This window comes from Aeromicrobium sp. MLTX1 (assembly GCF_046452335.1).
Taxonomy (GTDB): domain Bacteria; phylum Actinomycetota; class Actinomycetes; order Propionibacteriales; family Nocardioidaceae; genus Aeromicrobium.
On the sequence record NZ_JBKFDN010000001.1, the window covers coordinates 792911 to 849192 of the forward strand.

General features: G+C 71.7%; 50 protein-coding genes (2 of these 50 running past the window's edge). 21 read left to right on the forward strand and 29 right to left on the reverse strand.

Annotated elements, in window-relative coordinates; translation table 11 throughout:
• The 3 genes from ACK99Q_RS03660 to ACK99Q_RS03670 all read right to left on the reverse strand — a co-directional run.
• Positions 1-823, reverse strand: the beginning of a protein-coding gene (locus ACK99Q_RS03660; protein WP_410184884.1) for a 3-hydroxyacyl-CoA dehydrogenase NAD-binding domain-containing protein. The gene continues 1370 nt to the left of window position 1, outside the view; the window shows 823 of its 2193 coding nt (coding positions 1-823); its start codon is at positions 821-823; its stop codon lies beyond the left edge, outside the window.
• A 32-nt stretch (positions 824-855) separates the two neighbouring features.
• Positions 856-2070 (reverse strand): acetyl-CoA C-acetyltransferase, encoded by a 1215-nt coding sequence (locus ACK99Q_RS03665; RefSeq protein WP_410184885.1) that lies wholly within the window; start codon positions 2068-2070, stop codon positions 856-858.
• 118 nt (positions 2071-2188) lie between these two features.
• Positions 2189-2701 (reverse strand): VanZ family protein, encoded by a 513-nt coding sequence (locus ACK99Q_RS03670; RefSeq protein ID WP_410184886.1) that lies wholly within the window; start codon positions 2699-2701, stop codon positions 2189-2191.
• Between the two features lie 50 nt (positions 2702-2751).
• On the opposite strand from ACK99Q_RS03670, the gene ACK99Q_RS03675 reads away from it, so the two are divergent.
• From ACK99Q_RS03675 to ACK99Q_RS03695, 5 genes are all read left to right on the forward strand, one after another.
• Positions 2752-3465, forward strand: coding sequence for a MerR family transcriptional regulator (locus ACK99Q_RS03675; protein WP_410184887.1), 714 nt, complete (start codon positions 2752-2754; stop codon positions 3463-3465).
• A 76-nt stretch (positions 3466-3541) separates the two neighbouring features.
• The gene (locus tag ACK99Q_RS03680; RefSeq protein WP_410184888.1) at positions 3542-4549 is read left to right on the forward strand and encodes a polysaccharide pyruvyl transferase family protein; all 1008 of its coding nucleotides are present in this window, start codon (positions 3542-3544) and stop codon (positions 4547-4549) included.
• Positions 4546-5376 carry a LicD family protein gene (locus ACK99Q_RS03685; protein ID WP_410184889.1) on the forward strand — a complete coding sequence of 277 codons (831 nt, stop codon included), beginning with the start codon at positions 4546-4548 and terminating at the stop codon, positions 5374-5376. The genes ACK99Q_RS03680 and ACK99Q_RS03685 overlap by 4 nt, the downstream gene beginning before the upstream one ends.
• Positions 5373-6746 carry an O-antigen ligase family protein gene (locus ACK99Q_RS03690; protein WP_410184890.1) on the forward strand — a complete coding sequence of 458 codons (1374 nt, stop codon included), beginning with the start codon at positions 5373-5375 and terminating at the stop codon, positions 6744-6746. Before ACK99Q_RS03685 ends, ACK99Q_RS03690 begins: the two co-directional genes overlap by 4 nt.
• Positions 6743-7816, forward strand: a complete 1074-nt coding sequence (locus ACK99Q_RS03695; RefSeq protein WP_410184891.1) for a glycosyltransferase — start codon at positions 6743-6745, stop codon at positions 7814-7816. The genes ACK99Q_RS03690 and ACK99Q_RS03695 overlap by 4 nt, the downstream gene beginning before the upstream one ends.
• Before the next feature lies 1 nt (position 7817).
• Here ACK99Q_RS03695 and ACK99Q_RS03700 read toward each other — a convergent pair whose 3' ends face one another.
• The 5 genes from ACK99Q_RS03700 to ACK99Q_RS03720 form a co-directional block, all read right to left on the reverse strand.
• Positions 7818-9005: a lipopolysaccharide biosynthesis protein gene (locus ACK99Q_RS03700; RefSeq protein ID WP_410184892.1), complete on the reverse strand. Its 1188-nt coding sequence runs from the start codon at positions 9003-9005 to the stop codon at positions 7818-7820.
• 50 nt (positions 9006-9055) lie between these two features.
• The gene (locus tag ACK99Q_RS03705; RefSeq protein WP_410184893.1) at positions 9056-9619 is read right to left on the reverse strand and encodes a hypothetical protein; all 564 of its coding nucleotides are present in this window, start codon (positions 9617-9619) and stop codon (positions 9056-9058) included.
• 88 nt (positions 9620-9707) lie between these two features.
• Complete coding sequence (locus tag ACK99Q_RS03710; protein ID WP_410184894.1) at positions 9708-10697, reverse strand: alpha/beta hydrolase; 990 nt, start codon at positions 10695-10697, stop codon at positions 9708-9710.
• Positions 10698-10742: 45 nt separating this feature from the next.
• The gene (locus tag ACK99Q_RS03715; protein ID WP_410184895.1) at positions 10743-12872 is read right to left on the reverse strand and encodes an acetate--CoA ligase family protein; all 2130 of its coding nucleotides are present in this window, start codon (positions 12870-12872) and stop codon (positions 10743-10745) included.
• Positions 12869-14041 carry an acyl-CoA dehydrogenase family protein gene (locus tag ACK99Q_RS03720; protein WP_410184896.1) on the reverse strand — a complete coding sequence of 391 codons (1173 nt, stop codon included), beginning with the start codon at positions 14039-14041 and terminating at the stop codon, positions 12869-12871. The genes ACK99Q_RS03715 and ACK99Q_RS03720 overlap by 4 nt, the downstream gene beginning before the upstream one ends.
• 138 nt (positions 14042-14179) lie before the next feature.
• On the opposite strand from ACK99Q_RS03720, the gene ACK99Q_RS03725 reads away from it, so the two are divergent.
• Entirely contained in the window at positions 14180-14794 is a 615-nt protein-coding gene (locus ACK99Q_RS03725) for a TetR/AcrR family transcriptional regulator (RefSeq protein WP_410184897.1), read from the forward strand.
• Between the two features lie 10 nt (positions 14795-14804).
• Here the strand turns inward: ACK99Q_RS03725 and ACK99Q_RS03730 are convergent, their stop codons facing one another.
• The 10 genes from ACK99Q_RS03730 to ACK99Q_RS03775 are packed head-to-tail and all read right to left on the reverse strand — an operon-like array spanning position 14805 to position 24637.
• A complete protein-coding gene (locus tag ACK99Q_RS03730) occupies positions 14805-15665 on the reverse strand; it encodes a MaoC/PaaZ C-terminal domain-containing protein (RefSeq protein WP_410184898.1) in 861 nt (286 codons plus the stop codon).
• Entirely contained in the window at positions 15662-16585 is a 924-nt protein-coding gene (locus ACK99Q_RS03735) for an SDR family oxidoreductase (protein WP_410184899.1), read from the reverse strand. The genes ACK99Q_RS03730 and ACK99Q_RS03735 overlap by 4 nt, the downstream gene beginning before the upstream one ends.
• Before the next feature lie 33 nt (positions 16586-16618).
• On the reverse strand, positions 16619-17767 hold the full coding sequence (locus ACK99Q_RS03740; protein ID WP_410184900.1) for a thiolase C-terminal domain-containing protein: 1149 nt from the start codon (positions 17765-17767) through the stop codon (positions 16619-16621).
• Positions 17764-18210, reverse strand: coding sequence for a Zn-ribbon domain-containing OB-fold protein (locus ACK99Q_RS03745; RefSeq protein ID WP_410184901.1), 447 nt, complete (start codon positions 18208-18210; stop codon positions 17764-17766). Before ACK99Q_RS03745 ends, ACK99Q_RS03740 begins: the two co-directional genes overlap by 4 nt.
• Positions 18210-19031: an MBL fold metallo-hydrolase gene (locus ACK99Q_RS03750; RefSeq protein WP_410184902.1), complete on the reverse strand. Its 822-nt coding sequence runs from the start codon at positions 19029-19031 to the stop codon at positions 18210-18212. Before ACK99Q_RS03750 ends, ACK99Q_RS03745 begins: the two co-directional genes overlap by 1 nt.
• A gap of 2 nt (positions 19032-19033) precedes the next feature.
• Positions 19034-20671 (reverse strand): ABC transporter substrate-binding protein, encoded by a 1638-nt coding sequence (locus tag ACK99Q_RS03755; RefSeq protein ID WP_410184903.1) that lies wholly within the window; start codon positions 20669-20671, stop codon positions 19034-19036.
• Between the two features lie 47 nt (positions 20672-20718).
• Entirely contained in the window at positions 20719-21636 is a 918-nt protein-coding gene (locus ACK99Q_RS03760) for an ABC transporter permease (protein WP_410184904.1), read from the reverse strand.
• A 12-nt stretch (positions 21637-21648) separates the two neighbouring features.
• Positions 21649-22596: an ABC transporter permease gene (locus tag ACK99Q_RS03765; RefSeq protein WP_410184905.1), complete on the reverse strand. Its 948-nt coding sequence runs from the start codon at positions 22594-22596 to the stop codon at positions 21649-21651.
• Complete coding sequence (locus tag ACK99Q_RS03770) at positions 22593-23630, reverse strand: ABC transporter ATP-binding protein (RefSeq protein WP_410184906.1); 1038 nt, start codon at positions 23628-23630, stop codon at positions 22593-22595. The genes ACK99Q_RS03765 and ACK99Q_RS03770 overlap by 4 nt, the downstream gene beginning before the upstream one ends.
• Positions 23627-24637 (reverse strand): ABC transporter ATP-binding protein, encoded by a 1011-nt coding sequence (locus ACK99Q_RS03775; RefSeq protein WP_410184907.1) that lies wholly within the window; start codon positions 24635-24637, stop codon positions 23627-23629. The genes ACK99Q_RS03770 and ACK99Q_RS03775 overlap by 4 nt, the downstream gene beginning before the upstream one ends.
• A gap of 234 nt (positions 24638-24871) precedes the next feature.
• Here ACK99Q_RS03775 and ACK99Q_RS03780 point away from each other — a divergent pair, with 234 nt between their 5' ends.
• Positions 24872-26302, forward strand: coding sequence for an MFS transporter (locus ACK99Q_RS03780; protein WP_410184908.1), 1431 nt, complete (start codon positions 24872-24874; stop codon positions 26300-26302).
• A 4-nt stretch (positions 26303-26306) separates the two neighbouring features.
• On the opposite strand, the gene ACK99Q_RS03785 is transcribed toward ACK99Q_RS03780, so the two are convergent.
• Genes ACK99Q_RS03785 through ACK99Q_RS03795 form a run of 3 tightly spaced genes read right to left on the reverse strand, consistent with a single transcriptional unit; the run spans position 26307 to position 29004 of the window.
• The gene (locus ACK99Q_RS03785) at positions 26307-26672 is read right to left on the reverse strand and encodes a VOC family protein (protein WP_410184909.1); all 366 of its coding nucleotides are present in this window, start codon (positions 26670-26672) and stop codon (positions 26307-26309) included.
• Positions 26673-26698: 26 nt separating this feature from the next.
• The gene (locus ACK99Q_RS03790) at positions 26699-27841 is read right to left on the reverse strand and encodes an acyl-CoA dehydrogenase family protein (RefSeq protein ID WP_410184910.1); all 1143 of its coding nucleotides are present in this window, start codon (positions 27839-27841) and stop codon (positions 26699-26701) included.
• The gene (locus tag ACK99Q_RS03795) at positions 27841-29004 is read right to left on the reverse strand and encodes a CaiB/BaiF CoA transferase family protein (RefSeq protein WP_410184911.1); all 1164 of its coding nucleotides are present in this window, start codon (positions 29002-29004) and stop codon (positions 27841-27843) included. Before ACK99Q_RS03795 ends, ACK99Q_RS03790 begins: the two co-directional genes overlap by 1 nt.
• Before the next feature lie 144 nt (positions 29005-29148).
• Here ACK99Q_RS03795 and ACK99Q_RS03800 point away from each other — a divergent pair, with 144 nt between their 5' ends.
• Entirely contained in the window at positions 29149-29973 is an 825-nt protein-coding gene (locus tag ACK99Q_RS03800; protein WP_410184912.1) for an alpha/beta fold hydrolase, read from the forward strand.
• Positions 29974-30082: 109 nt separating this feature from the next.
• On the opposite strand, the gene ACK99Q_RS03805 is transcribed toward ACK99Q_RS03800, so the two are convergent.
• From ACK99Q_RS03805 to ACK99Q_RS03815, 3 genes are read right to left on the reverse strand one after another with little or no spacing between them, the layout of a single operon-like run.
• Positions 30083-30805 (reverse strand): amino acid ABC transporter ATP-binding protein, encoded by a 723-nt coding sequence (locus ACK99Q_RS03805; protein WP_410184913.1) that lies wholly within the window; start codon positions 30803-30805, stop codon positions 30083-30085.
• The gene (locus ACK99Q_RS03810) at positions 30805-31671 is read right to left on the reverse strand and encodes an amino acid ABC transporter permease (RefSeq protein ID WP_410184914.1); all 867 of its coding nucleotides are present in this window, start codon (positions 31669-31671) and stop codon (positions 30805-30807) included. The genes ACK99Q_RS03805 and ACK99Q_RS03810 overlap by 1 nt, the downstream gene beginning before the upstream one ends.
• A gap of 4 nt (positions 31672-31675) precedes the next feature.
• Positions 31676-32542: a transporter substrate-binding domain-containing protein gene (locus ACK99Q_RS03815; RefSeq protein ID WP_410184915.1), complete on the reverse strand. Its 867-nt coding sequence runs from the start codon at positions 32540-32542 to the stop codon at positions 31676-31678.
• A 95-nt stretch (positions 32543-32637) separates the two neighbouring features.
• Between ACK99Q_RS03815 and ACK99Q_RS03820 the strand changes: the two genes are divergently transcribed.
• Entirely contained in the window at positions 32638-33177 is a 540-nt protein-coding gene (locus tag ACK99Q_RS03820) for a PadR family transcriptional regulator (RefSeq protein ID WP_410184916.1), read from the forward strand.
• Here the strand turns inward: ACK99Q_RS03820 and ACK99Q_RS03825 are convergent.
• A complete protein-coding gene (locus tag ACK99Q_RS03825) occupies positions 33146-33373 on the reverse strand; it encodes an SCO4848 family membrane protein (RefSeq protein ID WP_410184917.1) in 228 nt (75 codons plus the stop codon). The two genes, ACK99Q_RS03820 and ACK99Q_RS03825, sit on opposite strands and share 32 nt — an antisense overlap.
• Positions 33374-33406: 33 nt before the next feature.
• On the opposite strand from ACK99Q_RS03825, the gene ACK99Q_RS03830 reads away from it, so the two are divergent.
• The 5 genes from ACK99Q_RS03830 to ACK99Q_RS03850 all read left to right on the forward strand — a co-directional run bounded on the left by ACK99Q_RS03830 (position 33407) and on the right by ACK99Q_RS03850 (position 37926).
• Positions 33407-33820 (forward strand): nuclear transport factor 2 family protein, encoded by a 414-nt coding sequence (locus tag ACK99Q_RS03830; RefSeq protein ID WP_410184918.1) that lies wholly within the window; start codon positions 33407-33409, stop codon positions 33818-33820.
• A complete protein-coding gene (locus ACK99Q_RS03835) occupies positions 33817-35838 on the forward strand; it encodes an FAD-dependent oxidoreductase (RefSeq protein ID WP_410184919.1) in 2022 nt (673 codons plus the stop codon). The genes ACK99Q_RS03830 and ACK99Q_RS03835 overlap by 4 nt, the downstream gene beginning before the upstream one ends.
• A gap of 116 nt (positions 35839-35954) precedes the next feature.
• Positions 35955-36479: a DUF1697 domain-containing protein gene (locus tag ACK99Q_RS03840; RefSeq protein WP_410184920.1), complete on the forward strand. Its 525-nt coding sequence runs from the start codon at positions 35955-35957 to the stop codon at positions 36477-36479.
• A gap of 80 nt (positions 36480-36559) precedes the next feature.
• Positions 36560-37138 (forward strand): hypothetical protein, encoded by a 579-nt coding sequence (locus ACK99Q_RS03845; protein ID WP_410184921.1) that lies wholly within the window; start codon positions 36560-36562, stop codon positions 37136-37138.
• Entirely contained in the window at positions 37135-37926 is a 792-nt protein-coding gene (locus ACK99Q_RS03850; protein ID WP_410184922.1) for a Sir2 family NAD-dependent protein deacetylase, read from the forward strand. The genes ACK99Q_RS03845 and ACK99Q_RS03850 overlap by 4 nt, the downstream gene beginning before the upstream one ends.
• A gap of 75 nt (positions 37927-38001) precedes the next feature.
• On the opposite strand, the gene serA is transcribed toward ACK99Q_RS03850, so the two are convergent.
• Positions 38002-39246, reverse strand: coding sequence for a phosphoglycerate dehydrogenase (gene serA / locus ACK99Q_RS03855; RefSeq protein ID WP_410184923.1), 1245 nt, complete (start codon positions 39244-39246; stop codon positions 38002-38004).
• 189 nt (positions 39247-39435) lie between these two features.
• Positions 39436-39864, reverse strand: a complete 429-nt coding sequence (locus tag ACK99Q_RS03860; RefSeq protein WP_410184924.1) for a PaaI family thioesterase — start codon at positions 39862-39864, stop codon at positions 39436-39438.
• Between the two features lie 104 nt (positions 39865-39968).
• Here ACK99Q_RS03860 and ACK99Q_RS03865 point away from each other — a divergent pair, with 104 nt between their 5' ends.
• The 4 genes from ACK99Q_RS03865 (at position 39969) to ACK99Q_RS03880 (ending at position 43179) form a co-directional block, all read left to right on the forward strand.
• Entirely contained in the window at positions 39969-40262 is a 294-nt protein-coding gene (locus ACK99Q_RS03865) for a metal-sensitive transcriptional regulator (RefSeq protein WP_179427237.1), read from the forward strand.
• A gap of 5 nt (positions 40263-40267) precedes the next feature.
• Complete coding sequence (locus ACK99Q_RS03870; RefSeq protein ID WP_179427239.1) at positions 40268-40495, forward strand: heavy-metal-associated domain-containing protein; 228 nt, start codon at positions 40268-40270, stop codon at positions 40493-40495.
• Positions 40495-42648 carry a heavy metal translocating P-type ATPase gene (locus ACK99Q_RS03875; RefSeq protein ID WP_410184925.1) on the forward strand — a complete coding sequence of 718 codons (2154 nt, stop codon included), beginning with the start codon at positions 40495-40497 and terminating at the stop codon, positions 42646-42648. The genes ACK99Q_RS03870 and ACK99Q_RS03875 overlap by 1 nt, the downstream gene beginning before the upstream one ends.
• A 117-nt stretch (positions 42649-42765) precedes the next feature.
• Positions 42766-43179, forward strand: a complete 414-nt coding sequence (locus ACK99Q_RS03880; RefSeq protein WP_410184926.1) for a hypothetical protein — start codon at positions 42766-42768, stop codon at positions 43177-43179.
• Between the two features lie 72 nt (positions 43180-43251).
• On the opposite strand, the gene ACK99Q_RS03885 is transcribed toward ACK99Q_RS03880, so the two are convergent.
• Positions 43252-50787 carry a DUF5979 domain-containing protein gene (locus ACK99Q_RS03885; RefSeq protein WP_410184927.1) on the reverse strand — a complete coding sequence of 2512 codons (7536 nt, stop codon included), beginning with the start codon at positions 50785-50787 and terminating at the stop codon, positions 43252-43254.
• A gap of 218 nt (positions 50788-51005) precedes the next feature.
• Between ACK99Q_RS03885 and ACK99Q_RS03890 the strand changes: the two genes are divergently transcribed.
• From ACK99Q_RS03890 to ACK99Q_RS03900, 3 genes are read left to right on the forward strand one after another with little or no spacing between them, the layout of a single operon-like run.
• Entirely contained in the window at positions 51006-51296 is a 291-nt protein-coding gene (locus ACK99Q_RS03890; protein WP_410184928.1) for a YbaY family lipoprotein, read from the forward strand.
• A 4-nt stretch (positions 51297-51300) separates the two neighbouring features.
• Entirely contained in the window at positions 51301-53277 is a 1977-nt protein-coding gene (locus tag ACK99Q_RS03895; RefSeq protein ID WP_410184929.1) for an ABC transporter ATP-binding protein, read from the forward strand.
• A gap of 60 nt (positions 53278-53337) precedes the next feature.
• Entirely contained in the window at positions 53338-54681 is a 1344-nt protein-coding gene (locus ACK99Q_RS03900) for a hypothetical protein (RefSeq protein WP_410184930.1), read from the forward strand.
• A gap of 58 nt (positions 54682-54739) precedes the next feature.
• Here the strand turns inward: ACK99Q_RS03900 and ACK99Q_RS03905 are convergent, their stop codons facing one another.
• Positions 54740-56282: the final stretch of an Ig-like domain-containing protein gene (locus ACK99Q_RS03905; RefSeq protein ID WP_410184931.1), read on the reverse strand. Its footprint extends 4502 nt past the window's final position; the window shows 1543 of its 6045 coding nt (coding positions 4503-6045); the start codon falls outside the window, past its right edge; the stop codon is at positions 54740-54742.

Here is a 56282-nt window from a genome sequence, read left to right on the forward strand (position 1 = left end):
CGACCTGGGCACCCTCGACGACGGCGCTCATGATGTGGCGCGGCGCGATGTACGGCGCGCCCTTGAGCTGCTTCTTCAGGTTCGCCGGGAAGCTGGGCAGGAAGGCCGCCAGCTTCGGGTTGCTGGGCGTGCCGCCGGGGATCTTGTGGCCCGGGCGGTCCCACGGCTGCTTGGCCGCGTCCTCGTCGCCGGCGTTGGCCTCGACCCACGCGCGGGCCTTCGAGATCAGCTCGTCGGCCGGGACGATCTCGTCGATCAGGCCGATCTTGAGCGCCTTCTCGGGCTTGTTGCGCTGGCCCTGGAGCAGGACGTTCATGAGCGCGTCCTGGATGCCGAACATGCGGGTGGTGCGGGTGACGCCGCCGCCGCCGGGCAGCAGGCCGAGGGTGACCTCGGGCAGGCCGATCTCGTAGCGGCCCTCGGCCGCGATGCGGTGGTGGCAGGCCAGGGCGATCTCGAGGCCGCCGCCGAGGGCGGCGCCGTTGATCGCCGCGACGACGGGCTTGCCCAGCGTCTCGAGCTTGCGCAGCGTGGCCTTGATCGACTCGACGTTGTCGAACAGCGCCTGGGCGTCGGCCGGGGTGGCCTGGGTCATCAGCTTGAGGTCGCCGCCGGCGAAGAAGGTCTTCTTCGCGCTGGTGACGACGACGCCCTTGATGGCGTCGGCGTCCTGGGCGATCTCGTCGGCGAGACGGTTCACCGCGGCCTCCATGGAGGCGCGGTAGGTCTCGTTCATCGTGTTGGCGCTCTGGCTCGGGTCGTCGATCGTCAGGGTGACGATGCCGTTCTCGACCTCGTAGCGCACCGCGTCGGTTGCAGTCATACGTATTCCTTCTCGGGTCTCGGGTCGGGAGGTCAGATGCGCTCGACGATCGTGGCGATGCCCATGCCGCCGCCGATGCAGAGCGTGGCCAGGCCGTAGCGCTTCTCGCGACGCTCGAGCTCGTCGACGAGCGTGCCCAGGATCATCGCGCCGGTGGCACCCAGCGGGTGGCCCATCGCGATCGAGCCGCCGTTGACGTTGGTGCGGTCGTGCGGGAAGTCGTCGAGGTCGCGCATGAGCTTGAGCGCGACGGCGGCGAACGCCTCGTTGATCTCGAGCAGGTCGATGTCCTCGATCGACAGGCCGGCCTTGTCCAGCGCCTTGCGGCAGGCGGGGCCGGGGCCCGTCAGCATGATCGTGGGCTCGGAGCCGATGACGGCCGTCGAGACGATGCGGGCGCGCGGCGTGAGGCCGTGGCGGGCGCCGGCGTTCTCGTTGCCGATCAGGACCAGCGAGGCGCCGTCGACGATGCCCGAGCTGTTGCCGGCGTGGTGGACGTGGTTGATCCGGTCGACGTCGACGTAGCGCTGGAGCGCGACGGCGTCGAAGCCGCCCAGGTCGCCGATGTCGGCGAACGAGGGCTTGAGGCCCGAGAGCGACTCGACGGTGGTGCCCTCGCGGACGAACTCGTCGTGGTCGAGCACGGTCAGGCCGTTGAGGTCGCGGACCGGCACGATGGACTTGTCGAAGTAGCCGTTCGCGATCGCCTTCGCGGCACGCGCCTGCGACTCGGCGGCGAACGTGTCGACGTCCTCGCGGCTGTAGCCCTCGATCGTGGCGATCAGGTCGGCGCCGATGCCCTGGGGCGCGAAGCCGGTGTCGAGCGAGGTCTTGGGGTCCATCGCCCAGGCGCCGCCGTCGGAGCCCATGGGCACGCGGCTCATCGACTCGACGCCGCCGGCGATGATGAGGTCCTCCCAGCCGGACTTGACGCGCGAGGCGGCCTGGTTGACCGACTCCAGGCCCGAGGCGCAGAAGCGGTTGAGCTGCACGCCGGCGACCTGCTGGCCGAAGCCCGCGGCCAGCACGGCGGTGCGGGCGATGTCGGCACCCTGGTCGCCGACGGGCGACACGACGCCGAGGACGACGTCGTCGACCTGGTTCGGGTCGAGGTCGGGGTTGCGCACCTTGATCTCGTCGAGCAGGCCGGTGACCAGCGAGATCGGCTTGACCTCGTGGAGCGACCCGTTCTTCTTGCCGCGCCCGCGCGGGGTACGGATGGCGTCGTAGATGAATGCCTCGGTCATGGATGTCCTCACAGCCGGTGGAAGCGTTGGCGATGATTCTGACACCATTACTGTCAGAGTCGCCACATACCCCCAGTATTCCATCCGGGCGAAGATCGATCCATGCCCGAGTTTCCGGTCAGGATCCGGACACGACGAGCCCGGCCAGGAGCACCCCGAGGACCCCCAGGGTGACCACCGCGAGCGCCCAGGAGCCGGCCCGGGCCAGCCGTGAGCCGCTCGCCGCCGCGCGCATCGCCGCAAAGCCGAGCACCGCACCCACCACGTCGGCGATCACGTCGAGCGCCGAGGCGGTGCGGTCGATGGGGCCCTGCCACTGCACGATCTCGATGACGAGGGCGACCGCGCCGCCGAGGACGGCGGCCACGAGGACCGAGGCGCGCGGCAGCGCCCACGCCACGAGGACGCCCACCGGCACGAAGAACACGACGTTGGCGAGCACCTCGGCCGCGTCGACGACCCGGTCGGTCGAGATCGAGAGCGCGTCGGCGATCGCGGAGGTCAGTCGCCAGTCCTGGACGGCGAGCCCGGAGTCGACGTGTCGCGGCCACAGCCCGATGGCCGCCAGCAGCAGGACGTAGAGCGCCGCGAGCACGATCACGGCGCGCGTCGGCCTGCGGCGCTGCTGCACCTGCCCGAGCGTAGGGCAGCGCGAGCGGGTGCGGGACTAGTCTCGACCACGTGAACGACGCCCCCGAGTCGATCGGCATCGAGCAGCTGGCCGAGCGCGTCGGCATGTCCGTGCGCACCGTGCGCTTCTACGCCGGCCGTGGCCTCATCCCGCCGCCGCGCCGCGAGGGCCGCAACGGCTACTACGGCGCCGACCACATCGTCCGCCTCGAGCTCGTCCGCGAGCTCCAGGCCCACGGCTTCACCCTCCAGGCCATCGAGGGCTACCTCGACAAGATCCCGGGCGACGCGACGCCCGGCCAGGTGGCGCTGCACCGCACGCTGCTCGCGCCGTGGATGCCCGAGCTGCCCGAGACCCTCCAGCGGGCCGAGCTGGAGCGCCGGGCCGGTCGCGAGCTGTCCGACAACGCCCTCGAGCTGCTCATCGCCCTCGGCGTCATCGAGCCGACCCCGGACGAGGACGTCTTCAAGCTGGCGCCCGCGCACCTGGCCGTGGGCATCGGGTTCCTCGAGGCCCAGCTGCCGATCGAGGCGGCGCACGCGGCGCGCAAGCTGATCCTCGCCCACGGCACCGCCCTGGCCGACGAGCTGACGGCGCTGTTCCGCACCCAGGTGTGGCCGCACCTCACCTCGTCGGGCCAGCCGCCCGAGATCATCACGTCGATGATCGAGCGCTTCAAGCCGCTCACGATCCAGGCGCTGGTCACGGCGTACGAGCAGGCCGTCGACGAGCAGAAGCGCGAGACGGTGCGTCGCCGGAGCTGAGTCCCACGGGACTTATGGGGCGGGAGTGACTCGCACTATGCTGGCCGCCAGCCCACAGCTCAGGTCGGGGGGGACCGTGTCAGCGTCGTTCACCAAGGGACAGGCCGTCCGCCGGGCCGTCCGCCGGCGCTGGGACCTCTACACCGATCCGGCCCGCCGCGAGCGCGTCGCCGCGGTCCGTGCGCTGGGCACCTCCCGCAGCACCGACCCCCGGGCACGGGTGCCCCACGCCGGCCCGGCCGCGCTGCGCGAGCTGGCGCAGCGGTACCGACTGGCCGCGGACACCCCTCTCGTCGACGGTCACGTGCCGCTCGTGTGGTGGAGCCACACCCCCAACTTCGGTGACCTGCTCTCGCCCTGGCTCGTGGGGCTGCTGACCTCGCACCCCGTGACCTACGCCCCGGCGGGACGGCCCTCGTACCTCGCGGTCGGCTCGATCGTCGGCGAGGCCCGCAAGGACTCGATCGTGTGGGGCTCGGGCGCGTTCGGCTCCGAGGGCAAGTGGGGCATCACGCCGGCCGCGGAGTACCGCGCCGTGCGCGGCCCGCTCACCCGCAGCCGGCTGCGCAACATCGGCCTGCCGGTGCCGCGCGTCTACGGCGACCCGGCGCTGCTCAGTCCCCTCGTCTACTGGCCCGAGGTCGAGCCGGAGGCCGAGGTGGGCATCGTCGTGCGCTGGTCCGAGAGCCGCTGGGCGCGGGCCCGGGCGGACGAGGGCGTGCGGATCATCGACCTCGGCAGCAGCGACGTGACCGGCACCCTGCGCGACCTCGTCTCGTGCCGGCGGATCGTGTCGTCCTCGCTGCACGGGCTGATCCTCGCCGACGCGTACGGCATCCCGAACGCGTGGCTGGACTCCGACGGGGGCGCCGGCGGCAGCCGCCCGGCGGGTGGGGAGTTCAAGTTCTACGACTACATGGCGTCGGTGGACAAGCTCCGGCACGCGCAGTCCCTCACGCTGGGCGACGAGCCGATCGAGGTCGGCTGGCTGCTCGACCGGCTGGACTTCGCGGACGAGCCGATCGCCTTCGACCACGCCGCCCTGCTGGACGCCTGCCCCTTCCTCGAGCGCGTCCCCGCATGACCGTCACCGATCCGGGCATCGCGCAGATCCAGGCGCTGCTGCGGCGCGCGCTGGCCGAGGTCGACCGCGTACTGGCGCCGTCGGGCTGCCGGTACTTCCTCGCCTACGGCACGGCCCTCGGCGCCCGGCGGCACGGTGACCTCGTCCCGTGGGACGTCGACGCCGACCTCTACGTCCCGTCGGCCGACCAGCCGCGCGCGATCGAGGCGCTGCGTGCGGGTCTCGCGGGCACGGACTTCGCGGTGGAGGCCCCCGGCGACCCCGGCTACGAGTACCTCTTCCCCCGCGTCGTGCTGCGCGGTGTGCACCACACGCTCATCCGCGTCGACCTGTTCCCGCTCGACGTCGCGCCCGACTCCCCCGTCGTCCGCCGGCTGCTGACGCCGCTGCTGAAGCTCACGGCCCAGCTGCACATGCTCCGGGTCATGGACCTCGCCGAGCGGCGGCACTACGACCGGCGCAAGGTGGCGGTCGCGCGGCTGGCGCGCGCGGTGCTCTCGGTCGTGCCGTCCCGGGCGATCGCCGCCGCCCACCGCGGTCTCGTCGCGCTCGCGGGCCGGCTCGGCGGCGGAGCGCTGCTGGTGAACTCGTGCGGGTCGTACGGCGCGCGCGAGTACGTGCCGGCCCGCTGGTTCACGGGCGGGGGCGAGCTAGACCTCGGCGGCCTCGCCCTCCCGGCGCCCGCTCCGGTCGACGCGTACCTGCGCCACGTCTACGGCGACTTCCTCACCCCGCCCCCGGCCGACCGGATCGCGCGCGAGGTCGCGTTCGCCCGCGAGCACTACGTGGAGCCCCTGCGCTCCGCCGGTGTCCTGGACGGCCGATGACCTCCCTCCTCACGCGCACCCGCCCCCCGCGATCCGGCCCGCCGCCCGGCCTCGTCGCCACGGCCGTGGCGGGCGCGATCGGCTGCGGGCTGCTGGCGGCGGCCGCCCCTCGGCTGGGTCTGGTGCTCGCCCTCGCGCTCGTCGCCCTGTTCGCGGTGCGACTGCTGCGGCTCAGCACCGTGGAGCTCGTCGTCGTCACGATGCCGTTCATGTTCTTCCCGCCGATCGGCTTCCTGCTGAACGTGTCGGTGGCGGACTTCCTGATGCCGGTGCTCGTCGTGGTGACGTGGCCCCGCGTGCGTGACGCACTCGACCCCGTCCGCCGCGGTGTGCTGCGCCGGTTCACCGGGCTCTCCGCCGTCCTGCTGTTCGTCATGGTCCTGTCGGGCCTGGTCGCCGCGCTGACGCTGCCCGTGTTCGACGCCCGCGACGCCGTCCTCGACACGATGAAGCTCGTCGTCGTCCTCGTGTACTTCGTGACGCTGACGGCGGCGTTCCTCATGCTGTCCGAGCGACGACTGCTGCGGGTCGCCCGGCTCTGGGTGTGGTGCGCGGTGGCCCAGGCGGCGGCCTCGCTCGTGGGGATCGCGCCCTCCGACGGCACCCGCGCCCTCGGCTGGTTCCAGGACCCGAACCTGTACGCCGGGTACCTGCTGACCTCGGTCGCGGTGGCGTTCTACCTCGTGGCGCGCGACCGGCTCGCCGGCTGGCCGGTGCTCCTGCTCGTGCTGCTGGCCGGCGTGCTGGCGACGGGCTCGCGCGGAGGCCTGGTCGCGATGGCCGCGCTGCTCGGGCTGGCCGTGGTCGCCCTGCTGTCCAGCCGGATCGGCACGCTGCTCATGGCCGGCGGCGTGGCGGGCCTGGCCATGCTGCTGTTCGTGCCCGACATCGGATCCCGCTCGCTGCTGCCCGGCGTCGAGCGCCTGCTGACCTCGTCCCAGGCCGCCGAGACCGACCCGCGCTGGCGACTGTGGAACCGGGCCTGGGAGCTGTGGACCGACCACCCGCTGCTCGGCGTCGGCATCGGTCAGTACCCCGAGTACTCCGCCGGGCTCACGCCGTTCCGGAACTGGACCGAGGGTCAGGTCGCCCACAACACCTTCCTCAGCTTCGCGGCCGAGGGCGGCGTCCTCGGCCTGCTCGCCCTGTGCGCGGTGATCGGCGCGACCGTGCTCCAGGTGCGCAGGGCCGCCCACCTCACCCGGATGCAGCGGGCGGCGCTGCTGCTCGGCGTCGTCGTGATCGTCGCGATGATGCTGACGCTGAACCTGCAGAACCTGCGCTACGTCTGGGCGTTCCTCGCCTTCGCCGTCGCGGCCGCGGTGACGCGCGATCCCGCGCCGGACGAGCCCGCCGAGGCCGCGCGATGACCGCCGAGCGCCCCATCGTCCACCTCGCCCAGCCCACCACGGGCGGCGTCGCCGAGGTCGTCCTCCAGCTGGTCGAGATCGGCGTGGCCGACGGTCGTCGCGTCGTGGTCGGCTGCCCCGCCGACGGCTACCTCGCCGACCGGGCGCGGGCCCTCGGCGCCGAGTGGCTGCCGATCGAGCTGCGGCGCGCGCCCGGCCCGTCCGACGTGGCCGCCCTCCGCCGGACTCGCGCGGCGATGCGCGACGCCGACGCGGTGTTCGCGCACTCCAGCAAGACGGGAGCCCTCGCGCGGCTCGTGCGGCCGCGCGGGACCCGGCTCGTGTTCGTGCCGCACGGCTGGTCGTGGCTGGTCGGCGGCCGGCTCGCCGGGGCGTACCGGGCGATCGAGCGGCTGCTGGCCCGGCGCGCCGACGTCACCGTCGTGGTCGGCCGCGACGAGCTCGCGGAGGGTCGCGACGTGCTCGGCCGACGGCCGGACCTGGCGGTGATCGAGAACTCCGTCGACCTCGCGCGGTTCCGGCCGCCGGAGGTCCCGCGGCCGACCGACGGACGCACCGTCGTGTGCGTCGGGCGGCTGACCCGCCAGAAGGGCCAGGACCTGCTGGTCCGTGCCGCCGCCCTGGTGGACCTCGACGTGTCGCTGCGACTGGTCGGCCCGGGCGAGCCCGCGGAGCGCGAGGCCCTCGCGTCGCTCGCCCGCGAGCTCGGCATCGCCGACCGGGTGGAGCTCGTCGGCGCGGACGACCCCGTCCGCCACCTGCAGGAGGCCGACCTCGTGGTGGTCCCCTCACGCTGGGAGGGGCTGCCGCTCGTCCTGCTGGAGGCGATGGCGTGCGGCGCCCCGGTCGTGGCCAGCTCGGCCGCCGGGGTGGACGCCCTCGGCGACGCCGGCGTGGTCGTCCCGCTCGCCGAGGACGACGCGTTCGTCGCGGCGCTCGCGGAGGCGATGCGCGAGCTGCTCGGCTCGCCGGCGCGCCGGGTCGAGCTGGGCCGCCGGGCCCGGCTCCGTGCCGAGGAGCGCTACGGCCGCGAGCGGATGGCCCGGCAGTACCGGGCGCTCTGGTCCTGACTCAGAGCGCGCGACGCAGCAGGACCGCGCCGGCCACCGCGCGCGCGGCGACGCCGGCCAGGACGACGTAGCCGGCCGAGAGCAGCGTGGCGTCGCGGTACGTCAGCGCCGCGAGCACGAGGGCGGCCCCGAGACCGACGACCGCGACGCCCACGCGGGAGCGGTAGCGGTTGAGGACGAGCTGCGGCGCGGTGGTCGCGTAGTCGACGCTCAGCGCCACGACGGCCAGCGCGATCGGCAGGAACTCCCAGCGCGTGACGGTGAACTCGTCGCCGAACACGAGCGGCAGCACGGGCGGGAACGCGAGCAGCGCCAGCGCCGCGACCCCGAATCCGACGCCGACCTGCCGCAGGCCCACGCCGCGGCTGAGCGCGCGCAGCCTCGCGACCCCGCCGGACTCGAGGCCGGCCCGCAGCCCCCGCAGCTGGGTCTGCTGGATGGAGCTGAGGAAGAGGTTCGCGAACGTGACCACGTACTGCGTCACCGCGAAGACGCCGACGACGGCCGCGGAGGCCGACGCCGCCAGGTAGACGGTGGGCAGGTAGGTCATCGCCGAGGCGACGCCCTGCGACACCCCGAGGCTCGTGCCGGCGCCGAGGATCCGCCGCGCATCGGCTCGATTCGCTCGCCACGGGGCCGGGTCGATCGTCCGCAGGCACCACGCGGCCACGGGGACCAGCACGACGACGGAGGCCGCGAAGGAGCCCCAGATCGCGGCCTCGGCGGGCAGCTCGAACGCCAGCGGCACGGCCACCGCGACGACCGTCAGCAGCGTGTTCGTCCACATCCACCGCGCCACGGCGCCGATGCGCCCGGCGGCCTGGAGGCAGCCGTGGCAGATGTCGAGCAGCGAGTCGGCGGCCCGCAGGCCCAGCAGCGGCACCAGCACGGCGGCCGGCGGGAACCCGTCGATCCACACCGCCGCGAGGCCGATGCCCGCGACGGCCAGCGCGACCGCGGCGATCCGCAGCGCCAGGTAGGCACGGAACGGCGGGCCGCCGCGCAGGGTCTGCAGGACGTTGCGCAGGCCGAGCTCGGCCAGGATGAAGACGGGGAAGGTGACCGCCATCGCGTAGGCGAACTCGCCCGCGCCCTCGGCGCCGCTGAGCCGCGCGAAGCCCCACAGGATCAGCAGGGTGGTGGCGGACTTGCCGGCGTAGCCCGACAGCAGCAGCAGCGAGTTCTTCAATCCACCGGTCCTTCCGGGTCCCTCCGTAGCACCCTAGAGGCCGGCGTCCCTCAGGTCAGCGCGGGCACGCGCAGCCGGGCGAGCAGCAGCATGCTGACGTCCTCGGAGGCCAGGTGCATCGGCGCGAGGATCGGGCCGGCGGCCGGCGGCAGGTCCCCCAGCAGGAGCGAGTCGCCGTCGGACAGCACGACGCTGCCGCGGCGATCGGCCAGGGCGCACGCCAGCCAGCGCCCGTCGGCGTCGGGGCTGCCGGTGGCGATCGAGCCGATCAGCGCGGCGGCCGCGCGGGCCGGCGGCACGAAGGCGAAGCTGCGCCAGCCGCACTCGTCGACCGTCTCGACCAGGGTCTCGGTGCCGGCGGTGCCGTACCAGTGCATCGTGCGACCGTGCATGAGAGTGATGTCGTCGGCCGAGGTCTCGTAGAGGCTCAGCGGGGTCACGTCGGCGACGGTCGCCAGCACGTCGGCCAGCCGGGCCCACAGGGCCCGTCCCCCGGGACCGGGCTGGACGCGCTCGCGGTCGACGAAGCGGGACGCGCGCACCGATCGCGGGCCGAGCTCGCCGTCGGGGGCCACGAGGATGTCGGGGTTCGCGGTGTGCCACCAGGACTGCATCGAGATCACCTCTCGTCCGGCACCGGGTGCGCCGTCAGGGATGAGACCGGGTTGTGGGCCGGGCGTGACGCGATTCGACTCAGGATTCTCAGGAGTCGCGTGCCGTCACGCGCGCGAGGAAGGCGATCGATGCGTCCATGACCTTCTCGCCCTCGGGCGTGCGCAGGTCGAACTGGAACTCGTGGCCGAGGTCGGGGAAGAACAGCGGCTCGTGCTCGACGCCCAGCTCGCCGAGGCGGGTCGCGAGGGCGCGGCCCTGCTTCGTCAGCGGGTCCCCGTCGCCGCCGCTGAGCAGCGTGGGCGGGTAGTCGGCGGTGGCGTGACCGACGATCGAGGCCTCGCGCACCCGCGGGTCGTCCGCGTCCTTCGTGCCGAGGTACGCCCACGCCACGGTGCGCACGAACCAGCCACCGGTGCCCTCGTCGTCCATCGCCATCGGCGGGTCGTAGGGGCCGCAGTGCAGCATCGCCGCGCGCAGCTGCCCGCGCTCGAGGGCGGGCTCGATGCCGATCAGGCGCGCGTACGCCGGATCGGCGACGAGGGCGGCGTACTGCGCCGCGATCTGCGCGCCCGCCGAGTCTCCGGCGAGCACGATCCGATCGGGATCGACGCCCAGCTCGTCCGCGTGCTCGCGGACGTAGGTCAGCGCCTCGCCGAGCTGGCGCAGGGGCGTCGGGTAGTGGTGGTCGGGCGCGAGGGAGTAGTCGAGCGAGACGCCGACGTAGCCCTCCTGCGCCAGGAGCCGCAGGTAGGGCGCGGGCTGCTCCTTGTCGCCACCGATCCACGCGCCGCCGTGCACCCACACGACGGCGGGCAGCGGTCCGCTGCGGTCGACGGGCGACCAGACGTCGAGGACCTCGTCGGGCCCGTCGCCGTAGGCCACGTCCGTCCGCCCCTCGACGCCCTCGGCCTCGTCGCCGCGGAACTCGCCGGTGTCCGTCAGCGAGAACAGCCAGTTGATGACGAACACCCCGGGTCGTGGGCTGAGCTGCGCCCAGACCACGACCCCGAGGGCGGCCACCAGCACCACGAGGAGCACCCGCAGGGCCCAGCGCCCGACCGCCCGCACGACTCGCACGCGCCCGAGCCTATGCCTCCCACGCCGCGTCGGCGGGCGATCCGATCACTCCTGCGACCAGGTGACCAGGGCGTCGAGCGCCTCGATCCGGTCGGCCGAGGCACGCAGCGGGTTCACCTCCAGCGCGACGAGGTCGTCGCCGAGGGCGTGCGCCACCGCGCCGATCCGCGTGATGACGCGGGCCAGCTCGTCGAGGTCGACCGCCTCGGTCCCGCGCGCCCCCTGGAGCGCCTGCACCCCGCGCAGCGATCCGATCGCGCGACGGACCTCGTCCTGCGCGACCGGCAGCACCCGCAGGGCGCTCTCCCCGAGCAGCTCGACCCACACGCCGCCGAGGGCGACCGCCATCGTCAGTCCCCAGGCCGGGTCGCGCACCACGCCGACCAGCAGCTCGGAGCCGCCGCTGCGGTGTGGCTGCACCAGGACGCGCGCGCCGTCGTGGCCGGCGGCCGCCACGGCCCCCAGCACCTCCTCGACGGCCTCGCGGACCTGGTCGGCGGTCGCGAGCCCCAGCTTCACGCCGCCGATGTCGCTCTTGTGCTCGAGGCCGTCCACCGCGGCCTTGACCACCACGGGGTAGCCCATCGAGTCGGCCGCCGCGGCCGCCTCGTCGGGGGTCGCCGCGAGCTCGGAGGGCACCATCGGGACGCCGTTCGCCGCCAGGAACGTGGCGGCCGGCTGCTCGGCCCAGGAACCGCGACGCTCCGGCAGGCCCTCGGGGAAGACCGGCTCGACGCGCGGCGGCTCCTGCTGACCCTCGCCTTGACGGCGCACGACCTCGGACCAGCGCACCGCGTGACCGAGCGCGGTGAGCCCGTGCTCGATGCCGCCCGCGACCTGCGGGTACTGCGAGCCGGCCTGGATCATCCGTCCGGTCTCGTTGATGTCCGTCAGGACGTTGCCCACCGGGATGATGGGCGTCGGCGACTCGCGGATCGTCTGCGCGTTGCGCGTGTACAGCTGGAGCGCGAGGTCGGGATCGGCCGTCTGCCGGGGCAGGTCCTGGAGCATCATCACGAAGTCGATGCCCGGGTCGGCCGCCACGATGCGCAGCGCGTTGCCCATGAGCTCACGGTCGAGCAGCACGTAGCCGGTGACGTCGAGCGGGTTGTTCGGCGTCGCGAACGACGGCAGCACCTCCGTGAGCTGCGCCATCGTCTCGGGCGTGAACTCGGCCAGATCCAGGCCCTCGTCCTCCGCGCGGTCGGCGATGATCTCCGACGCGCCGCCCGAGGGCGTCACGACGCCCACGCGGCGGCCCGGCAGCGGACCCGTCTCGGCCAGCAGTCCGGCCGTGATGATGAGGTCCTCCAGCGAGACGACGCGGATGACGCCGAGCTGCGCGAACGCCGCGTCGACCGTCTTGTCGTCGCCCACCAGCGCACCGGTGTGCGCCTGCGCGGTGCGCGAGGCCTTCACGCTGCGCCCGATCTTGAGCGCGACGATCGGCTTGCCCGCCGCCAGCGCCATCCGGGCGACCTCGGCGAACTCCTCGGGCCGGCGCACCGACTCCAGGAACAGCGCGATCGCCTTCGTCTTCGGGTCGTCCACGAGCCCGCGCACCACGTCCGTGACGGACATGATCGTCTCGTTGCCCATCGCCACGAGCAGCGAGATGCCGATGTTGCGCGACTGTGCGAACGACAGCACGCTGCTGGCGAGCGCGCCGCTCTGGAGCACCACGCCGACCGAGCCGGCGATGAGCGGCTGCGGGATCGGCAGGCCGTACGGCGTGATGCCGTCGGCGGCGTTGATGAAGCCGTTGCCGTTCGGGCCGAGGATCGTCACGTCCAGCTCGGTCGCGAGGTCGAGCAGCTCCTGCTCGCGCACCGCACCCTCGCCGCCCACCTCGCCGTAGCCGGCGGTGAGGACCACGTAGTGCCGCGTGCCCCGCTGGGCCCCCAGCCGGATCACGTCCGGCACGACGTCGATCGGCGTCATGACGTAGACGAGGTCGACCTGGCCGGGGATGTCGGCCAGCGACGCGTACGCCTTGGTCCCGTGGACCTCCGGGGACTTCGGGTTCACCAGGTACACGTCACCGGTGAACCCGTTTACCTGCAGGTTGGCGAACGTGGCGACCGACCAGCCCGACTTGTCGGTCGCGCCCACGAGGGCGACCGACTTCGGGCGGAAGAACGCCAGCGGATCGATGCGCGAGCCGGGATCGGTCATGACAGCGAGGCCCCCACCTTGACGTGACCGCGCAGCAGGTTGCGCGCGATCGTGCGCTTCTGGATCTCGTCGGTGCCCTCGAAGATGCGCAGCAGGCGCAGCTCGCGGTACCAGCGCTCGAGCGGCAGCTCCTTCGTGTAGCCCATGCCGCCGTGGATCTGCAGCACGCGGTCGACCACGCGGTTGGCCATGTTCGTGCCGTACAGCTTCGCGACCGACGAGGCGTGGCGCGCGTCGCGGCCCTGCTCGACCTCCCACGCGGCTTGCAGCGTTAGCCAGCGCGCCGCGTCGAGCTCGACCGCGCTCTCGGCGATGTGCCACTGGATCGCCTGGTACTCCGCGATCGGCTTGCCCATCGAGATGCGGCTGTTCGCGTGCTCGACGGCCATCTCGATCATGCGCTCAGCCGCACCGAGGGCGCCGGCCGGAATCATGTAGCGGCCCTGGCCGATCCACTGCATCGCGAGGTCGAAGCCGTGGCCCTCCTCGCCGAGGATGTTGCGGTGCGGCACGCGCACGTCCTGGAAGCTGAGCGAGGCCGGGCCCCACTCGCCCATCGTCGGGATCGGGGTGGACTCCCAGCCCATCGCCCGGTCGACGAGGAAGCACGTCACGCCGCCGTTGGCGCCCAGCTCGGGGTTGGTCACCGCGAAGACCATGACGAAGTCGGCCTCGTTGCCGTTCGTGATGAAGATCTTCTCGCCGTTGATGATCCACTCGTCGCCGTCGCGAACCGCGCGGGTGCGGATGTTGCGGGCGTCGGAGCCGGCGCCCGGCTCGGTGATGGCGAAGCAGCTGCGGCGGTCGCCCTCGATCGTCGGCAGCAGGAACTCCTCCTGCTGCTCGCGGGTGCCCGCGTAGAGGATGTTGTCGGCCGAGCCGCCGAAGCGGAACGGGACGAAGGTGCGACCGGCCTCGCCGGCGATGATCGCCGACATCACGGGGCCCACCGCCATGCCGCCGTACTCCTCGGGGGTGTTGATGCCCCAGTAGCCGTGCTTGCGCGCCTTGGCCTGCAGATCGCGGAGGGTCTCGCGGTCGATGCCGGGCCGTCCCTCGCGCTCGTTCAGCAGGACCTGGCTCTCCAGCGGCATGACCTCCTTGGTGATGAACTGGCGCACCGCACTGCGCACCGCGCGCTGTTCCTCGCTGAGCTCGAAGTCGATCATCGTCTCTCCTCTGAGAATGTGTTTCTAGAATCGTCCTCTAGAACTGTGTTTAGCATCACGTACGGGATGGTCTGCCGTCAAGGGCGAAAAGTCCTATGCTGTGTCAGCACCGCAGGCCCCGAGAACGAGGAGACGTCCATGTCCGCCACGGAAGCGCCCCGCCCCCAGGGGCGCCGATGGGCGAAGACGGAGGAGACCCGTCGCCAGGTCCTCGACGCCGCCGCCGAGGTGTTCATCGAGCAGGGCTACACGCGCGCCGGCATCTCCGACGTCGTCGACCGCGCCGGCTCCAGCGTCGGCAGCGTCTACCACCACTTCGGTGGGAAGGCCGAGCTCTACTTCGCCCTCTGGGACGAGTACGTCGGCCGCCTCGCCCGCGCCGCGGCCGACGCGGTCGCCAAGGTGCGCGCCTCGGGCGACACCGACCCGCTCGTGCAGTTCGAGGCCGGCATGCTGGCCTACCTCGAGGCCGGCTGGCGCGACCGTCGGCTCTACCCGGTCTTCTACTCCGGGGACGCGCCGCCGGAGTTCGAGACCCAGCGGCGCGACCGCAGCCAGGAGTGGATCCGGCGCAACGTCATGATCCTCGGCCTGGGCAACACCGTGGAGGACCGGCTGACGGTCGCCGCGCTCACCAGCGTGGTGGGCGAGGCCGCCCGCGTCGCCGTCGGCTGCGGGACGGCCGCCCAGGCCAAGCGCGTGGCGCGGCACGCCGTCGTGCTGGTCCGGCGGCTCTACCCCGACGCCGACTGACGCGCGCGGGTCAGCCCAGCGCGAACCGGGCCCGGCCACGGTCGATCACCACCGTGCCGTCGGCCCGGCGCACGCGGAACGCCACGTCGCCGGTGTCCACGTCCCACAGCTCCACGGTGAGGTCGTCGCCGGGCAGCACGGGTGCCGAGAAGCGTCCCGCCATCGAGCGCATCGCGTCGCCGTCGCCCTTCGCCACGGCCGACACCAGCACCCGGGCGGTGATCCCGTAGGTCGCCAGGCCGTGCAGGATCGGCCGCTCGAAGCCCCCGCGGGCCGCGAACGACGGATCGCTGTGCAGCGGGTTGCGGTCGCCGCTGAGCCGGTAGAGCAGGGCCTGGCCCGGCCACGACCCGGTCGCCACGACCTGGTCGGGCTCGCGGTCGGGCACCTGCTCGAGGCCGGGCTCGGCCGCGGTGCCGCCGAAGCCGCCCTCGCCGCGGATGAAGACGCCCGAGCGCGCAGTCACGAGCGGCTCGCCCGTGTCCGCCAGCACGGCCTCGGCCTGCGACCGGACGAGCGCGCCACTGCGCTTGTCCTCGATCCCCGTGACCATCGAGGTGATCGAGACGGTCCCCGAGGGCGGCAGCGGCCGGTGCAGCTCGATCTGCTGCTCAGCGTGCACGAGCATCGCCGGGTCGAAGTCGCCGAGCTTGCGCCCGCGAGCACCCCACGTGAGCATCACGCCGTACGACGGCAGCACCTTCTGGCCGTCGCCGCCGGGCTCGCCGTGCTCGGTCGTGTACGCCAGGTCCTCCAGCGGGTTGTCGTGGCCGGCGCCCACGCCCAGGGCGTAGAGCAGCGCGTCGGTGCTGGTCCAGGACTTCTCCACCGGCTCGGACCGGACGCCGACGATGTCGTGGTTCAGGCTCATCGGGCCGCCTCCTGGGGGACCTTGCCGTTCATGACGGCATTGGGCCGGGCCTGCGCGATCAGGTCGGGGAGGATCCCGTCGAGGTCCTCCACCGTGAGCCGGCGCTCCTCCTCCACGCCGGGTCCGGCGATCCAGCCCTCGGCCACGCTGACGTGGCCGCCGCGGATGTTGAACACCCGTCCGGTCACGCCGGCGGCGGCCGGGCTGGCGAGCCAGGCCACGAGCGGCGAGACGTTCTCGGGCGCCCCGGGGTCGAACTGACCCTCGGGGATCTCGGGGCGGTCGGTCCGCAGGCCCTCGGTCATGCGCGTCAGCGCGGCGGGCGCGATCGCGTTGACCGTGATGCCGTACCGGGCCAGCTCGCGCGACGCGATGATCGTCAGCGAGGCGATGCCCGCCTTCGCGGCGCCGTAGTTGCCCTGGCCGGGGTTGCCGTAGATGCCGGACGAGGACGTCGTGTTGATGATGCGCCCGTCGACCTCGTGCCCCGCCTTCGACAGCTCGCGCCAGTGCTTCGCCACGGCGCTCATCGGCGCGAACGTGCCGCGCAGGTGCACCTTGATGACGGCGTCCCACTCCTCGATGGTCATGTTGACGAGCGTCCGGTCGCGCAGGATGCCCGCGTTGTTGACCAGGACGTCGACCTTGCCGAAGGCGTCGAGCGTGGCGGCCAGGAGGCGCTGGGCGCCCTCGGGCTCGCTGATGTCGTCGCCGTTGACGAGCGCGAGGCCGCCGCGGGCGCGCACCTCCTCCGCGACCTGCTCGGCGGGGCCGGGCTCGTGCCCCGTCCCGTCGAGCGAGGCGCCGAGGTCGTTCACAACCACCGCCGCCCCCCGGTCGGCGAACTCCAGGGCGTGGGCGCGCCCGAGCCCACGCCCCGCTCCCGTGACGATGACGACCTGACGATCTCCTGCAGACATGCGTTCTCCTCTGGTGGTGGGTCGGTGGGGCGGTCAGCCGCGCGTGAGGACGAGGGTCGCGGCGCTCATGAACATGCCGCCGTTGCCGAGCACGAGGCTCGTCTCGACGTCGTCGACCTGCGCCTCGGCCTGGCCGCGCAGCTGACGCACGGACTCCTGGATCGCGAACATCCCGTACATGCCGGTGTGGGTGTAGGACAGCCCGCCGCCGTTCGTGTTCATCGGCAGCGAGCCGCCCGGCGAGGTGTTCCCCTCGGCGACGAAGGCGCCGGACTCGCCACGACCGACGAAGCCCATGTCCTCGAGGCCGTACAGCGGCACGTGGGCGAAGGCGTCGTAGATCATCAGGTGGTCGATGTCGGACGGGCCCATGCCCGCCTCGCGGAACGCCGCCTGGCTCGACAGCGTGAACTGCCGGCACGTGCTCATGTCCTCCATCTGCGACACCATCGGCGTCGTCGCGGCCTCGCCCGTGCCGGCCACGTTCACGAGCGGCAGGTCGCTGCCGTGGGCCTGCGCGAACTCGCGCGAGGTCACCACCAGCGCGCCGCCGCCGTCGGTGACGAGGCAGCACATCAGCAGCGTGAACGGCCAGGCGACCATGCGGGCGCCGAGCACCTCGTCCACCGTCACCACGTCGCGGTACATCGCGCGGGTGTTGCGCGACGACCAGCGCCGCTGCGCCACCGCGACCTCGGCGAGGTGCTCCAGCGTGTTGCCGGTCTCCTGCAGGAACCGCAGCGCCGGGATCGTGAACGTGGTGGGCGGGCCGAGGACGCCGTAGGGCATCTCGAACTGCGCCGTCGACGAGTCGGGCTGGCGGGCCCACGGCGCCGCGCCGACGCGCGACCGGCCGGACTCGCCGTGCGTGATGAGAACGGCGGTCGCGTGCCCGGCCCGGATGGCCGCGACGGCGTGGCGCACGTGGAAGAGGAAGGACGAGCCGCCCACCGAGGTGCCGTCGACGTACGTCGGCGTGATGCCGAGGGCGTGGGCCACCGCGACCGGGCCGGGACCGCCGGTCGAGACCGTGGCGATGCCGTCGATCTGGTCCAGCGTCAGGCCGGCGTCCGCGAGGGCGCGGCGCGCCGACTGGACGTGCAGCTCCAGGGTGGAGGTCTCGGGCAGCCGCCCGACCTCCTCGGTCTCGGCGGCGCCGAGGATGACGACGTCGTCCCTCATCGCACGACCTCCGACTCCGACGGCTCGAAGACCGGGATCGCGAGGTCACCGCGCTGCTCGAACGTCACCTGCAGCGGCAGGTCGAGCGGCAGGAACTGCGGCTCCGGCGGGACGCCGACGATGTTCGTCATCATCCGCGGGCCCTCCTCGAGCTCGACGACCGCGATGACCGTGGGCGGCTCGAAGCCCGGCGCCGGCCGCTGCGAGATGACGTAGGAGTACAGGGACGCCCGGCCCGAGCAGGTGATCCACTCCAGCGCCTCTCCCCCGCACCGGGGGCACGACGAGCGCGGGTAGAAGAACGGACGGTCGCAGTCGGTGCACGACTGGATCCGCAGCTCGCCGGCCGCGGTGCCGTCCCAGAACGGCCGGGTCTCCGGCGAGGTCTTCGGGACGAAGCGGTCGGCGACGTCCGCTCGTGGCTTGGTGTCGGTGATGGGCATCAGCGAGGTGCCTTTCTGGTGGAGGGGCCGACGTCGGCCCGCGAGTCGTCGAGGTAGTGCAGGATCGCCTCGACCGACGCCTGGGCGGCGCGCAGTCGCAGCGAGTTCAGGTGGGGGTGGATCGCGCGGGCGATCTCGGCGGGGCCGCGCCCGGCGGCGGCGTGGGCCGCCACCTGGTCCACGCGGCGAAGCCGGTCGCGCACGCGGTTCTCGAGGTACTGGCGCGGCTCGCGCACCACCGGACCGTGCCCGGGCAGGAACACCCAGTCGTCGTCGACCACGTCGGCCAGCCGTCGCATCGACGACAGGATGTCGACGATCGTGCCGTCCGGGTGGCTGATGAACGGGTTCACCCGCGCCAGCACCGTGTCGCCGGTGAGGACGAGCCGGTGGTCCGGCAGGACCAGACTGACCCCGTCGGCGGTGTGTCCCGGCGTCCGGATGGCCCACGCCTCGCTCGCGCCGAGGTCGAACCGCGTCCCCTCGGCGATCACGCCGCGCTGGACCCGCGGCCGGATCGGCGCGGACCAGCGCTTCGCGAGCGGGGCGGCCGCCTGCGAGTGGTCGCCGTGGTGGTGGCTCAGCACGACCTCGCGCAGCCGGCTCCCGCTCGTGTGCACGACCTCGTCGATCGCCTCGAGGTGCTCCGGGTCGTCCGGCCCCGGGTCCACCACGATGGCGTCCCCGCCACCGGTCAGCACCCAGGTGTTGGTGCCCTCGAAGGTCCACTCGTTCGCATTCGGCGCGAGCACCAGGTGGATCCCCGGCGCCACCTCGAGGGGCTCGCCCGGCCGTGGTGCGGTGCCATCGACATCCCACATGCTCAGTCCTGCTTCAGCCAGATGTTCTCGTACTCGCGGGCCGAGTAGTCCGGGTGCGGGTTCCACGAGCGCACGCGGGGCGAGAGCAGGGTCTGGCCGTCGTAGACGTAGAGCGGCAGGGGCGTCAGGACGTTCTCGAGGATGTACCGATCGATCTCCTGGAGCGCCTTCTCGCGCTCGCCGGCGTCGGTGATCGCGCGCTGCGCCTCGATCTTGGCGTCCAGCTCGGGATCGTTCACGTTCGACCAGTTGCGGCTGCCCTTCGAGTGGTACTCGGTGGTCAGGTACTCGTCGGCGGTGAGCATCGGCGTCTGGAGGCCGTAGGCGATGTCGTACTTGCCGTTGGGCCACGTGTCGCCGGCGTACGTGGCGTAGTCCTGGACGTCCAGCTTGACCTTGATGCCGATCTTGGCGAGGTCCTCCTGGACCCACTGCGCCTCGCGGACGATCGTCTCGCCGTAGCCGGTCGTGACGACCATGGTGGCCTCGAAGCCGTCGGGGAAGCCGGCGTCGGCGAGCTGCTTCTTCGCCTCGTCCGGGTCGTACGGGACGAGCTTCTCGACCTCCTCGGTCGGCAGGGCGCCGAAGATCGTCGGGGTGATCGGACCGGTGACGGTGCCGCCGGCGCGGATGCTGTCGATCATGCCCTGCTTGTCGATCGCCATCGCCACGGCGCGACGCACCTCGACCTGGTCGAACGGCTTGGACTCCGCGTTCATGTAGACGCGGGTCTGCGTCGTGCCGGCCTCCTGGCTCTTCTGCAGGCCCTCGACCTGGCTGAGCAGCTGGTCGACCTGGCGCTTCTCGGTGGAGAGCGTCGTCATCATGTCGATCTTGTTGCTGCGCAGCGCGGCGATCTGCGCCTGCGCGTCGGGCATGATCGTGGTCGTGTAGCCGTCGAGGTACGGCTGGTTCTCCACGAAGTAGTCGGGGTTCTTCACGTAGACGCGCTCCTGGTCGCGCTTCCACGACTCGAGCATGAACGGGCCGGTGCCGACGGCCTCGGTGGCCGGGTCGAAGCCGCCGTCCTTCGCCTCGCACGGCAGGATCGCCAGGAACGGGTTGGCGAGGGTCTCGTCGAACGCCGAGAAGCCGGACTTGAGCGTGAACACGACCGTCTGGTCGTCGGGCGCCTCGATCGAGTCGACGTTGCCGATGAGGCCCAGCGCGTGGCCCTGGATCTCCTTCATCCGGTCGAACGTGCACAGCACGTCCTTCGAGGTGAAGGCGCGGCCCGACACCGGGGGCTTGTCGTGCCAGACGACGCCGTCGCGGAGCGTGATGGTCCACGTGCGGTTGTCCTCGCTGGTGTCCCACGACTCGGCCAGGTCGCCCTCGACCTCGTTCGTGCCGTACTCGACGTCCTCGCCGGTCTTGAACGCGAGCAGCCGGCTGTAGACCGCGCCGATGGCCGAGTGCACCGAGTACGCCGGCTCCTTCTGCAGGTCCAGCGACGGCGCGTCGGCCGTGCCGGCGATGTGGAAGGTGCCGCCCGGCTGGGGCGGGCCGTCGTCCGTGACGAGCGCGCCCTCGGCGGAGGCCTCGGACGAGCCGCCGCCGCTGCCGAAGCAGGCGGACGACACGGCCGCCGTCGCGACGAGGATCGCGGCGAGCTTCGCCGGTCTGCGGGTGGTGGTCATGGTGTCTCCTTGGGTCGCGGCACGGGGTGTTCGGCGGGTTCGGGTGGTCATCGACGTTGCTTGGGGTCGAGGAAGTCGCGCAGCGCGTCGCCCAGCAGGTTGAACGCGAGCACGGAGATGGACAGGGCCAGGCCGGGGAACAGCGCCATCCACGGAGCGATCTCCAGCTGGCGCGAGGCCTCGCTGAGCATCCGGCCCCAGGACGGGGTCGGCGGAGGCGTGCCGATGCCCAGGAAGCTCAGGGCCGACTCGGCGATCAGGACGATCGCGAACAGCAGGCTGGTCACGACGAACAGGGGGGCCATGAGGTTCGGCAGGCCGTACTTCACCAGGATCCGCTTCGTGCTGCACCCGACCGCGCGGGCCGCCTCGACGTAGGTCTCCTCGCGGATGCGCAGCATCTCGCCACGTGCCACGCGGTTGAAGGCGGGGATCACGAGCAGTGCCAGCGCGAGGATCGTGTTGCGGATGCTCGGGCCGAGCAGGGCGGCCACGAACAGCAGGAGGACGATCGACGGGACCGCCATGAGCGAGTCCATGATCCGCTGGATCACGGTGTCCACCCACGTGCCGCCGAAGTAGCCCGACACGATGCCCAGCACGAGTCCGGCGACGCCGCCGATCGCGAGGGTCGCGACCGAGATCAGCAGCGAGGTCCGGGCCCCGTAGAGGACGCGGCTGAGCACGTCACGCCCGAGGTCGTCGGTGCCCATGAGGTGGTCGGCGTTCGGCGGCACCATGATCGCGGAGCGGTTCTGCGCCAGCGGGTCGTACGGCGAGATCAGCGGCGCGAGGATCGCGAGCGCCACGAACACGAGGATGATCGCGGCGGCGACGGCGCCGAAGGGCTGCTCGCGCAGGTAGCGCCACATCCCGCGGCGCCGGCGCGCACCGCGCGACAGGATCGGCGGGGGCAGCGCTCCCGTGGCGGCGGCGGACGCGAGTCGAGGTTCGGTGGTCGTCATGACGAGGGCCTCTCAGTACCGGATCCGCGGGTCGACGACCGCGTAGAGGATGTCGACGAGCAGGTTGACGAGGATGAACAGGCCGCCGTAGACGATCACGCAGCCCAGGACGACGGGGTAGTCGCGGTTCTGCACCGCGTCGAAGATCAGCGAGCCCATGCCCGGGATCGAGAAGATCGACTCGAGGATCACGGTGCCGCCGAGGATCGCGCCGACCTGGAGGCCGAGCAGCGAGAACACCGGGATCAGGCTGTTGCGACCCGCGTGCTTGGCCAGCACCGTGAACTCCGAGGCACCACGCGAGCGGACGGTGCGGATGAAGTTCGAGCCGAGGACCTCGAGCATCGAGGAGCGCAGCATGCGGGCCACGCCGGCCATCGACCCCACCGCGAGCGCCAGAGCCGGGAGCGCCAGGTGCGTGAGGTTCTGCGCGAGGTTCTCGCGTGGCCCGACGTAGACCAGCGGTGGCGACCACCCGAACCACTGCGCGAGGTACGTGATGAGCAGGAGCGCCAGCCAGAAGTTCGGGATCGACATGCCCACGACCGCCAGCACGCGCAGGATCTGATCCGTCAGCGAGTTCGGCTTCAGCGCCGAGATCACGCCGAGGGGAATGCCGAGGGCGAGACCGAGGAACAGCGCCAGCAGGCCCAGCTCGAGCGTCGCGGGCAGCCGCTCGGCGATGTGGTCCACGACCGGGCGCCCGTCCTGGAACGAGGTGCCGAAGTCCAGCCGCATCGCGTCGGTCATGAAGGTGAAGAACTGCGAGACGAGCGGCTCGTCGAGACCGAGCTCGGCGGAGCGCTGGGCGACCTGCTCCTCCGTCGCGCCGGGCGCGTCCGCCAGCTGGAGGCGGACGACGTCGCCGGGGATCAGCCGCAGCGTCAGGAACGTGAAGGTGGCGACGAGGCCCAGGACCAGGAGTCCGTAGCCCACGCGACGGCCGGCGAAGGTGATCATGCGTCGACCCCCTTCCGCTCGTCCACGAGGTGGCAGGCCACCTCGCGCTGGCCCAGCTGGAGCAGCTGCGGCTCGTCGTGGTCGCACGGCTCGAACCGGCGCGGGCAGCGCGTGTGGAAGTGGCAGCCCGACGGCGGGCGGCTCGGGCTCGGGATCTCGCCCGCGAGCGGCGAGCGCAGGTGCCCGCGGTTCTCCAGCGACGGCACCGCCTCGACGAGCGCCGCCGTGTAGGGGTGCTGCGGCGCGTTCATGAGGTCGTCGGTCGGGCCCGACTCGACGACCTTGCCCAGGTACATGACGCAGATCCGGTCGGACATGTAGCGCACCACGTTGAGGTCGTGCGCGATGAACAGGTAGCTCAGCCCGAGCTCGCGCTGGACCTCGCGCAGCAGGTTGAGGATCTGCGCCTGCACCGACACGTCGAGCGCGGACACCGCCTCGTCGCACACGATGAGGTCGGGGTCGGTCGTCAGCGCCCGAGCGACGCCGATGCGCTGGGCCTGGCCGCCGGAGAACTGGTGCGGGAACCGCTCGAGCGCCCGCGACGGCAGACCCACGAGGTCGAGCAGCTCGAGGCAGCGCCGGTGCCGCGACTCCGGGGTGCCGATCCCGTGCACCACCATCGGCTCGGTCAGCACCTCCTCGATCGTCATGCGCGGGCTGAACGAGCTGACGGGGTCCTGGAAGACCAGCTGCATGCGGCGGCGGAGGCGCGCGAGGTCGCGCCGGCCCAGCCTCGAGACGTCGCTGCCGTCGAACGAGACCTGGCCGGAGGTCGGCTCCAGCAGGCTCAGCGCGAGGCGGCCGAGCGTGGACTTGCCCGAGCCCGACTCACCCACGAGGCCCACCGTCTCGCCGCGTCCCACCGAGAGGCTCACGCCGTCGACGGCGCGCACCGGCGGCTGACGCTTGCGGCCGGGGAAGTGCTTGACCACGTCGCTCAGCTCGAGGATCGGACCGGTCGACGGGGTCACCTCCGGCACGACGCTCACGGGCGACTCGGTGACCGGCGCGACCGGCGTCCCGGCGCTCATCGCGCGACTCCCGCCGCGAGGGCCGGCTCGTCGGCCTCGGCCACCCGCCAGCACCGGGCGTGGCGCCCGTCCACCTCGAGCAGCGGCTGCGGCTCGTCGCACCGCCCGGGCTCCGACAGCGGGCACCGGGTCGAGAACCGGCACCCGGTGGGCATCGCCTCGAGCGACGGCACCACGCCGGGGATCGCCGGCATCGGCTCGTCGCGCGGGGTGTCGGGTCGCGGGATCGCCCGCAGGAGCGCCTGCGTGTACGGGTGCTTGGGGTCGGTGAGGATCTCCTCCACCGTCCCGGTCTCGACGACCTCGCCGGCGTAGAAGACCGCGACGCGGTCGGCCATCTCGGCGACCACGCCCATGTCGTGGGTGATCAGCATGAGGGCGACGCCCGTCTGCTGCTGGAGGTCGCGGATGAGCCGCAGCACCTGCGCCTCGACGGTCACGTCGAGGGCCGTCGTCGGCTCGTCGGCGATGAGCAGCCGCGGTGAGCACGCCAGGGCCCCGGCGATCATCACGCGCTGGCGCTGGCCGCCCGAGAGCTGGTGGGGGTAGGCGTCGACCTTCGACTCCGGGTCGGGGATGCCCACCTGGGAGAGCAGCTCCACCGCGCGGCGCCGGGCCTGCTTCTTCGACATCTTCTGGTGCATCCGCAGCGCCTCGGACAGCTGGTTGCCGACCGAGAACAGCGGATCCAGGGCCGTCATCGGGTCCTGGAAGACGATCGAGACCTCGTTGCCGCGCAGCTGGCGCAGCCGCTTCTTCGACGCGTGGGTGATGTCCTCGCCGTCCCAGCGCACCGTGCCGCCGCTGATCCGCCCGTTGCCGAGCAGTCCGAGCATCGCGAGCGCGGTCACGCTCTTGCCCGATCCGGACTCGCCCACGACGGCGACGGTCTCCCCGGCCCGGATGTCGAGGCTCACGCCACTGATCGCCTCGACCTGCCGGCCGCCGGTGCTGAACTCCACGTGCAGGTCGTCCACCCGGACGAGCCGCTCACCTGAGGTGGTCACAATTCCGTACCCCAATCTAGAATCTCACTCTAGGATGGGTTGATCATCCAGTGCGGGCCCGGATGTGTCAAGGGTCACATTCCGCCGCACCTGAGCTACTCGGCGTGTGACTCGGAGTGACACCAAGGCAGGATGTACAAAGAACGTGATTTTAGAATAGGGTTCTATTCGGGAGGTGCCGTGAGGAGCCAACGACCACGTGCCGGCGCCGCTGCCTGGTCCACGCTCTGCGTCGTGTGCCTGGTCAGCATGCTGATCGGTCTCAACTCGAGCACCGTCAACGTCGCCCTGCCCGCCCTGACGCGGCACTTCGACGCGACCCAGCTGCAGGCCAGCTGGTTGATCCTGGGCTACATGGTCGCCAGCACGGCGTGCCTGCTGCTCTTCGGACGGATCAGCGACATCGTCGACCAGCGGCGCTTCTACCTCGGCGCCCTCGCGCTCTACACGATCTGCAGCCTCGCGTGCGGCTTCGCCCCCACCGTCGACTGGCTGATCTGGCTGCGGATCGTGGCCGCGCTGGGCGGCGCGATCCTGCTGGGCAACGGCGCCACGCTGATCCACGCGATCTTCCCGCGCGACTCCCTCGGCAGCGCCATGGGCCTGTACGCCGCGTCCTTCCCGATCGCGAGCCTCGTCGGCCCGATCGCCGCCGGCATGATCCTCGAGGTCACCGACTGGCGATGGGTGTTCTGGATGAACGTCCCGATCGGCCTCGTCGCCTTCACGACCGGCTGGTTCCTGCTGCGGCGCAAGGACGAGCGCGAGGAGAAGACCTCGCTCGACCTGCCGGGCAACGTCCTCGTGATCGCCGTCATCACGCTGACGACCGTGGGCATCTCGCTCGTCACCGAGTTCACCTGGAGCAGCCCGTGGGTCTGGGGCAGTCTGCTGCTCGCCCTCGCGCTGCTGCCGGCCCTGGCGTTCGCCGAGCGCCGCAGCCGCCACCCCGTCATCGACGTCGAGACCCTGCGCACCCACGGCATCGGCCTGCTCCTGCTCGCCGGGTTCTTCCTCAGCGCGGGACGATTCCCGGCCATCGTGCTGATGAGCCTCTACCTCCAGGGGCCACTGGGCTTCCGGCCCAGCGAGACCGCGCTGCTCCTGCTGCCGATGCCGATCGGCAGCATCCTCGGCTCGCTGTGCGTGGGCCGGCTGTCCCGGCGGTGGCGGTCGCGGCAGATCTCCTCGTTCGGCGCGATCGTCGGCCAGCTCGGCGTGTTCGCGCTGGCCGGAGGCGTGTTCACGCAGAGCACCTGGGTGCTGGGCGTCGGGCTCGTCCTCATGGGCATGGGCACGGGTCTGTTCATCGGCTCGAACGCGACGTCGCTGCTCGAGGCGACGCCCGAGTCCAGCCTCGGCGTCGTCAACGGCATGCGCCTCGCGGTGCAGAACACTGGCAACGTCCTGAGCCTCGCGGTGGCGCTGACCCTCATGACGATCGGCCTCAGTCCGGCGCTCAGCGACGCGGTCCTGCAGGCGTCGATCCCCGGCGACCCGCCGGCCGAGGTCATCGCCGGCTTCGGCTACGCCCTCCTGCTGCTGTGCATCCTCGGGCTCATCGGCATGACGCTGTCCATCGTCGCGGCGCTCAGGCCGTCGCCGGAGATCGTCCAGGAACACGACGACGCGGTCGCCCTGCAGGGCGCCGCGGAGCCCACCTGACCCGTCAGTCCGCCTCGAGCCCGAGGTGCACGACGAAGCCGCCGGGGTCGCGGACCTGCGCGACGCGCTCGCCCCACGGCATCTCCGCGGGCTCGGCGATGCTCGTGGCCCCGGAGTCGAGCGCCGCACGGTACGCGGCGTCGAGGTCGTCGACGTAGAGCCACAGCGCCATCCCGATCGGCTCGGTCCGCAGGTCGTCGTCGACGGCGAGGCCGATCGCGGAGCCGCCCAGCGCGAGCGCGACGTAGACGTCGCGGCCACCGGCGTCGAACGCGTACGTGCGCTCGGCGCCGAAGGCGTCGCGGTAGAACGACTCGAGCCTCGGAAGGTCCCGGGTCGCCAGGATCGGGAAGCCGCTCCTCACGCCCATGCGGGCAGCCTACGAACGGCGCGGGGTCAGATGCCCAGCGAGCGCCCGACGATCTCCTTCATGATCTCGGTGGTGCCGCCGTAGATCGTCTGGATGCGGGTGTCGCGGTACGCCTTGCTGATCGGGTACTCGCTCATGAAGCCGTAGCCGCCGTGCAGCTGCAGGCACGAGTCCACGGTCTTCTTCTGCAGCTCGGTGGTCCACCACTTGCCGGCCGCGGCGTCGTCGATCGAGAGCGTGCCCTTGTTGAGCGCCTCGACGCTGCGGTCGACGAAGACCTGCGCGATCCGCTGCTCGGTCTCGAGCTCGGCCAGCACGAACCGGGTGTTCTGGAACGAGCCGATCGGCTTGCCGAACGCCTTGCGGTTCTTCACGTAGTCCAGGGTCATGTCGATGACCCGGCGGCACGCGGCCGCCGCGACGACCGAGATCGTGAGGCGCTCCTGCGGCAGCTTCTCCATGAGGTAGACGAAGCCCCGGCCCTCCTCGCCGAGCAGGTTCTCCACCGGCACGCGGACGTTGTCGAAGAAGAGCTCGGCGGTGTCCTGCGCCTTGAGGCCCAGCTTGTCGAGGTTGCGGCCGCGCTCGAAGCCCTCCATGCCGCGCTCGAGCACGATCAGCGAGACGCCCATCGCGCCGGCCTCGGGGTCGGTCTTGCACGCCACGATGACGAAGTCGGCGTTGATGCCGTTGGTGATGAAGGTCTTCGCGCCGTTGACGACGTAGTGGTCGCCCTCGCGCACGGCGGTGGTGCGGATGCCCTGCAGGTCCGACCCGGTGCCGGGCTCGGTCATGGCGATCGCGGTGATCATCTCGCCCGACACGAACTTCGGGAACCAGCGCTGCCTCTGCTCGTCGTTCGTGTAGCTCAGCAGGTAGCCCGAGACGAGGTCGGTGTGCAGCGCGAAGCCGACGCCGCTCGCGCCGACGCGGGTGAGCTCCTCCTGGAGCACGACGTTGTAGCGGAAGTCCGAGACCCCGCCGCCGCCGAACTCCTCGGGCATCATGAAGCCGAGCAGGCCGAGCTCGCCGGCCTTCGTCCAGACCTCGCGCGGGACGATGCCCTCGCTCTCCCACTGCTCGTGGTGGGGCACGACCTCCTTCTCCAGGAAGGTGCGCACGGTGTCGCGGAACGACTCGTGCTCGGGCTCGAACAGGGTGCGCTCCATCAGTTCTCCTCGTTCTCGACGGCGACCTTGCTCTCGATCAGGTCGTCCACGTCCTCGATGCCCCACGCGGTCAGCGCCTCGCGGGTGCTGGCACCCGGCCGGTCGGGCGCCCGGTGGATGCCGGTGCCGGTGGCCGAGAAGCGGGGGGCGGGTGCGGGCTGGGTGACGCCGTACTCCTCGACGTACGTGCCGCGCGCGACGTGGTGCGGGTGCTCGTACGCCTCCTCGAGGGGCACGACGGGGGCGACGCAGGCGTCGGTGCCGGCGAAGAGCGCGGTCCACTCCTCCTGCGTGCGGCTCAGGAACCACGTGCGCAGCGTCTCGCGCAGCTCGGCCCAGTTCTTGGGGTCGTTCCGGTCGGGCAGGTCGCCCAGGCCGACCGAGGCGAAGACCTCCTGCATGGCGTACCAGAACTGCGGCTCGAGGCCGCCGACGCTCATCCAGTAGCCGTCCGACGTCTCGTAGACGTCGTAGAACGGGGCTCCGGTGTCGAGCATGTTCGTGCCGCGGCGGGGACTCCACGCACCGGACTGCTGCATGCTCACGGTCATCGCCATGAGGTGCGCGACGCCGTCGGTGATCGCGGCGTCGACGACCTGGCCCTCGCCCGTGCCGCGGGCGTGGGTGAGCGCGGCGAGCACGCCCGTGACGAGGTACATCGACCCGCCGGCGAAGTCGCCGAGCAGGTTGAGCGGTACCTGCGGCGGGCCGCCGGCCCGGCCGATCGGGTCGAGTCCTCCGGCGACGGCGATGTAGTTGACGTCGTGGCCGGCGGAGGAGGCCAGCGGGCCGGTCTGGCCCCAGCCGGTCATCCGGCCGTAGACCAGGCGCGGGTTCCGCTCCAGCGCGATGTCGGGGCCCAGCCCGAGGCGCTCCATGACGCCGGGGCGGAAGCCCTCGATGAGGATGTCGGCGCGCTCGACCAGCTGGAGCACGAGCTCGACGCCCTCGGCGGTCTTGAGGTCGACGGCGGCGCTGGGCCGGTTGCGGCCGAGGATGTCGCGCTCGGGAGGCGCGACCTGGAGGGCGTTGCCGCCCGGACGGTCGATGCGGATGACGTCGGCACCGAGGTCGGCGAGCAGCATCGCCGCGAACGGCCCGGGCCCGATCCCGACCATCTCGACGACGCGCACACCACTCAGGGGTCCTGTGCTCTGGGTCACGCGGTGATTCTGACACCAACGCTGTCACAGTGGCAACCGAGTCCCCCGTGGTCCGGTTCACAGCGCCCGCGAACTGTGCGATGCTGCATGCGACATCGTGAGTGTCACATCGGTCGTGCCGGTGTGCGATCCCCGAGGAGTCCCATGAAGTGCGAGCTGGCGTACACGCGACGCGGGCAGGGCGAGCCGCTCGTCCTCCTGCACGGCATCGGTCACCGGCGGGCCGCGTTCGACCCGGTCATCGACGAGCTGGCGCAGCACTACGACGTCATCGCGGTCGACCTGCCGGGCCTGGGCGACTCTCCCGCCCTGCCCGCCGGCACGGGCTACAGCGTCGAGAACGTCGTGTCGGTGTTCGCGGAGAACTTCGAGCGCTGGGGCGTCGACCGGCCCCACGTCGCGGGCAACTCGCTCGGCGGACTGATCTCGATCGCGCTCGCCCAGCACGGGCAGGTGCGCTCGGCCACCGGGCTGTCGCCCGCCGGCTACTTCCGGCCGTGGAGCCTGCTCCAGGCCACGCTGACGCTGCTGCCGCTCAAGCTCGGCTCGTACCTGCCGAAGCCCGTGCTGCGGCTCGTCGCGAGCCTCGCGATCGGGCGCTTCCTCATCGGCTTCGTCCTCTACCGTCACCCGGGCCGGTACTCCGCCGAGCGCGTCTACGGCGACGCGCTCGCGATGAAGAGCGGCAAGGGCTTCTGGCGCTACTTCCTCCGGTGCTTCCCGCTGGGCTTCACCTCGCCCGCGTCGTTCCGCGGCTCGGCGAAGGTCCCGATCACGATCGCCTGGGGCGACCACGACCTCATCCTCCACAAGTCCCAGGCCAAGCTCGCCGCCAAGCGGATGCGGAACGCCGAGTTCGTCACCCTCGAGGACTGCGGCCACGTCCCCATGGGCGACTCCCCCGAGCAGGTCGTCGCGGTCATCCGCGCCACCACCGCCCGCGCCGCCGCCAACGCCCCCGCCGCCTGACTCACGCCTCCGGCGCGCGAGATCTGTAGCGGTATCCACCGTCTTTCCGGTGGATCCGCCGAAAAAGGGTGGACAGCGCTACACATCTGGCGCCCCGGAGGGGCGGGCCTCAGCGGTGACGGGCGAGGAAGGCCGCGGTGCGCGGGTCCTGCGGGGCGGTGAAGAGCTGCTCGGGCGGTCCCGCCTCGACGATGCGGCCCTCGGCGAGGAACACGATCCGGTCGGCGCACTCGCGGGCGAAGTCCATCTCGTGGGTGGCCATGACGATCGTGCGGCCCTCGTCCTTGAGCTGACGGATGACGTCGAGCACCTCGGCCACGAGCAGCGGGTCGAGCGCCGACGTCACCTCGTCGAGCAGCAGCAGCTCGGGGTCCATCGCCACCGCACGCACCAACGCCACCCGCTGCTGCTGGCCGCCGGACAGCGAGTCGGGGTAGGCCCCCGCCTTCGCCTCCAGCCCCACGCGGGCGAGCAGCTCGTGGGCGCGGCGCACGGCCTCGGCCTTCGGGACGCCCTTGACCCGGCGGGGTCCGAGCGTGAGGTTCTGCAGCACGCTCAGGTGCGGGAACAGGTTGAAGGCCTGGAACACCATGGCGATCCGGGCCCGGGTGGCGTTCTCGTCGATGGCCGGGTCGGTGAGCTCGAGGTCACCCAGGAAGATGTCGCCGTCGTCGGTCTGCTCGAGCAGGTCGATGCAGCGCAGCAGCGTGGACTTGCCCGAGCCGGACGCCCCGATCAGGCAGACGACCTCACCCGGCTCGACGGTCAGGTCGATGCCGTCGAGGACGACGTGGTCGCCGAACGACTTGCGGACTCCTGCGACGCGCAGCATCAGCGGCCTCCCTGCCGGCGCATGGAGCGGATCGTGAGCCAGTCGGTGAACCGCGCCAGCGGGATCGTCACGACGATGAAGAACAGGGCGGCCACGCACAGCGAGGTCACGTTGAAGGTGCTGGCCTGGTAGACCGAGGCCGCGCGCAGCGCCTCGACGAGGCCGATCGTGGACACCAGCGCGGTGTCCTTCTGCAGGGAGACGAAGTCGTTCATCAGCGGCGGAGTCACGTTGCGGACGGCCTGCGGCAGGATCACGCGGATGAGGGTCTGGCCATAGCCGAGGCCGAGCGCGCGGCCGGCCGCCCACTGCGTGGGGTGCACCGAGAGGATGCCGGCGCGGATGACCTCGGCGACGTAGGCGCCGTAGCTCAGGGTCAGCGCGATGACGCCCAGCCAGAACAGGCTCGTGGGCACGCCCGCCAGGCCGAGCGCCGGGAAGCCGAAGCCGACGAGCATCACGACGAGGATCGTGGGGATGCCGCGGAAGACGTCGGTGTACGCGGCGGCGAGGATCTTGAACGGCGCCATCGCCGGCGACGGGACGACGCGGACCACCGCGACCAGCAGGGCCAGCGGCAGCACCAGCGCCTCGACCGTGAGGAACAGCCGCACGTTGAGCCAGAAGGCGTCCCAGATCGCGGGGAAGGACTCGCGGGCGTGGTACCCGCTGAAGAACGTCTCGCGGACCCGCGGCCAGCCGGGCGCCGACGTGATCACCCAGGCCAGCAGGCCCAGGACGACGAGGCTCGAGACGGTGCCCACCGCCGCGCGGCGCAGCGTGCGACGACGCCGGAAGGCGTTGCGCTGCTGCTGCCGCGCGGACAGCGGGGGTGGGCCGAGGGGCCCGCGGTCGGCGTGGGTCACCGGGTCACTTCAGGACGGGGACGTCCTGCGACTCGGCCAGCCACTCCTGCTCGAGGTCGGCGAGCGTGCCGTCCTCGGTCAGGGCCGTGACGGCCTCGTCGACGCAGGAGGTCAGCTCGCTGCCCTTCTCCAGCAGGAGGCCGAACTGCTCGGGCTCACCGCCGTCGAAGTCGAACTGACCCGCGATCGTCGCGTCCTCGAGCTCGGCGGCGACGAGGTAGAAGGCGCTGGGCAGGTCGGCCACGATGCCGTCGACCTGGCCGTTGGCCAGCGCGAGCGCCGCCTTGGTGGTGTCGTCATAGACCAGCGGGGCGTCCTGCGTCTCGAGCGACTCGATCGCCTTGAGCGACGTGGTGCCGATCTGGGCGCCGAGGCTCGCGGTGCGGAAGTCGTCGAGGCTCTTCGCGTCGGCGAACTTCGAGTCCGAGCGCACGATGATGGCCTGCGCGGCGGAGTAGTACGGCTCGCTGAAGTCGACCGCCTGCTGGCGGTCCTTCGTGATCGAGATCTGGTTGATGTCGAAGTCGAAGGCCTTCTTGCCGGGCTGGTACGAGGTGTTGAACGGGACCTTGGTCCACTCGACCTGGTCGCGCTCGAAGCCCATCTGCTCGGCCACGGCGTAGGCGACGGCGGACTCGAAGCCCTTGCCGTTGCTGGGGTCGTTGTCGACGAACCACGGCTCGAAGGCCGGGTCGTCGGTGGCGATCGTGAGGGTGCCGGACTTCACGAGCGGCAGCTGGTCGACCGCGCAGTCGGCGGTCGCACCGGCGGTGGAGTCCGACGACGCATCGTCGGAGTCGTCGGCCGGGCCGCACGCGGCCGCGACGGAGAGCAGGAGCGCCAGGGGGACGGCGAGCAGGGATCGCTTCATGCTGCCCATCGTAATGTGCGTGAGACGCGGTCTTGCCCAGCGGACTGTTATGAACCTCGTTGCATATGGGCGCCGAGAGGCCTAGGCTCCCGCCCATGGCCCTGGACCACGCGATCCTCGTGTCGCTCACCGAGCGCGCCGCGAGCGGCTACGACCTCGCCCGGCGCTTCGACGCGTCCATCGGCTTCTTCTGGCCCGCCAGCCACCAGCAGATCTACAAGGTGCTGGCCCGCATGCAGGAGGCCGGCTGGGTCGAGGGCACCCTGCAGGAGCAGGACGGCCGGCCCGACAAGCGCACCTACGCGATCACCGCCGCCGGCGAGGCCGAGCTCGACCGCTGGGCCGCCGAGCGCAGCGGTCGCGAGGCGCTGCGCAGCGACTTCGCGGTGAAGCTGCGCGCGTTCCGCGACCCCGAGGCGATCCTGGCCGACACCCGCGACCGCCGTGCCGCCCACGTGGAGCGGCTCGCCGAGTACGAGGCGAGCGAGGCCCGCTTCTACCCCGACCCCGCCGCGCTCGAGGGCGCCGACCTGGGCTCGTGGCTCGCGCTGCGTGGCGGCATCGTCGGCGAGCACCAGGGCATCGCGTGGTGCGACGAGATCCTCACTGCCCTCGAAGGGCGCGGATCCCGATGACCAGCACGATCACGCCGAGCGTCATCGCCGTGCCGATCAGCACGAGGTGCACCCAGAAGAACGACGTCGGCTCCTGCCACTTCGCGCCGCCCCACGCACGGTCGTCGTCGACGATCGCCTTGAAGAACCGGGGCCAGATGACGACGTTGAAGACGCCGGCCGCGATGAGCAGCCAAGACGCGAGCTTTCCGATCACCACCCCATCCTCCCAACCGAAGGGAAACCGCCCATGAAGGCCTTCCGCGAGCTCGTCGAGAGCAGCATCGAGTCCGGCTCCCTGGCCGGCGTCGAGGACCTGCTGGCCGACGACGTCGTCTTCCGCAGCCCCGTCGCCTTCAAGCCCTACCCCGGCAAGGCGATCACTGCGGCGATCCTCAACGGCGTCTCGCGGGTGTTCGAGGACTTCCGCTACGTCAGCTCGATCGAGGAGGACAACCGCAGCGCGCTCGTGTTCGAGGCGCGCATCGGCGACGTCACCGTGAACGGCTGCGACTTCATCACCACGAACGAGGACGGCCTCATCAGCGAGTTCATGGTGATGGCCCGTCCGATGAAGGGCGCCACGGCCCTCATGGAGGCGATGGCCGCGCAGTTCCCGCAGATCGAGGCCGACGCGATCGCGTTCGCGGAGCGGCAGCGGTGAGCGAACTCCCGCACCTGCTGAGCCCGCTCGACCTGGGGTTCACCACGTTGCGCAACCGCGTGGTCATGGGCTCGATGCACACGGGCCTGGAGGACCACGCCAAGGACATCCCGAAGCTCGCGGCGTACTTCGCCGAGCGCGCCAAGGGCGGCGTCGCCCTGTCGATCACGGGCGGCTTCGCGCCCAGCTGGCGCGGCTGGCTGCTGCCGTTCGGCTCGGAGATGTCGCGCAAGCGGCACGCCGACCGGCACCGCCTCGTCACCGACTCCGTGCACGAGCACGGCGGCAAGATCGCGCTGCAGGTCCTGCACGCCGGGCGCTACGGCTACTCCCCCTTCAAGAAGGGCGTGTCGTCGGTGAAGTCCCCGATCACGCCGTTCCGGGTCTCGCCGATGTCGACCCGCGAGGTGGACCGCACCGTCAGCGACTTCGCGCGCACGGCGGCACTGGCGCAGCGCGCGGGCTACGACGGCGTCGAGATCATGGGCTCCGAGGGCTACCTCATCAACCAGTTCCTCACGGCGCGCACGAACGACCGCACCGACGCGTGGGGCGGCTCGGCGGCGAAGCGGATGCGGTTCCCGATCGAGATCGTGCGCCGCACGCGCGAGCTCGTCGGCGAGGACTTCATCGTCCAGTACCGCATCAGCCTGCTCGACCTCGTCGACCGGGCGCAGACGTGGGAGGAGACGGTCGAGCTCGCGCAGGCGCTCGAGGCCGAGGGCGTCACGATCTTCAACACCGGCATCGGCTGGCACGAGGCGCGCATCCCCACGATCGTCACGAGCGTGCCGCGCGGGGCCTTCACGTGGGTCACGGCGAAGCTGCGGGCCGAGGTGGGCGTGCCCGTCGTGGCGTCGAACCGGATCAACACCCCCGAGCAGGCCGAGGCGATCCTGGCCGCCGGCGAGGCCGACCTCATCTCGATGGCGCGGCCGCTGCTGGCCGACGCCGACTTCGTGAACAAGGCCGCCGAGGGCCGCTCCGACGAGATCATCACGTGCATCGCGTGCAACCAGGCCTGCCTCGACCACACGTTCAAGAACCAGCGGGCGAGCTGCATGCTCAACCCGCGCGCGGGCCACGAGACCGAGCTCGTGCTGCTGCCGACCCGCAGCGCCAAGCGCGTGGCGGTCGTGGGCGCGGGCCCGGCCGGCCTCGCCGCCGCGGTCGAGCTGGCGGGTCGCGGTCACGCGGTCGAGCTGTTCGAGGCGCTGCCCGAGATCGGCGGCCAGTTCCGCCTCGCGATGCAGATCCCCGGCAAGGAGGACTTCGCCGAGACCGTCCGCTACTACTCGGTGATGCTCGAGCGCCGCGGCGTGACCGTGCACCTGGGCCGGTGGGCGTCCGTCGAGGACCTCAGCGGCTTCGACGAGGTCGTCCTCGCCACCGGCGTCGAGCCGCGCGTTCCCGAGATCCCGGGCGTCGACCACCCCTCGGTCGTGACCTACCAGCAGCTGATCCGCGAGCAGGTCGTCGCGGGCGAGCGCGTCGCGGTCCTCGGTGCCGGCGGCATCGGCTACGACGTGTCGGAGTTCCTGCTGCACGAGCCCGGCGAGTCGCTCGAGCACTGGATGGACCGCTGGGGCGTCACCGACCCCTCCGTCGAGCGCGGCGGCCTGGCCACGAAGACCGCGGCGCCTCCACGGCGCGCCGTCACGCTGCTGCAGCGCAAGAGCAGCACGTTCGGCCAGGGCCTGGGCAAGACGACCGGCTGGGTCCACCGCACGACGCTGAAGGACTCGGGCGTCGAGTTCGTCGGTGGCGTCCGGTACGACCGGATCGACGATGCGGGCCTCCACGTGACGATCGGCGCCGACGGCGACTCCCCCGAGTCGCGCGTCATCCCCGCCGACACGATCGTGCTGTGCACCGGGCAGGAGTCCGTGCGCGACCTCGTCGAGCCGCTCGAGGCCGTCGGCGTCCCCGTCCACGTCATCGGCGGCGCCGACGTCGCCGCCGAGCTCGACGCCAAGCGCGCCATCAAGCAGGCCACCGAGCTGGCGGCCCGGCTGTGACGGTTTCCCCGGTTACGTGGGTTTCCTGTCACTTACCGGGGGTTGCGATCCCCGGGACGTGATCACGAACCCACGTAACCGGGGAATCTGTCGATCGGCGACGGCACACTGAGGGCATGACGAGACGCGTGGTGCTGCTCCGGGCGGTGAACGTCGGGGGCGCGAAGCTGCCGATGGCCGAGCTGCGTGAGGTCGCCGAGGAGCTCGGGGCCACGGACGTGTCGACGTACATAGCCTCGGGCAACCTCTTGGTCGACGTCGACGACCCCGAGGCGTTCGACCGCGCGCTGGAGCAGGCGGTCGAGAAGCGCTTCGGGTTCTTCCGTGAGGCCATCAGCCGCTCGCCGCAGGAGCTGCGCACGGCCCTGGAGGCGCATCCGTTCGAGGTGGTCGAGAAGCGCTTCTCCTACGTCACCTTCCTCGCCGCCGAGCCGACGTCCGAGGCGATCGCGAAGGCGCGGACCTTCGAGACCGGCGACGACCGGTGGGAGGTCATCGGGCGCGAGCTGCACATCCGGTACGCCGACGGCGCCGGGCGACCCCAGATGAAGGACGCCTCCATCGGGCGCGCGCTCGCCGTTCCCGGGACCGCGCGCAACCTCAACACCGTGGAGAAGCTGATCGGGCTCGCCGAGGGCTGATCCTGTGGACGACGGGATGCGGCGGGCCCTCGCGGGCTGACATCGTCACCGGCACCCGTCACACTGGAGGAGTGCCCGTCATGGACCTGGAGTCGACCATCACCTGGGTGGGATTCGCCGCGTTCGCCGTCGCGCTGTTCGGCTACCTCGCCACGATGAAGCGCGACCTGCGAGCCGAGATGGTCGCCATCGCGCAGGGGCTCGAGGCACGGACCGATACCCGCTTCACCGCGACCGACCGTCGTCTCGACGATGTCGTGGCGCGGTTCGACGCCCGGTTCGACGCCTCCGACACCCGGTTCGACCGACTCGAGAGCAAGTTCGACGGCCTTGAGAACAGGTTCGACCGACTCGAGAACAGGTTCGACCGACTCGAGGAGCGCTTCGACCACCTCGAGAACAGGTTCGACCGACTCGAGGAGCGCTTCGACCACCTCGAGAACAGGTTCGACCGGTTCGAGGAGCGGTTCGATGCCTCGGAGGCGCGCGCGGACACCCGCTTCGCAGGGATGGACGCGCGGTTCGACGCGCTCGACCGGCGCGTTTCCGACCTGCGCGACGACGTGCGCGCCGGGTTCGCGGCCACCGACCTGCGGCTCACCACCCTCGAGCAGCGCACCTTCGACATCGGCGCCCGGCGCCGCCCGGGGGCCGGGTGAGCGACTGGTTCGACCGACGCTGGCTGGTGCTGACCGGGGCCGGCGTCAGCACCGACTCGGGCATCCCGGACTACCGGGGTCCCGACGCCGTGCCGCGCCAGCCGATGACCTACCAGGACTTCATCGCCACGCCCGCCAACCGCCAGCGCTACTGGGCCCGCGCCCACCTCGGCTGGAGCCGGATGGGCGGCGCCGAGCCGAACGTCACGCACCGCTTCCTGGCCGAGCACCAGGACCGCCTGGTCGGCCTCATCACCCAGAACGTCGACGGCCTGCACGAGAAGGCGGGCTCGCTCGACGTCGTCGACCTCCACGGCCGGCTCGACCGGGTGATCTGTCTCGACTGCGGCGACGTCACCGGCCGTGATGAGGTGCAGGCCCGACTCGACGCCCTCAACCCCGGCTGGACGGATCAGGAGGTGACGATCGCGCCCGACGGCGACGTCGACCTCGAGGACACCGCTGGGTTCGTCGTCGCCGACTGCACCCAGTGCGGCGGGCGGCTCAAGCCCGACGTGGTGTTCTTCGGCGAGTCGGTGCCCAAGCCCAAGGTCAACCACTGCTTCGACCTCGTGGAGCGCGCCGGTCGCGAGGGCGCCGCGCTCGTCGTCCTGGGCTCGTCGCTGCAGGTGATGAGCGGGCTGCGGTTCGTCCGGCGCGCGGCGAAGGACGGCACCGAGATCGTCATCATCAACCGCGGTCCCACCCGGGGCGACGAGCTCGCGGACGTGCGCATCGACGACGGGGTCGCCGAAACGCTGCAGCGCCTCTCCAGGCAGGTGCCCTGAGGGACGGATCTTGGTACCAAGGTGTCGCGGGAGCGACCCGAAGGTAGAAAGATCCGTCCCCGCAGGGCGCGAGACTCAGCTGAGCTGGCGCAGGCGCACGGTCTCGGGCAGCGCGGCGAGCTCCTTGAGCACGTCGGCGCCGACCTCGGCCGAGACGTCGGTGACCACGTAGCCGAGCTCGCCGCGGGTGGCGAGCTGCTGGCCCTCGATGTTGACGCCGTGGTCGCCCAGGATCGTGTTGATCGTGGCGAGCACGCCGGGCGCGTTGTGGTGCACGTGCGCGAGGCGGTGGCGGGCCGGGTCGCTCGGCAGGTTGAGCTCGGGGAACGTCACCGACAGGTTCGTCGTGCCGGCCTTGGCGTAGGCGCGCAGCTTCGAGGCGACGAAGCGGCCGATGTCCTGCTGCGCCTCCTCGGTGGAGCCGCCGACGTGCGGCGTGAGGATGACGTTCGGGACGCCCCGCAGCTCGCTCTCGAACGGGTCGCCCTGGGCCTTCGGCTCGACGGGGAACACGTCGAGCGCGGCGCCCGCGATGTGGCCCGACTCGAGGTGACGGCGCAGGGCCGCGGTGTCGACCGCGATGCCGCGCGACAGGTTGAGGAACAGCGAGCGCGGCTTCATCGCGCGCATCTGCTCGTCGCCGAACAGGCCCGCGTTGCCGGGACGGCCGTCGACGTGCAGCGACACGACGTCGGCGATCGCGAGCAGCTCGTCGATCGTGGCGCACTTCTTGGCGTTGCCGAGCGCGAGCTTGTCGTCGATGTCGTAGAACACGACCGACAGGCCGAGCGCCTCGGCGATCACCGAGAGCTGGCTGCCGATGTTGCCGTAGCCGACGATGCCGAGCGTGCGGCCGCGCACCTCGTGGCTGCCGGCGGCCGACTTGTTCCACACGCCGCTGTGCATGGCCGTGGACTTCTCGTGCAGGCGGCGGGCGAGCGAGATGATCTCGGCGATCGCGAGCTCGACCACGCTGCGCGTGTTGGAGTACGGCGCGTTGAAGACGGCGACGCCGTGGCGCTTCGTGGCCGCGAGGTCGATCTGGTTGGTGCCGATGCAGAAGGCGCCGATCGCGAGCAGGTCGGGAGCGTGCTCCAGGACCTTCTCGGTGATGTAGGTGGTCGAGCGGATGCCGAGCAGGTGGACGCCCTTGATCGCCTCGATGAGCTCGTCCTCGGTGAGCGCGGCGCTGCGCGTCTCGACCTGGTAGCCCTTGTTGCGCAGGAAGTCCGCGCCGTCGGCGTGGATGTTCTCGAGGAGCAGGACCTTGACGTCCTGGTCGTCGATCGTGGTCAGCGGTTCGTGAACGTCGAAGCTCATGCTCATCATCGTCATCGTGTGTGGCCTCCGGGTCAGCGGTCGATCGGGCTGACGCGGGGCCCAGGCGAACGGTCCCGTAAGTCGTGCTGCCCGCGGCTCCCTGGTGGTAGCCACCTCAACGCCAGTCGCGCGCGGACCCCTCCATCCTAGCGGCTCGGACCAGGGGGCCCGATCACGTCCGGGAGGCGGTCAGTCCTTCAGGTTGCCCTGCATCGCCGCGACGGCCTCGGGCGGGACCTCCTGGTCGAGGTTCGCCAGGCGCACCTGCCCCTGCGCGATCAGCCTCCCGTCCTGGTTGACCGAGTCCAGGTGCCACAGCTGCTGCGTGCGGCCGCGGTGGATCGGCGTGGCGGTGGTGGTGATCGTGTCGCCGTTGCGGGCCTGGCGCAGGAAGTCGGTGGAGTTGTTCGTGCCGACGACGACGCCCTTCGTGCCCAGCCAGATCTGGCCGGCCATGCTGGCGGTGGACTCGTGCACGGCGCAGTAGATGCCGCCGTGCGGGATGCCGAACGGCTGCAGGTGGCGGTCGGTGATCGTGAAGCGGACGACCACCTTGTCGGGGGTCAGCTCGACGTGCTCGACGCCGAGCACTCCGTCCAGGCCGGGGATGTCGCTCATGGTCCGGACTCTAGCCAGACCGTCTCGCGCCGTTTCACCGAGTGGCGCAAACCGGGGTTGCGAGGGGGCTTGATACGGGTACCCCCTAGGGGTATGTTCGAAGCATGAGCCACGAGCACCCCGGGTACGCCGACGACAAGGCGGCCGTCCTCAAGCGACTGGCGCGGATCGAGGGACAGGTCCGCGGCATCAACCGGATGGTCGAGTCCGACACCTACTGCATCGACGTGCTGACCCAGATCAGCGCGACCACGAAGGCCCTCGAGGCCGTCGCCCTGAAGCTGCTCGACGAGCACCTGGCCCACTGCGTCGCGGACGCCGCGGCCAAGGGCGGACCCGAGGCCGACCAGAAGATCAAGGAAGCATCCGACGCCATCGCGCGTCTGGTGAGGAGCTGAGAGCCATGACCACCACCACCTACACCGTCACCGGCATGACCTGCGGCCACTGCGCCGCGGCCGTCACGCAGGAGATCACCGCGCTCGACGGCGTCGAGGACGTCGCGGTCGACGTGGCCTCCGGCGCCGTCACGGTCACCAGCCAGGGTCCGCTCGACGAGGCGCAGGTCGCGTCCGCGGTGGACGAGGCCGGCTACGCGCTGGCGGGTCCGCGCGACCTGCCGCTGGTCTGATGACCACGCACGAGACCGAGGCGGACCCCACCACCACCTACCGCCTCGACATCGGCGGGATGAGCTGCACCTCGTGCGCGATGCGCATCGAGAAGAAGCTGAACCGCCTCGAGGGCGTGGAGGCGAGCGTCAACTACGCCACCGAGAAGGCCACGGTGCACGCCCACCACGGGGTCGACCCGCAGTCGCTCGTCGAGACCGTGGAGAAGACGGGCTACACCGCGCAGGTCCACGACCCGCACGCCGGCCACGAGGGTCACGACGCCCACGGCGGCCTCCACTCGGCCGAGTCCATGCGCAAGCGCCTGATCGTGTCGACGATCCTGAGCGTGCCCGTCGCGGCGATCTCGATGATCCCGGCCCTGCAGTTCGCGGGCTGGCCGTGGGTCGTCCTGGCGCTCACCACGCCCGTCGTGCTCTGGGCGGCCTACCCGTTCCACTGGTCGGCCGCACTGAACGCGCGCCACGGCGCCGCCACGATGGACACCCTCGTCAGCATCGGCGTCGGGGCCGCCTACGTGTGGTCGCTCGTCCAGCTGTGGCTCGGCGTGACCGGGCACGGCGTCGAGCACGGCCACTACTACTTCGAGACCGCCGCGGTCGTGACGACGTTCATCCTCGCCGGCCACTACCTCGAGGCGAACGCGAAGCGCCGCTCGAGCGCCGCCCTGCGCACCCTGATGGACCTCGGCGCGAAGCAGGTCGCGGTGCTGCGCGACGGCCGCGAGGTCGAGGTCCCGATCGAGGAGCTGCACGCCGGCGACGTGTTCGTCGTGCGTCCGGGCGAGAAGGTCGCCACCGACGGCGAGGTCGTCGAGGGCGGGTCGGCCGTGGACGAGTCGATGCTCACCGGCGAGTCGGTGCCCGTCGACGTCACGGTCGGCGACACCGTCACGGGCGCCACCGTCAACCAGTCCGGGCGACTCGTCGTGCGCGCCACGGCGGTCGGCCAGGACACCCAGCTGGCCCAGATGGCCCGCCTCGTCGAGGAGGCCCAGGAGGGCAAGGCCGAGGTGCAGCGGCTGGCCGACCGGATCTCGGCGTGGTTCGTGCCGGGCGTCCTCGTGCTGGCCGCGTTGACGCTGCTGGTGTGGCTGCTGGTCGCGCCGGGCATCGCCGCCTTCGAGGCCGCCGTCGCGGTGCTGATCATCGCCTGCCCGTGTGCCCTCGGCCTGGCCACGCCCACCGCGCTCATGGTGGGCACGGGCCGCGGCGCCCAGCTGGGCATCCTCATCAAGGGCCCGCAGATCCTCGAGTCCACGCGCGCGATCGACACGATCGTGCTGGACAAGACCGGCACCATCACGACCGGCACGATGAGCGTCGCGCACGTCGACCCCGAGCCCGGGGTCGAGGCCGACGAGCTGCGCCGCCTTGCCGCCTCGGTCGAGTCGGCCTCGGAGCACCCGGTGGCGCGCGCGATCGCGACGCTGGCCGAGCCGCTGCCCGTGTCGGACTTCCGCAACCAAGCGGGCCAGGGCGTCGAGGCGACCGTCGACGGTCACGTGGTCCGCGCCGGTCGCCCGGCCTGGATCGGGGCCGACGACCGTCCCGATCGCACGGGCACGGTCATCGCGGTCTCTCGCGACGGGCGGGTGCTCGGCACGATCACCGTGGCCGACCGGGTCAAGGACTCGTCGCGGCAGGCCGTGGCCGACCTGCGGCGCCTCGGCCTCGAGCCGATCCTGCTCACGGGCGACAACGAGCGCGTGGCCTCCGCGGTCGCGGCCGAGGTGGGCATCGAGCGGGTGCACGCCGAGGTCACGCCCGAGGACAAGCTCGACGTCGTCCGCGAACTGCGCGAGCAGGGCCGCGTCGTGGCGATGGTCGGCGACGGTGTGAACGACGCCGCCGCGCTCGCCGGCGCCGACCTCGGCATCGCGATGGGCACCGGCACCGACGTGGCGATCGCCGCGAGCGACCTCACGCTCGTGCACGGCGACCTCGCCACCGCCGTGACGGCCGTGGAGCTGTCCCGCGCGACGCTGCGCACGATCAAGGGCAACCTGTTCTGGGCGTTCGCCTACAACGTCGCCGCGATCCCGCTGGCCGCACTGGGCTTCCTCAGCCCGATGATCGCGGGCTTCGCGATGGCCGCCAGCTCGGTGTTCGTCGTGACGAACTCGCTGCGGCTGCGGCGCTTCGGCCGCTGAGCCGCTCCCCCGCCGTTTCGGGCGGGCCCACGGCGCGCACGCGGCGCGCTCATGAAACGATCGTCGGTGAAACGCGGCCGCCGCATCGGGACGGCGCCGCACCGACGAGGGGGACACATGAACGTTCGCAAGCCTGCCGCCGCACTCGCCGCCGCGGTCCTGACCCTGGGACTCTCCGCCTGTGGTGGCGGCCAGTCCGTCGAGGACGCCTGCAAGGTGGCCGAGAAGGAGGTCAAGGACGCGATGGGCGACCTGAGCGGCATCGACCCCACCGACAGCGACAAGGCGACCGACACGATCGCCTCGATGGGCGACGCGCTGAAGAAGACGCAGGACGAGCTGGAGAACCAGGAGGTCAAGGACGCCATCGGCGAGCTCTCGGCCGAGTTCGACAAGCTCGAGGGCGCCTTCGCCGACCTCAAGGCCGCCGGTCAGGACACCGAGAAGCTGCAGGAGGTGTCGCAGCAGATGAGCACGCTCTCCACCGACATCCAGGCCAAGGGCGAGAAGCTCGACGAGCTCTGCGGCTGAGCCGGCACCACGGCACACGAAGGAGCCCGGTCGACCTGAGGGTCGACCGGGCTCTCTCGTTCTGGCTGCCCGTCAGGCGGCGTCGGACCTGCGACGTCGGGCGGCCGCCACGGCGACCCCGCCGCCGAGCAGGCTGAGCAGGCCCAGGCCCACCGCCAGGCCCGAGACGCCCGAGCCGGTGTCCGAGAGCGAGCCGTCGCCGGAGCCGTCGCCCGACGTCTCGTCCTCGCGCTCCGCGCCGCCGGAGTCGATGCTCCAGACGTCCTCGTCGAACACGTTCGTCACGGCGATCTCGATCTGCGCCGTCGTGTCCACCGAGGCGACCGTCGCGCCGGTCTCGAAGTCGGCGTGGCTGACCTTGACCTCGGACGCGCCGCCGGCGTCGGTCTCCTCGGCGAAGCAGCGGGTCCCGGTCGGCAGCAGCAGCGGGGCGCCGGCGCCGTCCGTGAAGGTCCGCGTGCGGCCGGCCTTGAGCGTGAAGTCCGACGCGAACACCGTGCCGCGAACGGTCGCGCCGTCCGGACCCGTGGTCTCGAGCTGGCAGGTCAGCGTGATCGGGAACGTGGCCCGACGCACCTCGCGGTGATCGGCGTAGGCACCCTCGACCTGCTTGGTCACCGAGACCTCGCCGGCGCCGTAGGTGTTGGTGATCGTCGCGACGACCGCCTCCTCCTGCGTGCCCGCGCCGATCACGACCGTGGCCTCGCGGGTGCTGCCGTCGGCCTTGCCGTCCTCGGTCTCCACGACGTGGCACGAGGTGCCCGTCGGGAGCGGACCGATGGCGTCCGACCACAGCGACGTGGCCTTGCCCTCGCGCCCCAGCGTCACCTGCTGCTCCAGCACCGTCTCGTCCGCGAGCGCGCACGCCACGTCGAACGCGAAGGCCGCGTCGGCGTGCAGGCCCTCACCGGGGCCGTCGACGACCTTGTTGACCTTCAGGAAGCCGGCGTCGAACCGGTTGTCCACGACGACCTCGACGGGCTCCGCGGTCTCGGTGTCGCTCACGACGACCTCGCCGCCCTCCGGCGTCATCGTCACGCCCTGCGACTGCGGCGTGCTGGACTTCTCGCTCACCGTGCACGAGGCGCCGGTCGGCAGTCGGTCCCACTCGGCCGTCCCGGCGCCGGTGATGGTGCGGTCGGCGCCGTCGGGGATCGCCACGGCGGTGGTCGTGCCGTCGACCTCGCGCACGCACTCGAGCGACATGACGTAGGTGCCGTCGGTCACGACCGGGAAGGCCGCGCCCTCACCGGACAGGGTCTTGCGCACGCGCACGACGCCCTGCTCGAAGTGGTTCTCGACGCCGACCTCGACGACCTGGTCGCCCGAGCGGACCGTGAAGTCCTGCGGGTCGATCGTCGTGTGGTTGGCGCCGCCGTTGCGGGGCTCGGTCACCGTGCAGGCCGCGCCGGTCGGCAGGTCGTCCACCCGCCAGGCCAGCTCGTCCGGTGCGGTCAGGACGGCGGAGTCGTCGAAGACGGTCTCCGCGGCGCCCTCGCCGTCCAGGTCCAGGGTGCACACGAGGCGCACCTCGAACTCCTGGTCGTCCCAGCGGTCCTTGCCCGGTCCGGTGATCTGCTTCGTGATGCTCACCGCGCCCACCGTGTAGGTGTTGAGGTGGGCGACCTCGACGGTCGTGTCGTCGCCGATCGTGAACTCGGCCGGGTTCTCGGCGTCCTCGCCGTCGACCTGCACCGTGACGGTCGCCCCCGCGGCGTCGGTCTCCTCGACCGCGCACGTGGATCCGGTGGGCAGGCCCGAGTAGGCCTTGCTGCCCCCGTCACGGAGCTCGACCTGCTCGTCGAGGATCGTCGTCCCGAGGTAGGCGCACGTCACGTCGAACCCGTAGGTCCGGTCGTAGACGATCGGCTCGCCGTCCTGGTCGACCGCACCGCCGGCGTCGACGCTCTTGGCGACCGAGAAGCCGCCGGCGGAGTAGGCGTTCGTGGCGGTCACGGTCGGGCCGCTGGCCGCTCCGTCGTACGGGTGGCTGATCTGCGAGACCGAGCGCAGGCTCGCGTCGGCCACGACGGTCCGGTCGGCGGGCGACCACGAGACCTCGACCCCGGCCGGGATCGGGACCTCGGCGACGGCGCAGCTGGCGAACAGGGGGATCGACACGGGCGTCGTGGCGGTGTTCACCACGGTGCTGCCGCCCTCGTCGTCGACGGTGACGACGACCGAGCCGTCGACCACCGCGCCCGCGGCGTTGCGCAGGACGACGTCCGTCCCGTCGAGCGTGCACGACACCCGGAAGGAGTACGTCCCGGGCAGGTCGACCGGCACCGAGAACTCGGGCGCCTCGACGACCTTGTCGATCGTCAGTCGGCCCTGGGCCGTGGCGATGCCGACACGGGTGGGCTCGAGGACGATCTCGGCCCGCTCGGGCTGCGTGACCGTGGCCACCGACCGCGACGAGCCGGCGAAGGAGTTGTACGCCGTCGGCAGGGTCGCGGACTGGTCGAACGCGCGCGGCAGGTTCACCGGCGTGCGGGTGCTGAACGCGACGCCCGCCGTCTCGCCCGGGCGCAGGCCGGCGCCCTGGCCGGCCGAGGTCCAGTCGAGCACGAACTTGACCGACTGCGCGGCCGCCAGCTGGGAGTCCGGCGTGCTCGCGTCGTACTCGGTCCAGCCGAACGCGCAGCCCGCGCTGGGGGCGGTGTTCGCCGTGTGGACCTGGACGGCGTTGGTGTTGCACGCCGTGCTCAGTCGCTGCGTCGAGTAGTACGCGCGCAGCGTCGCACCCTGGTGCTGCGCCTCCGCGAGGTCCGCGGACACCGTGCCCAGCAGCCGGACGCCGAACTGCGACCCGCGGGCCGCGGACGTGATCACGCCGCGGTCGCCGACGGCCGGGAGCGTGTCGACGAGGGCGACGAGCTTGGCGTTCGTGTTGCCGGTGTTGCGGAAGGAGAGCTTCCACGACGCCTCGCCTCCCGGTCGGGTGACCGGCAGGCAGGTGCCGCGGTAGTAGCCGTCGGACTGCGGCTCCGCGCACGCGGCCGCGGCCCCGGCGGTGTTCACGACACCAAGGTCGTCGTCGCCCGAGCCGGGCTCGCCCGCCTTGACGCCCTTGACGCCCTTCGCCATCGCCAGCGTGGCGCTCGACCGGGGCTGGACGTGCGTCGTCGCGGTGCAGCTGTCGACGTTCGTCCGGTTCGCCTGGGTCACGGAGTCGACCGTGTACTGGCACACCTCGAAGTCGCGGTCGGACGTGGCGGTCACGGAGTTGGCGATGATCTGGTCGGCGTCGACACCCGGCTCGAGCACGAGCGGCGCCTGGACGGTGAGCACCCACCCCGGCCGGAACACGAAGCCGTCCGGCATCGTGACGGCGAGCCGGCCCGTCTCGGCGTCGAGGCCGGCCGCGAAGCTCGGCGTCGGCGAAGGCACCGGGTTGCTCGGGTTGGTCGTGGTCAGCGTGAAGGCGTAGCCGGTCGGATCGGGCTCACGGACGGGCACCTCGCCGTCGACGAGCTCGATCTGGTCGACGACCTCGAAGCCGGTCATCGGCCACTGGCCCGTGTTCGTCACCCGCAGGACGTAGGGAACCGTCCCGCCCGGGGTGTACTGCGGCGGGGTGGTGGCGTTGCCCGGCGTCTTCTCGACCCGGATCCGGTTCGGACGGTGCAGCACCTGCGTGGTGTCCGCGGCGGTCCGGTCGTCGGTGAACGTCTGGTTCGCGCCGAACTGCGCGTCGCCGTGCACCTGCAGGTCGTCGGAGATCAGGCCCGCCGTGCCCTCGCCCTCGTTCGGGCCCACGCCGGGCAGCGTGGTCGACACGGGCTCGCCGTTGCCGCGCTGCGTGTCGCGGCGCTCGGTCTTGAGGCTCACGACGATGTTCGGGTTGTACGGCCGCTCCCACTGCACGACGGTGCCGGTGACGCTGAGCTGGCGGAAGCTGAAGCGCACGCCCTCGACCACCGTCGGGTCGGTCACGCCCGGAGGCAGTCCGAACGTGTGAGTGCCCGCGGCCAGGGAGTTGACCCAGAAGCCCTCGACCCACACGTCGCCGACCTTGGCGTCCATGCGGACGCTGTTGAGCGGTCGCGGCAGGTTGATGGAGGCCGAGGTGAAGTTCATGACGTTCCAGAACGTCTCGGTCTCGTCGGTGAGCCGCATGAGGGTCGTGCGGGCCGAGCCGAGCGGCTGACCGCGCAGCGTCGTCGTGTAGGTCCGGGCCTGGTCCTCGTAGACCGTGTCGCCACTGGGGTTGGCGTCGGGACGGATGACCTTCTGGGCCGTGATGGCGTAGCTCGCGGTGACGATGTTGAACTCGTCGTCCGCGGCGTCGTAGCCGGTCGAGCAGGCCGTGGCGGGGCACGCGATGCGGCCGGGGCTGTCGATCTGGACCGACGCCTCGTTGAGGATCGGCATCCCGCCGGGGGACGTCGCCTCCACCGGGCCGCCGCTGCGCTTCTCGGCGCGCAGCTGCCACGTGAGCGTCACCGCGGCGGTCGCCCCGCTGCGGATGACCGGGGCGCCGTCCGCGCCGACGAACGACACCGTGACCCCCGTGACGTCCTCGAGCTCGGCCGCGGAGAGGGCGAGCGCCTCCGCGTACGTGTGGTCGGTCGTCGTGCCCGAGCGGTCCAGCGTCACCGTGACGCCGGCCTGGGTGACACCCGACGGGAGCGTGATGCTGTCGATGTCGTGCAGGTCCGCCACGTCGTACGTGGTGGTGTCGTCCGACTCCACTCCGGGGTCGCTGATCACGAGCGACGACAGCTTGGAGGCCGAGGTGTTCGTGGCGCGCAGCGTGGCCGAGATGAGCGGGAAGGCGTCGGGGGCGACCCCGTTGCCGGGGCTCGGCAGGCCCAGCTGGGTCTGGTCGAACTGCTTCGTCAGGTCGACGTTGAAGGGCGCGTCGAGGATCGTGATCCGGTCACCGTCGTTCGACGAGAACTCGCCCGACCTCCCGCCCGAGCCACGGACGTTCACGGTGTTCTCGACGACGCCCTCGTCGCTCGTGTTGTAGGTGTGGTCGTGGTAGTTGCCCAGGACGTACTCGTCGGGGTCGCTGCGCAGCGTGTCGCGCACGGCGAAGTCGAGGTCGAGCGGCCGGCGGTCGACGCTCGAGCCGACGCCCTCGCCCGCCTGGCGCTCGGTGTACGTGAGACGCACGCCGGTCGTCCCGGTGCGCTGCGCGGCGGTCAGGGTGTAGCCGGGGAACCGGCCCGCGCACACGCCCGCCGTCGGGCAAGCCTGCGCCGTGATGTCGGTCCATGCACCGTTCAGGTACAGCTCCACCTTGCTGATCACGTCCTCGACGATCAGCGGGTCGGTGGACGGGGTGATCGGCTTGATCGCGACGAGGTCGAACGCGTCGTAGACCGAGGTCTCGATGCCGGGCGAGCCCGGGCCGAGCTCGGCCGTCGAGGTCGGGTCGGTGAGCGTGACGTTCGCGAAGTTCAGGCCCTGCGTGCTCCAGTGGATCCGCGCGGTCCGCGTCTGCCCGGAGAGAGCCGGCACGGTGGACTGGAGCCACTCCTTGTCGACGAGGTCGGGGCCCTCGCCGTCGATCGGCCGCAGCGTGACGTCGTCCCGGGCCTCGGCGGTGTCGCCCTGGTCGATCTGGCGGTTGAAGACCTCCGACTGCACGTCGTTGTCGACGACGATCTCCTCGTCGATGTCGACGCCGGACTGGACCTCGACCTCGAAGCTCGGGATCACGTTGAAGCCCGGGGGCAGCAGCTGCGGGCAGCCGTTGACCGCGAGGGGCGTGAACTCGAACTGCAGGCCGCCGATCCCGCCGCGCAGCGCGGCCGGGATCGTGAGGTCGAAGCTCGCGACGCTGCCCGCGACGTTCTCGGCCCCGGGCAGGACCACCCAGGAGTCGCCGTCCCAGTACCGGACGGTCAGCTGGGTGCAGCCCGGGATCTCGGTGTGGGAGATCGCGGTCGGGTCGAAGTGGTCGAAGAACTCGCTGCCCGCGGCGGGATCCGCCGGGTCCTGGATCACGAGCCGGTCGGAGCCGATGGTGGACTCGCTCGACACGCTCGCCGGCACCGAGACGGTGGCCTCGGCACCCGGCACGCCGAAGATCGCGCTGGGCGTGATCCGCTTGTCGACCTCGGTGAGCACCTCCAGCGGCCGCACCTGGAACGCGGCCTCGGCCTCGTCGGTGCCGCGGGCGCCGTCGACGTTCGTGACGACGGCGTCGACCTCGTTCGTCGAGCTCAGCGTCTCGTCGAGGTCGGTCAGCGCCGTGAGCTCGAGCTCGAGGCCGGCGTAGGAGGCGGCCTGGATCCCGTCGGTGCCGTCGGCGGACGAGTACGTGACGGTGAAGCCCTCGACGGTGCACCCGGACTGCGGTGCCGGCAGGGTGTCCTCGGTGGTGGTCGAGCTCGTCGTGGACGCGCAGTCGGCGTAGACGTAGGTGATCTCGGCGGACGTGGCGTCGACGGGCCACTGGACGTCGCCGAAGCCGGTGAACCGCAGCCCCTGCTCGGTGAACGTGGCCGCGCCCGCGGAGGGCTCGGCGATGACGAGCTCGTGGACGTCCAGCTCGCCGACCGTGGCCGTCACGGTGGCGGTGACGGCCTGCCCGACGACCAGCGTCGTGTCGTTCAGGCTCTTCTCGATCGTGACCGTGGGGTCGGACGCCCGGATCCGGGCGGTCGCGTCGTCGGTGGCGGGGTCGCTCACGTCGTCGCCGACCTCGACGGTCGCCGTCGTCTCGTTCTCGACGGCGACGGTGGTGCCGGGCTCGATCTGCGAGACCGACGCGTTGGTCACGGTCGCGATCCCCACCCGGGCCTCGGCGCCCGGCGCGTAGGAGCCCTCGTAGGTCACCCGCACGCCCTCGACGGTGGCGAGGTCGCCGGGCTCCTCCTGCGTCCACGTGCCGCCGACGAGGTACTCGACGGTGGTGTCGTCCGTGGAGTCGGGAGCGGGATCGGTCGTGATCCCCGCGAAGTCGAGGTGGTCCCAGCCCGCGCCGTCGAACCGGTCCTCGACCACGATGCGGTCGACGGTCTGGTTGGACTGGTTGCTCGGGGTCAGGGTCCAGCTCACCCGCTTGCCGGGGGTGGCGGGAACGGCGCCGGGCGCGACGGACTTGGACACGCCGGCCTCGAGCGTGGTCTCGACCGCGAGCGTGACGGCCGCCGTCGACTGCTGCTCCTCGGCGTTCTCGCCGACGACCGCGGCGGTGTTGACGATCTCGTCGCCGTTGAAGTCCGCCGACACGGTGGTCGGCACGCGCACCTGCACCGTGACCGTCATCGAGCTGCCCGCGCGGAGCCCGACGCGACCGTCGATGGGGTGCTGCGGCGCGACCGTGAAGGAGTCGCCGTCGACCGAGACCGCGGCCGGTCCCGTGGGCGAGAGCACGGCCGTCACCGGGTTGGCGAAGGCCGGATCGAGCTCCAGCGGCTCCGGCAGGCTGTCGGACAGCACCGTGTCGAAGCAGCCCGCCTCGTTCGTCGAGGAGCACCCGACGACGATCGTGTAGGCGAACGTGTCACCGGGGCCGTAGGGCCCGGGCGAGTCGACCGACTTCTGGATCTGGAGGTCGGCCGAGACGGCGGCGACGGCCGGCACTCCCCCGGAGAGCACCGCGGTCAGCGACAGCAGCAGGGCGGACAGGAAGACGAGCGCGCGGCGCATCGTTCACCTTTCGTCGGGTGCGGTTGACCGGACGTCACGGTCTGGCCGCACGAGACGCGCGCCGACAGGAGAAGCCCGAGATTAAACTTCAACCGTCGACGGTAGCAACGAAGATGAGGTTGGTCTCAGGTTTGGCACAAACCGTGGTGTGACCTCCGACGCACCGTCGCGAACTCGCACGCGAGGTGGGTGTCACGGCTCCGGACTACGCTGGCGGCATGCCCCTGCTGACCGTCTCCGGTGCCCTGTCCGTGCGCGAGAAGATCGCGATCCCCCCGGGCGGGGTCGCGACGGTCAAGGTCGTCGACGCCGACGGCGAGGTGCTGGCCGCCACGGCGCTCGAGGTCGAGCAGGTGCCGCTGGGCTTCGAGGTCGCGATCGATCCCGAGGTCGTCGCGGGCGAACTGTTCGTGTGGGCGCTGCTGCGCACCGACGTGGGCGCCTGGGGCACCCTCGAGCTCGTCCCGGCCGACCTCGAGACCATCGTCCTCACCCGGATCGAGGACTGACGCCGTGCCACGACCGGGCCCGGCCGTCACGCATCTGAGCGATGCCGAGATCGCCGCGAACAACCGCCCGGTCCTGCGCCGCATCGCCGCCCTGCTGCGGCCCTACCGCACCAAGATGGCCGCGGTCGCGGTCATCGTCGTCCTGTCGGCGCTGCTGACCTCGATCGTCCCGTTCCTGACGCAGGCCGTCTTCGACGACGCCCTGTTCGGCGAGGGCGGACCCGACCTCGGCCTGCTGGGCTGGCTCGTCGCCGGCATGTGCGCCCTGCCCATCGCGGCCTCCACGCTCAACATCGCCCAGAACTGGCTGACCTCCACGATCGGCAACTCGGCGATGGCCGACCTGCGCAGCGAGCTCTTCGCGCACCTGCAGAAGATGGAGCTGGCGTTCTTCACCACGACGAAGACCGGCGCCATCCAGTCGCGCCTGGCGAACGACGTGGCCGGCGTGCGCACGGTCCTCACCGACACCGCCACCTCGATCCTGCAGAACACCGTCACCGTCACGGCGGCGTTCATCTCGATGGTGATCCTGTCGTGGGAGCTGACGATCCTCACCCTGATCCTCATGCCGCTGTTCGTGTGGCTCCAGCTCAAGGTCGGCCGGCGCCGCCAGCAGCTCGCCCGGCGCACGCAGGAGTCGCTCTCGGAGATGACCGCGATCACCGAGGAGTCGCTCAGCGTCTCGGGCATCCTCCTGGCCAAGGTCTTCAACCGCAGCCGGTCCGAGGCCGAGCGCTACCGCGAGGCCAACCTCGAGCAGACCCGCCTCCAGGTCGAGCAGGCCATGACGGGCCGGCTGTTCTTCGCCACGGTGCAGACCTTCTTCGCCATCACTCCGGCGATCATCTACCTCTTCGCCGGCTTCATCATCGCGGGCCGGATCCCGGGCGACTCCGCCTCGCTCACCGCCGGCACGCTCGTCGCCTTCACCACGGTGCAGGCCCGCCTGCAGATGCCGCTGCTGCAGCTCATGCGGGTGTCGCTCGACGTGCAGACCTCGCTGGCGCTGTTCCGTCGCATCTTCGAGTACCTCGACCTCGAGCCCGCGATCGTCAACCGGCCCGGCGCGCGCGACGTGAAGCCGTCCGAGCTGGAGGGCCGGATCGAGTTCCGCGACGTCTGGTTCCGCTACCCCGAGCCGCGCGCCCTCACCGGCGAGACGACGAAGGACCGCTTCGGCGACTCCTCGGGCGAGATCGACGCCGCGTCCACGGCGCAGGCCGACGCGTGGGCCCTGTCGGCGCTGTCGCTCACCATCGAGGGCGGCCAGCTGGCCGCCATCGTCGGGCCGTCGGGCTCGGGCAAGACCACCGCCACCTACCTCGTGCCGCGCTTCTACGACGTCGACCGGGGGCAGGTGCTGATCGACGGGATCGACGTCCGCGACATCACGCTGTCGTCGCTGGCCGACTGCGTGGGGATGGTGACGCAGGAGCCCTACCTGTTCCACGGCACCATCCGCGAGAACATCGCCTACGCCAAGCCCGGCGCCACGCCCGACGAGATCGTCGCAGCGGCCACCGACGCCAACATCCACGACCGGATCATGGGCTTCCCCGACGGCTACGACACCGTCACGGGCGAGCGCGGCTACCGGCTGTCCGGCGGCGAGAAGCAGCGCATCGCGATCGCGCGCGTGCTGCTGAAGAACCCCCGCATCCTCATCCTCGACGAGGCCACCAGCGCGCTCGACAACGAGACCGAGCGGCTCGTGCAGGAGGCCCTGGAGCGCGCCACCACCGGCCGCACCACGCTCGCGATCGCGCACCGGCTCAGCACGATCCAGAACGCCGACGTGATCTTCGGGCTCGTCGACGGCCGGGTCGTCGAGCAGGGCACCCACGCCGAGCTGGTCGACGACGAGGACGGACTGTACGGCCGCCTGTACCGCGAGCAGTTCTCCACGCACCGTCCCGCACCGGCCGCGGCACGTCCGCTGGGAGCCGTGGGGCACCTGCGTGCGGATGTCTCCCTCTGATTCCAGGGGGACGAGACAAAGCCGTGGCCACCGCCACCCGGGGCTGCCAGAATCCAGTCCATGACCGCCGCCTACCTGGTGACCTCGGCACTGCTGGTGCTGTCGGTCCTGGTGGTACGGCACCATCGGCCGTCGGTGTCGGTGCCGGTGGTCGTCCTCGTGCTGGGGACGGCCACGTGGAACGTCCTGCGGGCGATGCGCGGCCCCGGCGACACCGACCCGAGCGTCCTGGTGGCCGTGAACATCGTCGTCGTCCAGGTCTGCGCCGTGGCCTTCTACGTCGCGTGCCGGCGCCTGGTCCAGGGCCGGTGGCTGGTCTCGCCGTGGCTGTGGCTCGGCGCCGTCTGGATCGCGGCGGTGAGCTTCATCGGCATGGTGCCGGCGGTGGGCATCACCGACGGTGACCACTACTACGACAGCCCCGTCTACGTCGTGCACCTGGCGTACTCGTTCACCCTGCTCGGCGGCGGCGTGCTCACGCTCAGCACCCGCCAGCACGACCCCTCGCGGCACGTCCGCCGGGTCGTCGTGGCCGCCGAGGTCGCGGCCGTCCTGATCATCACCTTCCAGGTCCTCCGGCCCACCCTCACGCCGCTGGCGATCTCGGGCCTGGCGTTCGTCATGGTCTGGACGACGAGCCACATCGCCGCGTGGTCGCGATCGGCGTCGCGTGCCGACCGGCTGATGGACTCGATCGGCGTCTTCATCTTCGTGATCGACCGCGCCGGGATGCTCCAGGACTGGAACGGCCCCGCCGCGAGCCTGCTGCGCCTCATGGGCCGCACCGCCGCGCACGGGATGGACCTCGCGCAGGCACTGTCGATGCCCTCGCACTTCTCCGACGGGTCCACGGTCTCGCTCCACGTGAAGGGCGCCGAGCTGCGCACGGCGCTGTCGGTCCACGCGGTCGACCCGCTCGCCCGCGCGGGCGACCTCGTGCTGATGTTCCGTCCCGTGCGCTCGTCGCTGGAGAGCTCGTCGTTCCCCACCGTGTCCGGCGCGCTCAAGGGCCACGACCCGGCCACGCAGACGCTCGGCCGCAAGGCGGCCCTCGAAGCCGTCCGGGCGGCCGCCGTCGACGCCACCCCGGTGATCCGCGTCGTCGTGGTGCCGCGCGGCCCGCGCCGCGCCGACGAGGCGATGTTCCTCATCGCGCGACGCCTGGAGGCGCGCGCCGCCGATCGCGGCTTCCCCGACATGGAGTGGGCCCGCCTCGACACGTGGACCTTCGTCTCGCCGCTCATCGACGAGAGCTTCGAGGTGCTGTCGGTGACGGTGCCCGTCGACGACCTCGGGCTCGACATGGAGGTCTCCCTCCACGAGCCGGTGCCCGGCGAGTCCCCCGCCGCGTTCGTGCGCCGCGTGTCCGACGACTACGGCCGCGACACCGCCCACGGCAGCTGACCGGGCGCGGGAACGACGAAGCCCGCCACGACCGAGGTCGTGACGGGCTCCGTGCGGCTCAGGCGGACTCGCCCCTGCGGCGGCGCGCGGCGCCGGTGAGGCCCAGGCCCAGTCCCAGCGCGACGACGCCGAGGGCGGCGATCGCGGCGGCGGGACCGCCGGTGTCGGCCAGCGCGTCACCGTCGCGGTCGGAGGCGGCGTCGTCCTCGTCACCGTCGTCGTTCCCGCGGGTGTCGTCCCCACCGTCGGTCGCGCCGTCGGTGTCGGTGCCGTCGCCGTCCTGGTCGATGGCGTCGGGATCGGCGGTGACGTCAACCGTGACGGTCGCCGTGTCGCAGACCGGCGTCGGGGTGGAGTCGTCGCAGCGCTCGTACTCGAAGGAGTCCGTGCCGACGAAGCCCTTGGCCGACGTGTAGCGCACCGTGCCGTCCGCGAGGACCTCCGCGACGCCGTGCTCGGGCTGCGTGGTGATCCGCGCGGCCGTGAGCGGGCGACCCGTCCGGCTCGTGTCGTTGTCCTCGACCGTGATGACGACCGGGCGACCCGTGATGGTCGTGGCCTTGTCGTCACCGGTCTCGACGGCGTTGACCCGGACGGTCACGGGGATCGTGACCGTGTGGCACTGCGTGGGACGCGAGGCGTCACACACCTCCAGGTCGAACGCGTCGCTGCCGGAGTAGCTGTCGTTCGGCGTGTAGGTCACGGCACCGGTCTCCGGGTCGACGGTGACGTCACCGTGGGCCGGGCGACCGACGACGCCCACCGAGCGGGGATCGAGGGCCGCGCCCTCGGAGGTCACGATGTCGGCCAGCGGGAGCGTCAGCGCCTCGTCCTGGTCGGTCTCGGCACCCTCGGCGGCCACCGGCTGGTTGGTGAACGCGTTCGTGACGGTCACCGTCACCGTGGCGGTGTCGCAGACCGGGGTCGGCGTCGACGTGTCGCACACGCGGTACTCGAACGTGTCCTCACCCGAGAAGCCGCGCTCCGGGGTGTACGCGATCCGACCGTCGGCCTCGACACGCGTCTCGCCGTGCGCCGGCGCCGTGATGACCACCGGGTCCGCGAGCGCCTGGCCGGAGGCCGACTCGTCGTTCTCCTTGACGTCGATGAGCACCTCGGTGGCCAGCGTCGTGGTGGCGGAGTCGTTCGCCGCGGCGACCGCGTTCTCGGACACCTCGACCACGATCGTGACGGTGGTGCACTGGGCCGGGACCGAGGTGTCGCAGACGCGGACCTCGAACTCGTCGGTGCCCGAGTAGCCCGGGTCCGGCGTGTAGGTCAGCTCGCCCGTGGTCGGGTCGACCGTCACGTCACCGTGCTCGGGAGCCGTCGGGATCGTGACCGTGGTCGGGTCGAGCGGCTTGCCGGTGGAGTCCACGACGTCGGTCAGCGGGATGTCCTTCGGCGTGTTCTGCGGCGTCGCGACGCCGTCCTCGACCGCGGTCTCCGGGGCGAAGACGTTCTCGACCGTGACCGTCACCGTGGCCGTGTCGCACACCGCGGTCGGCGTCGAGGTGTCGCAGACGCGGTACTCGAACGTGTCCTCACCGGAGAAGCCGTCCTCCGGCGTGTAGGTGATGCGGCCGTCGGCCTCGACCACG

What these genes read in the sequence shown, in the direction of transcription:
- ACK99Q_RS03665 (WP_410184885.1), bottom strand. Translation starts at nt 2,070, where the DNA reads ATGACCGAGGCATTCATCTACGACGCCATCCGTACCCCGCGCGGGCGC.
- ACK99Q_RS03685 (WP_410184889.1), top strand. Translation starts at nt 4,546, where the DNA reads ATGACCGTCACCGATCCGGGCATCGCGCAGATCCAGGCGCTGCTGCGG.
- ACK99Q_RS03690 (WP_410184890.1), top strand. Translation starts at nt 5,373, where the DNA reads ATGACCTCCCTCCTCACGCGCACCCGCCCCCCGCGATCCGGCCCGCCG.
- ACK99Q_RS03695 (WP_410184891.1), top strand. Translation starts at nt 6,743, where the DNA reads ATGACCGCCGAGCGCCCCATCGTCCACCTCGCCCAGCCCACCACGGGC.
- ACK99Q_RS03705 (WP_410184893.1), bottom strand. Translation starts at nt 9,619, where the DNA reads ATGCAGTCCTGGTGGCACACCGCGAACCCCGACATCCTCGTGGCCCCC.
- ACK99Q_RS03715 (WP_410184895.1), bottom strand. Translation starts at nt 12,872, where the DNA reads ATGACCGATCCCGGCTCGCGCATCGATCCGCTGGCGTTCTTCCGCCCG.
- ACK99Q_RS03720 (WP_410184896.1), bottom strand. Translation starts at nt 14,041, where the DNA reads ATGATCGACTTCGAGCTCAGCGAGGAACAGCGCGCGGTGCGCAGTGCG.
- ACK99Q_RS03725 (WP_410184897.1), top strand. Translation starts at nt 14,180, where the DNA reads ATGTCCGCCACGGAAGCGCCCCGCCCCCAGGGGCGCCGATGGGCGAAG.
- ACK99Q_RS03730 (WP_410184898.1), bottom strand. Translation starts at nt 15,665, where the DNA reads ATGAGCCTGAACCACGACATCGTCGGCGTCCGGTCCGAGCCGGTGGAG.
- ACK99Q_RS03735 (WP_410184899.1), bottom strand. Translation starts at nt 16,585, where the DNA reads ATGTCTGCAGGAGATCGTCAGGTCGTCATCGTCACGGGAGCGGGGCGT.
- ACK99Q_RS03740 (WP_410184900.1), bottom strand. Translation starts at nt 17,767, where the DNA reads ATGAGGGACGACGTCGTCATCCTCGGCGCCGCCGAGACCGAGGAGGTC.
- ACK99Q_RS03745 (WP_410184901.1), bottom strand. Translation starts at nt 18,210, where the DNA reads ATGCCCATCACCGACACCAAGCCACGAGCGGACGTCGCCGACCGCTTC.
- ACK99Q_RS03750 (WP_410184902.1), bottom strand. Translation starts at nt 19,031, where the DNA reads ATGTGGGATGTCGATGGCACCGCACCACGGCCGGGCGAGCCCCTCGAG.
- ACK99Q_RS03755 (WP_410184903.1), bottom strand. Translation starts at nt 20,671, where the DNA reads ATGACCACCACCCGCAGACCGGCGAAGCTCGCCGCGATCCTCGTCGCG.
- ACK99Q_RS03760 (WP_410184904.1), bottom strand. Translation starts at nt 21,636, where the DNA reads ATGACGACCACCGAACCTCGACTCGCGTCCGCCGCCGCCACGGGAGCG.
- ACK99Q_RS03765 (WP_410184905.1), bottom strand. Translation starts at nt 22,596, where the DNA reads ATGATCACCTTCGCCGGCCGTCGCGTGGGCTACGGACTCCTGGTCCTG.
- ACK99Q_RS03770 (WP_410184906.1), bottom strand. Translation starts at nt 23,630, where the DNA reads ATGAGCGCCGGGACGCCGGTCGCGCCGGTCACCGAGTCGCCCGTGAGC.
- ACK99Q_RS03785 (WP_410184909.1), bottom strand. Translation starts at nt 26,672, where the DNA reads ATGGGCGTGAGGAGCGGCTTCCCGATCCTGGCGACCCGGGACCTTCCG.
- ACK99Q_RS03790 (WP_410184910.1), bottom strand. Translation starts at nt 27,841, where the DNA reads ATGGAGCGCACCCTGTTCGAGCCCGAGCACGAGTCGTTCCGCGACACC.
- ACK99Q_RS03800 (WP_410184912.1), top strand. Translation starts at nt 29,149, where the DNA reads ATGAAGTGCGAGCTGGCGTACACGCGACGCGGGCAGGGCGAGCCGCTC.
- ACK99Q_RS03805 (WP_410184913.1), bottom strand. Translation starts at nt 30,805, where the DNA reads ATGCTGCGCGTCGCAGGAGTCCGCAAGTCGTTCGGCGACCACGTCGTC.
- ACK99Q_RS03815 (WP_410184915.1), bottom strand. Translation starts at nt 32,542, where the DNA reads ATGAAGCGATCCCTGCTCGCCGTCCCCCTGGCGCTCCTGCTCTCCGTC.
- ACK99Q_RS03820 (WP_410184916.1), top strand. Translation starts at nt 32,638, where the DNA reads ATGGCCCTGGACCACGCGATCCTCGTGTCGCTCACCGAGCGCGCCGCG.
- ACK99Q_RS03830 (WP_410184918.1), top strand. Translation starts at nt 33,407, where the DNA reads ATGAAGGCCTTCCGCGAGCTCGTCGAGAGCAGCATCGAGTCCGGCTCC.
- ACK99Q_RS03840 (WP_410184920.1), top strand. Translation starts at nt 35,955, where the DNA reads ATGACGAGACGCGTGGTGCTGCTCCGGGCGGTGAACGTCGGGGGCGCG.
- ACK99Q_RS03845 (WP_410184921.1), top strand. Translation starts at nt 36,560, where the DNA reads ATGGACCTGGAGTCGACCATCACCTGGGTGGGATTCGCCGCGTTCGCC.
- serA (WP_410184923.1), bottom strand. Translation starts at nt 39,246, where the DNA reads ATGAGCTTCGACGTTCACGAACCGCTGACCACGATCGACGACCAGGAC.
- ACK99Q_RS03860 (WP_410184924.1), bottom strand. Translation starts at nt 39,864, where the DNA reads ATGAGCGACATCCCCGGCCTGGACGGAGTGCTCGGCGTCGAGCACGTC.
- ACK99Q_RS03865 (WP_179427237.1), top strand. Translation starts at nt 39,969, where the DNA reads ATGAGCCACGAGCACCCCGGGTACGCCGACGACAAGGCGGCCGTCCTC.
- ACK99Q_RS03870 (WP_179427239.1), top strand. Translation starts at nt 40,268, where the DNA reads ATGACCACCACCACCTACACCGTCACCGGCATGACCTGCGGCCACTGC.
- ACK99Q_RS03875 (WP_410184925.1), top strand. Translation starts at nt 40,495, where the DNA reads ATGACCACGCACGAGACCGAGGCGGACCCCACCACCACCTACCGCCTC.
- ACK99Q_RS03880 (WP_410184926.1), top strand. Translation starts at nt 42,766, where the DNA reads ATGAACGTTCGCAAGCCTGCCGCCGCACTCGCCGCCGCGGTCCTGACC.
- ACK99Q_RS03885 (WP_410184927.1), bottom strand. Translation starts at nt 50,787, where the DNA reads ATGCGCCGCGCGCTCGTCTTCCTGTCCGCCCTGCTGCTGTCGCTGACC.
- ACK99Q_RS03890 (WP_410184928.1), top strand. Translation starts at nt 51,006, where the DNA reads ATGCCCCTGCTGACCGTCTCCGGTGCCCTGTCCGTGCGCGAGAAGATC.
- ACK99Q_RS03900 (WP_410184930.1), top strand. Translation starts at nt 53,338, where the DNA reads ATGACCGCCGCCTACCTGGTGACCTCGGCACTGCTGGTGCTGTCGGTC.